Annotated in this window: 61 protein-coding genes and 2 tRNA genes (2 of these 63 running past the window's edge); 15 read left to right on the top strand and 48 right to left on the bottom strand. The window is 62.0% G+C overall.

The window, feature by feature from the left end:
* From GEV02_RS12815 to GEV02_RS12680, 28 genes are all read right to left on the bottom strand, one after another.
* Positions 1-1,430: the 5' end (the start) of a phage tail length tape measure family protein gene (locus GEV02_RS12815; RefSeq protein WP_152838336.1), read on the bottom strand. It extends 3,628 nt beyond the left edge of the window; 1,430 of the gene's 5,058 nt are visible here — the first part of the coding sequence; its start codon is at positions 1,428-1,430; its stop codon lies off the left edge, out of view.
* A gap of 35 nt (positions 1,431-1,465) precedes the next feature.
* Positions 1,466-1,744, bottom strand: a complete 279-nt coding sequence (locus tag GEV02_RS12810; protein WP_152838335.1) for a DUF1799 domain-containing protein — start codon at positions 1,742-1,744, stop codon at positions 1,466-1,468.
* A gap of 26 nt (positions 1,745-1,770) precedes the next feature.
* Positions 1,771-2,241 carry a phage tail assembly chaperone gene (locus GEV02_RS12805; protein ID WP_152838334.1) on the bottom strand — a complete coding sequence of 157 codons (471 nt, stop codon included), beginning with the start codon at positions 2,239-2,241 and terminating at the stop codon, positions 1,771-1,773.
* 87 nt (positions 2,242-2,328) lie between these two features.
* Positions 2,329-2,976, bottom strand: coding sequence for a phage tail tube protein (locus GEV02_RS12800; RefSeq protein ID WP_152838333.1), 648 nt, complete (start codon positions 2,974-2,976; stop codon positions 2,329-2,331).
* Positions 2,977-3,057: 81 nt separating this feature from the next.
* Positions 3,058-3,408: a DUF3168 domain-containing protein gene (locus GEV02_RS12795; RefSeq protein WP_152838332.1), complete on the bottom strand. Its 351-nt coding sequence runs from the start codon at positions 3,406-3,408 to the stop codon at positions 3,058-3,060.
* Entirely contained in the window at positions 3,405-3,884 is a 480-nt protein-coding gene (locus GEV02_RS12790) for an HK97-gp10 family putative phage morphogenesis protein (protein WP_152838331.1), read from the bottom strand. Before GEV02_RS12790 ends, GEV02_RS12795 begins: the two co-directional genes overlap by 4 nt.
* A complete protein-coding gene (locus tag GEV02_RS12785; protein WP_152838330.1) occupies positions 3,863-4,198 on the bottom strand; it encodes a phage head closure protein in 336 nt (111 codons plus the stop codon). The genes GEV02_RS12790 and GEV02_RS12785 overlap by 22 nt, the downstream gene beginning before the upstream one ends.
* A complete protein-coding gene (locus GEV02_RS12780; RefSeq protein ID WP_152838329.1) occupies positions 4,195-4,800 on the bottom strand; it encodes a head-tail connector protein in 606 nt (201 codons plus the stop codon). The genes GEV02_RS12785 and GEV02_RS12780 overlap by 4 nt, the downstream gene beginning before the upstream one ends.
* A gap of 73 nt (positions 4,801-4,873) precedes the next feature.
* Entirely contained in the window at positions 4,874-5,062 is a 189-nt protein-coding gene (locus tag GEV02_RS12775; protein ID WP_152838328.1) for a hypothetical protein, read from the bottom strand.
* Positions 5,063-5,124: 62 nt separating this feature from the next.
* Complete coding sequence (locus GEV02_RS12770) at positions 5,125-7,170, bottom strand: hypothetical protein (RefSeq protein WP_152838327.1); 2,046 nt, start codon at positions 7,168-7,170, stop codon at positions 5,125-5,127.
* Between the two features lie 2 nt (positions 7,171-7,172).
* On the bottom strand, positions 7,173-7,370 hold the full coding sequence (locus tag GEV02_RS12765) for a hypothetical protein (protein WP_152838326.1): 198 nt from the start codon (positions 7,368-7,370) through the stop codon (positions 7,173-7,175).
* Positions 7,371-7,421: 51 nt separating this feature from the next.
* The gene (locus GEV02_RS12760) at positions 7,422-8,639 is read right to left on the bottom strand and encodes a phage major capsid protein (RefSeq protein ID WP_152838325.1); all 1,218 of its coding nucleotides are present in this window, start codon (positions 8,637-8,639) and stop codon (positions 7,422-7,424) included.
* Positions 8,640-8,707: 68 nt separating this feature from the next.
* The gene (locus tag GEV02_RS12755) at positions 8,708-9,400 is read right to left on the bottom strand and encodes a head maturation protease, ClpP-related (RefSeq protein WP_152838324.1); all 693 of its coding nucleotides are present in this window, start codon (positions 9,398-9,400) and stop codon (positions 8,708-8,710) included.
* Positions 9,372-10,643 (bottom strand): phage portal protein, encoded by a 1,272-nt coding sequence (locus tag GEV02_RS12750; RefSeq protein WP_152838323.1) that lies wholly within the window; start codon positions 10,641-10,643, stop codon positions 9,372-9,374. Before GEV02_RS12750 ends, GEV02_RS12755 begins: the two co-directional genes overlap by 29 nt.
* Positions 10,643-12,322 carry a terminase large subunit gene (locus GEV02_RS12745; protein WP_152838322.1) on the bottom strand — a complete coding sequence of 560 codons (1,680 nt, stop codon included), beginning with the start codon at positions 12,320-12,322 and terminating at the stop codon, positions 10,643-10,645. Before GEV02_RS12745 ends, GEV02_RS12750 begins: the two co-directional genes overlap by 1 nt.
* Positions 12,323-12,332: 10 nt before the next feature.
* Entirely contained in the window at positions 12,333-12,782 is a 450-nt protein-coding gene (locus tag GEV02_RS12740) for a terminase small subunit (protein ID WP_152838321.1), read from the bottom strand.
* 177 nt (positions 12,783-12,959) lie between these two features.
* Complete coding sequence (locus tag GEV02_RS12735) at positions 12,960-13,349, bottom strand: HNH endonuclease signature motif containing protein (RefSeq protein ID WP_152838320.1); 390 nt, start codon at positions 13,347-13,349, stop codon at positions 12,960-12,962.
* 138 nt (positions 13,350-13,487) lie between these two features.
* Complete coding sequence (locus GEV02_RS12730) at positions 13,488-13,676, bottom strand: hypothetical protein (protein WP_152838319.1); 189 nt, start codon at positions 13,674-13,676, stop codon at positions 13,488-13,490.
* Between the two features lie 269 nt (positions 13,677-13,945).
* Positions 13,946-14,380 carry a hypothetical protein gene (locus GEV02_RS12720; RefSeq protein WP_152838317.1) on the bottom strand — a complete coding sequence of 145 codons (435 nt, stop codon included), beginning with the start codon at positions 14,378-14,380 and terminating at the stop codon, positions 13,946-13,948.
* A 59-nt stretch (positions 14,381-14,439) separates the two neighbouring features.
* Positions 14,440-15,507, bottom strand: a complete 1,068-nt coding sequence (locus GEV02_RS33675; protein WP_152838316.1) for a tyrosine-type recombinase/integrase — start codon at positions 15,505-15,507, stop codon at positions 14,440-14,442.
* Complete coding sequence (locus GEV02_RS12710) at positions 15,504-16,127, bottom strand: hypothetical protein (RefSeq protein WP_152838315.1); 624 nt, start codon at positions 16,125-16,127, stop codon at positions 15,504-15,506. The genes GEV02_RS33675 and GEV02_RS12710 overlap by 4 nt, the downstream gene beginning before the upstream one ends.
* Before the next feature lie 64 nt (positions 16,128-16,191).
* Positions 16,192-17,085, bottom strand: coding sequence for a hypothetical protein (locus GEV02_RS12705; protein ID WP_152838314.1), 894 nt, complete (start codon positions 17,083-17,085; stop codon positions 16,192-16,194).
* On the bottom strand, positions 17,086-19,179 hold the full coding sequence (locus GEV02_RS12700) for a DNA cytosine methyltransferase (RefSeq protein WP_152838313.1): 2,094 nt from the start codon (positions 19,177-19,179) through the stop codon (positions 17,086-17,088).
* Positions 19,169-19,396, bottom strand: coding sequence for a hypothetical protein (locus GEV02_RS12695; protein ID WP_152838312.1), 228 nt, complete (start codon positions 19,394-19,396; stop codon positions 19,169-19,171). Before GEV02_RS12695 ends, GEV02_RS12700 begins: the two co-directional genes overlap by 11 nt.
* A 66-nt stretch (positions 19,397-19,462) precedes the next feature.
* Positions 19,463-19,936, bottom strand: a complete 474-nt coding sequence (locus GEV02_RS12690; RefSeq protein WP_152838311.1) for a winged helix-turn-helix domain-containing protein — start codon at positions 19,934-19,936, stop codon at positions 19,463-19,465.
* Between the two features lie 52 nt (positions 19,937-19,988).
* Positions 19,989-20,120: a hypothetical protein gene (locus tag GEV02_RS33545; RefSeq protein ID WP_268878632.1), complete on the bottom strand. Its 132-nt coding sequence runs from the start codon at positions 20,118-20,120 to the stop codon at positions 19,989-19,991.
* A complete protein-coding gene (locus tag GEV02_RS12685; RefSeq protein ID WP_152838310.1) occupies positions 20,117-20,353 on the bottom strand; it encodes a hypothetical protein in 237 nt (78 codons plus the stop codon). Before GEV02_RS12685 ends, GEV02_RS33545 begins: the two co-directional genes overlap by 4 nt.
* Before the next feature lie 24 nt (positions 20,354-20,377).
* On the bottom strand, positions 20,378-20,821 hold the full coding sequence (locus tag GEV02_RS12680; protein WP_174999080.1) for a phage regulatory CII family protein: 444 nt from the start codon (positions 20,819-20,821) through the stop codon (positions 20,378-20,380).
* 431 nt (positions 20,822-21,252) lie between these two features.
* Here GEV02_RS12680 and GEV02_RS12675 point away from each other — a divergent pair, with 431 nt between their 5' ends.
* On the top strand, positions 21,253-21,729 hold the full coding sequence (locus GEV02_RS12675; RefSeq protein WP_152838308.1) for a hypothetical protein: 477 nt from the start codon (positions 21,253-21,255) through the stop codon (positions 21,727-21,729).
* Between the two features lie 615 nt (positions 21,730-22,344).
* On the top strand, positions 22,345-22,575 hold the full coding sequence (locus tag GEV02_RS12670; protein WP_152838307.1) for a toxin-antitoxin system HicB family antitoxin: 231 nt from the start codon (positions 22,345-22,347) through the stop codon (positions 22,573-22,575).
* Here the strand turns inward: GEV02_RS12670 and GEV02_RS12665 are convergent.
* The gene (locus tag GEV02_RS12665; RefSeq protein WP_152838306.1) at positions 22,572-22,850 is read right to left on the bottom strand and encodes a hypothetical protein; all 279 of its coding nucleotides are present in this window, start codon (positions 22,848-22,850) and stop codon (positions 22,572-22,574) included. The genes GEV02_RS12670 and GEV02_RS12665 overlap by 4 nt on opposite strands.
* 179 nt (positions 22,851-23,029) lie before the next feature.
* Between GEV02_RS12665 and GEV02_RS12660 the strand changes: the two genes are divergently transcribed.
* The 12 genes from GEV02_RS12660 (at position 23,030) to GEV02_RS12610 (ending at position 30,364) form a co-directional block, all read left to right on the top strand.
* On the top strand, positions 23,030-23,854 hold the full coding sequence (locus GEV02_RS12660; protein ID WP_152838305.1) for an Lcl domain-containing protein: 825 nt from the start codon (positions 23,030-23,032) through the stop codon (positions 23,852-23,854).
* 66 nt (positions 23,855-23,920) lie between these two features.
* A complete protein-coding gene (locus GEV02_RS12655) occupies positions 23,921-24,553 on the top strand; it encodes an Lcl C-terminal domain-containing protein (protein ID WP_152838304.1) in 633 nt (210 codons plus the stop codon).
* 63 nt (positions 24,554-24,616) lie between these two features.
* Entirely contained in the window at positions 24,617-24,748 is a 132-nt protein-coding gene (locus GEV02_RS33540) for a hypothetical protein (RefSeq protein WP_268878631.1), read from the top strand.
* Positions 24,745-24,936: a hypothetical protein gene (locus tag GEV02_RS12650; RefSeq protein WP_152838303.1), complete on the top strand. Its 192-nt coding sequence runs from the start codon at positions 24,745-24,747 to the stop codon at positions 24,934-24,936. The genes GEV02_RS33540 and GEV02_RS12650 overlap by 4 nt, the downstream gene beginning before the upstream one ends.
* A gap of 15 nt (positions 24,937-24,951) precedes the next feature.
* Positions 24,952-25,851 carry a recombination-associated protein RdgC gene (locus GEV02_RS12645; RefSeq protein WP_152838302.1) on the top strand — a complete coding sequence of 300 codons (900 nt, stop codon included), beginning with the start codon at positions 24,952-24,954 and terminating at the stop codon, positions 25,849-25,851.
* Positions 25,848-26,447 (top strand): metal-dependent phosphohydrolase, encoded by a 600-nt coding sequence (locus GEV02_RS12640; protein WP_217433129.1) that lies wholly within the window; start codon positions 25,848-25,850, stop codon positions 26,445-26,447. The genes GEV02_RS12645 and GEV02_RS12640 overlap by 4 nt, the downstream gene beginning before the upstream one ends.
* Positions 26,448-26,626: 179 nt before the next feature.
* Positions 26,627-27,034, top strand: a complete 408-nt coding sequence (locus GEV02_RS12635) for an Lcl C-terminal domain-containing protein (protein ID WP_152838301.1) — start codon at positions 26,627-26,629, stop codon at positions 27,032-27,034.
* A 13-nt stretch (positions 27,035-27,047) separates the two neighbouring features.
* Positions 27,048-27,404, top strand: a complete 357-nt coding sequence (locus GEV02_RS12630) for a four helix bundle protein (RefSeq protein ID WP_152838300.1) — start codon at positions 27,048-27,050, stop codon at positions 27,402-27,404.
* A gap of 266 nt (positions 27,405-27,670) precedes the next feature.
* Positions 27,671-28,807, top strand: a complete 1,137-nt coding sequence (locus tag GEV02_RS12625) for an RNA-directed DNA polymerase (RefSeq protein ID WP_328595800.1) — start codon at positions 27,671-27,673, stop codon at positions 28,805-28,807.
* A complete protein-coding gene (locus GEV02_RS12620) occupies positions 28,794-29,039 on the top strand; it encodes a hypothetical protein (protein WP_152838299.1) in 246 nt (81 codons plus the stop codon). Before GEV02_RS12625 ends, GEV02_RS12620 begins: the two co-directional genes overlap by 14 nt.
* Positions 29,040-29,073: 34 nt before the next feature.
* A complete protein-coding gene (locus GEV02_RS12615) occupies positions 29,074-29,301 on the top strand; it encodes a DUF4224 domain-containing protein (RefSeq protein WP_235922752.1) in 228 nt (75 codons plus the stop codon).
* Complete coding sequence (locus GEV02_RS12610; protein WP_174999079.1) at positions 29,294-30,364, top strand: site-specific integrase; 1,071 nt, start codon at positions 29,294-29,296, stop codon at positions 30,362-30,364. The genes GEV02_RS12615 and GEV02_RS12610 overlap by 8 nt, the downstream gene beginning before the upstream one ends.
* An 81-nt stretch (positions 30,365-30,445) precedes the next feature.
* Here the strand turns inward: GEV02_RS12610 and GEV02_RS12605 are convergent.
* The 6 genes from GEV02_RS12605 to GEV02_RS12580 form a co-directional block, all read right to left on the bottom strand.
* Positions 30,446-30,522 (bottom strand) — tRNA-Arg (locus GEV02_RS12605).
* A gap of 73 nt (positions 30,523-30,595) precedes the next feature.
* Positions 30,596-30,672, bottom strand: a tRNA-Pro gene (locus tag GEV02_RS12600).
* Positions 30,673-30,743: 71 nt separating this feature from the next.
* Positions 30,744-32,093, bottom strand: a complete 1,350-nt coding sequence (gene glmM / locus GEV02_RS12595) for a phosphoglucosamine mutase (protein WP_070359118.1) — start codon at positions 32,091-32,093, stop codon at positions 30,744-30,746.
* A 12-nt stretch (positions 32,094-32,105) separates the two neighbouring features.
* Positions 32,106-32,963: a dihydropteroate synthase gene (gene folP, locus GEV02_RS12590; protein WP_152838298.1), complete on the bottom strand. Its 858-nt coding sequence runs from the start codon at positions 32,961-32,963 to the stop codon at positions 32,106-32,108.
* A gap of 73 nt (positions 32,964-33,036) precedes the next feature.
* Complete coding sequence (ftsH, locus tag GEV02_RS12585) at positions 33,037-34,911, bottom strand: ATP-dependent zinc metalloprotease FtsH (RefSeq protein ID WP_152838297.1); 1,875 nt, start codon at positions 34,909-34,911, stop codon at positions 33,037-33,039.
* A 210-nt stretch (positions 34,912-35,121) separates the two neighbouring features.
* The gene (locus GEV02_RS12580; RefSeq protein WP_152807304.1) at positions 35,122-35,823 is read right to left on the bottom strand and encodes an RlmE family RNA methyltransferase; all 702 of its coding nucleotides are present in this window, start codon (positions 35,821-35,823) and stop codon (positions 35,122-35,124) included.
* A 43-nt stretch (positions 35,824-35,866) separates the two neighbouring features.
* On the opposite strand from GEV02_RS12580, the gene GEV02_RS12575 reads away from it, so the two are divergent.
* The gene (locus tag GEV02_RS12575; protein WP_117009902.1) at positions 35,867-36,337 is read left to right on the top strand and encodes a YhbY family RNA-binding protein; all 471 of its coding nucleotides are present in this window, start codon (positions 35,867-35,869) and stop codon (positions 36,335-36,337) included.
* Between the two features lie 62 nt (positions 36,338-36,399).
* Here GEV02_RS12575 and GEV02_RS12570 read toward each other — a convergent pair whose 3' ends face one another.
* The 13 genes from GEV02_RS12570 to GEV02_RS12515 form a co-directional block, all read right to left on the bottom strand.
* Positions 36,400-36,882: a DUF4149 domain-containing protein gene (locus GEV02_RS12570; RefSeq protein WP_070269461.1), complete on the bottom strand. Its 483-nt coding sequence runs from the start codon at positions 36,880-36,882 to the stop codon at positions 36,400-36,402.
* On the bottom strand, positions 36,882-37,358 hold the full coding sequence (greA, locus tag GEV02_RS12565) for a transcription elongation factor GreA (RefSeq protein WP_008447358.1): 477 nt from the start codon (positions 37,356-37,358) through the stop codon (positions 36,882-36,884). Before greA ends, GEV02_RS12570 begins: the two co-directional genes overlap by 1 nt.
* A gap of 113 nt (positions 37,359-37,471) precedes the next feature.
* Positions 37,472-40,702: a carbamoyl-phosphate synthase large subunit gene (gene carB, locus GEV02_RS12560; protein WP_152838296.1), complete on the bottom strand. Its 3,231-nt coding sequence runs from the start codon at positions 40,700-40,702 to the stop codon at positions 37,472-37,474.
* Position 40,703: 1 nt separating this feature from the next.
* On the bottom strand, positions 40,704-41,867 hold the full coding sequence (carA, locus tag GEV02_RS12555; protein WP_070359116.1) for a glutamine-hydrolyzing carbamoyl-phosphate synthase small subunit: 1,164 nt from the start codon (positions 41,865-41,867) through the stop codon (positions 40,704-40,706).
* A gap of 225 nt (positions 41,868-42,092) precedes the next feature.
* Positions 42,093-42,521: a toxin-antitoxin system HicB family antitoxin gene (locus GEV02_RS12550; protein WP_174999078.1), complete on the bottom strand. Its 429-nt coding sequence runs from the start codon at positions 42,519-42,521 to the stop codon at positions 42,093-42,095.
* Positions 42,505-42,810: a hypothetical protein gene (locus GEV02_RS32850; RefSeq protein WP_174999077.1), complete on the bottom strand. Its 306-nt coding sequence runs from the start codon at positions 42,808-42,810 to the stop codon at positions 42,505-42,507. The genes GEV02_RS12550 and GEV02_RS32850 overlap by 17 nt, the downstream gene beginning before the upstream one ends.
* Before the next feature lie 136 nt (positions 42,811-42,946).
* Positions 42,947-43,357, bottom strand: a complete 411-nt coding sequence (locus tag GEV02_RS12545) for a GlcG/HbpS family heme-binding protein (protein ID WP_008447352.1) — start codon at positions 43,355-43,357, stop codon at positions 42,947-42,949.
* Between the two features lie 56 nt (positions 43,358-43,413).
* Positions 43,414-44,337: a patatin-like phospholipase family protein gene (locus GEV02_RS12540; protein ID WP_152838294.1), complete on the bottom strand. Its 924-nt coding sequence runs from the start codon at positions 44,335-44,337 to the stop codon at positions 43,414-43,416.
* Positions 44,338-44,391: 54 nt separating this feature from the next.
* On the bottom strand, positions 44,392-45,744 hold the full coding sequence (locus GEV02_RS12535; protein ID WP_152838293.1) for a Gfo/Idh/MocA family protein: 1,353 nt from the start codon (positions 45,742-45,744) through the stop codon (positions 44,392-44,394).
* A gap of 21 nt (positions 45,745-45,765) precedes the next feature.
* On the bottom strand, positions 45,766-47,085 hold the full coding sequence (locus GEV02_RS12530; protein ID WP_152838292.1) for a DUF3472 domain-containing protein: 1,320 nt from the start codon (positions 47,083-47,085) through the stop codon (positions 45,766-45,768).
* Between the two features lie 22 nt (positions 47,086-47,107).
* Entirely contained in the window at positions 47,108-50,143 is a 3,036-nt protein-coding gene (locus GEV02_RS12525; RefSeq protein WP_152838291.1) for a TonB-dependent receptor, read from the bottom strand.
* 31 nt (positions 50,144-50,174) lie between these two features.
* A complete protein-coding gene (locus tag GEV02_RS12520; protein WP_152838290.1) occupies positions 50,175-53,153 on the bottom strand; it encodes a TonB-dependent receptor plug domain-containing protein in 2,979 nt (992 codons plus the stop codon).
* 97 nt (positions 53,154-53,250) lie between these two features.
* Positions 53,251-54,498, bottom strand: the 3' end of a protein-coding gene (locus GEV02_RS12515; protein ID WP_152838289.1) for a TIM-barrel domain-containing protein. 2,046 nt of this gene lie beyond the right edge of the window; the window shows 1,248 of its 3,294 coding nt (coding positions 2,047-3,294); its start codon lies off the right edge, out of view; its stop codon occupies positions 53,251-53,253.

Raw genomic sequence — 54,498 nt, 5'->3', positions numbered from 1 at the left:
TAGGTGGACGCTGTAATGAAATGGTATTTTTCATTCAACTTAGCCAGGGCCGCGACCGGGTCTCGCCCAAGGGAGGCAAACTCTTCGACCGTGTCAGAGATGCTTTTGCCGAGCGCGTGCTGCGAGGCGACGGCCTCCAAGCCGAACCTCTGCAGGCTTGCGGCAGCCACCTTCCCTGTGGCGGCCAGCTCGGCCACCGCGCTAGATGCCTCGTGCTGTGAGCCCGCCACCTTACCGATGTTACGGGCCGCATCGGCAAGTTGATTCGCCGTTCCGCCTGCGGCATTCCCTGTCATAATCAAAGCGCGGTTGTACGCCTCGGCCTCCTTACTGCCTTCGTGGTACGCGATCGCCAGCGCAGCAGCACCGGCGGCGGCCAGCGTGAACGGATTGATGAGGCCGACGATATAGCCGCCCAGCGCACGGGCCGCAGGGCCGGCACCGCCGAACATGTCGCGAAGCTGGCCGCCCTGCTGCAGGAACACGGTCAACGGTGCCTGGCCGCCCTGAATGCTGGTGACAATGTCGGTGAACTGCGCCGGCACGCCGCGCAGCGCGGCGGCGGTTTGCGCCGCCGACGCGCCCGTACGCCCCAGGCCGCCCTCGGCCTCGCGCAAGCGGGCGATGAAAGGCGCGGCCTGATTGGTGACGCCGAGCTGGGCGGCCTGCATCTCCAGAAGCTGCGACCGGGTGCGGCCGATGGCGTTGGCCTGCTGCTCCAGGCTTGCGACGAAGGAGTTCTGATTCGTCTGGACCTGCGCTGCCTCCCGTTGAGCCTGCGCCTCGGCGCGCGCCGCCACAGCAACCTGTTCATGCGCGGTGCGTAGATCGTGTAGCTGATCGATCAGTGGGTCAGCGTCGTGCGCGATGCCGGCCTGGGCGGCGCGGTAGCGCAGCACTTCTTCCGACGACCGTCCATAAAGCGCGATTTGCTCCCGCAGTCCGGCGAGGAAGTTGTCGCGGCCAGCCAGCGCATGCGCAGCTTCGCGCTGTGCCAGCGACTCGGCCCGCGCCGCCTCGGCGGCCGCCTCCTGAGCAATCCGCGTCTCGTTCGCAGCGGAAGCAGCGCGCACCTGGGCCGCTTCCACCTCGCGCAGCTGGGCAATAAACGGCGCGAGCTGGGTCAGGTCGGCGCCGCGATTACGCGCCAGAGTCTCGAAGTAGTCAGCGCCGGACTTCTTGCCGGCTTCCAGCGCGGCAGTCGCGCGCTCGACGGACCCGATTAGGCTGCGGGTGGTGTTGTCGACACGCGCCGCTGCACTGGCACCTCCAGCGCCGATACTATCCAGCGCGGCGGTACCCTGTTGACCGAGATTGGCTAAGTTCCGGCCGGTACGCGCAACGCCGCCATCGATATGCGCGAGGCCCGCGTCGACGCCGCTGGTCCCGACCGACATCTCGATGACGCCGGCGGAAATCGTATCTGTCATCACTTGTCCAATAAAAAAAGCCGCTCAAGGCGGCGTTATTTGCGGTGCATTGCGGCCAGGGCGTGGCTCTCCAGCACCCTGATGTCCAACTCCATCAGCCGGTAGTTTTCGTCCGACAGGGACATCCGGCTCATCTTGTGATACATGACGTTGTAGTCCAGGCCGGTCGGTCCGTTCATGCCCATGCGCCACTGCGTGGCCATCTCCTCAAACAGCAGGAATACCGGCTCGTTATCGGGCAGAACGTCTACCGGATCGCTTGCAAAGTCCTCCAGCGCAAATCCCGACTGCTCAATTTCTTCCGCAGTCGGCATACGCTCATAAAGGGCCGTTGCAAGCTCTACGAGTTTTTTACCCGTACCTCCGCCACCGACTGGCGATACATGGCTGCGATGGCCGCCAGCGCGCCGGGGTTTTCGTCCTCCAGCTGCAGCAGCGACTTCTCATTGAACGGATCGTCCAGGTCCCAACCATCGGCGATCTTCAGGACAAACTTGGCGCCGCCCTCGTCGGCTTCCTTAAACCACTCGGCGACGGTCTTGGCTGGAGGTCGCGAGACCGGCTCGGAGGGTGCGGCCGCGCCCTTGCTCTGTTCAGCATCGGCTGCAGCCGCCTTCGCGGCAGCGACCACCGCGTCCTCTGCAGCGACATCAGCCTTGATCTTTTCGTCGATCAGCGTGGCAAACTGCGAGCGCGTGCGGTAGATGTAGTTGATGTCGATACTGGCCAGGGAGCCGCTCAGCAGCACGATGGAGACCGATTTTTTGAAGCTCTTGGGCGCATTGCCGAGGGTTACTTTTGCGGTGCTCATATTTTTCTTTCATCGAGGATAAAAAGACCCGACAAGGTGCGACCGAGCGGGCATGGAAAGACCCGCCAAGGCGGGCCGGAGAACGGATTACGATGCGTACCGTGTGGATTTGTTGTTGCCGGAGAAGTCGACTTTCACGCGATTGATCTGGCCGTCCTGATAGATGACTTCCTCGTTCATCGCCACGGTGCAAGGCAGTAGCGTGAAACTGCCCGACTTGGTCATGGTTTTCAGGATGGTGTTGCTTTGCACGTCGGTCAGGGTCTTCAGTGCGATGTAGCCAGGAGTGCCGATAGCGTCCGCGTCAATTTCCAACGAGCGGGACACGGCGGAGAAGCCATCGTTGATCGAGTACTCGACGTCAGATTCGACGTACTTGTACACAACCTTTTTCGCCTCGCCGCCGGATGCGCTCGGGTTCATCACCTGCGTGATCTGCTGCATGGTGTTGACCTTGCGCACCGAGCCTACGCCGCCGCCGGCGGGGAAGAACGACAGGTTGGTGGTGTCAGCGTTCTCCAGCACGAAGGTATTGGCGGCGCTCGATTTGACACGGTATGCACGCAGTTGCAGTCGCCCCCAGCCGCTGGTGACTTCGACGATATCGCCGTTGGCGAGGCCGTGCGCGGCGGAAGTCACGACAGCTTCGGTGGCATTGCTCACGTTGGTGGTGGTCAGGGCCGATCCGAAGGACGTAGCGACGAAGAAGGTACTGCCCGTAGGGACTTGTGGCATGGTGTTTCCTTTCGATGGACGTAAAAAAGGCCGCTCTTGGCGGCCTGCGGTGAATGCCCATGAAGGGCTAGGTTGTGTTGCTCAGTACCAGAAATCGAAGTCCTGCATGCAGCCGCGAAGCTGCTCGGTCGGGTCGTACAGTGAGCGTCTTGCAGTGAGGACGGTCGTTCGCAGCGGAAGGCACAGCCTGAGTGCATCTTCGGCCTGCTTGCCGACATCGGAAGCGGCCAGGCGGGTGTCAGCCCAGACGCTGATCTGCACGCGGGCGTTCTGAATGTCCGGCACGGAGGCCTCGACATAGTTGACGGCGCTGCCGCCGACCACCTGGTATGTGATGTAGGGCCGCTGCGCGTCCGCTGGCGCCAAGTCCGGATAGACGCGGCTGCCGGCGACTGGTCGCAACGCGGTGGCGATCAGTCCCTCCAGGCTCATATACCCCCCATGACAGCGGAGATTCGAACACCCATACGCGCCTTACCTGCGGCGATGGCGTCGGGGATGCGCGCCAGCGATGGGCGCATGAACGGCTGGGCGGCGGCGTGCGCGGTCCCGTACTCGACCATGAATCCGTAAGGCGCCTTGCGGTGGTTCCAGCTCACTTGATAGGTCTTTCTGGTATCACTGGACTGGTCTCGCGAAAACACTCGATAGATGGCGTCCCGCAGGTTCCCCGGCTGAAAGGTATATGTCACCCCGGTCCGAACAGAATCGCGGCCGTAAAATTTGTGTGGTTTGCCTGAGACGCTGACATGCAGCCGCACCTCGTCGTACATGACCTTCGCCATGGCGGCAGCGCCGTCCAGCGCAACCTCTTCCTTAATCACCTGCCCCAGCAGGCGCAGCTTTGCGCTCAGTTCCGCCAGCGGACTGGTATCAACCCTGAACGTCACGCCAGCACCTTCGAACACATCAGCTGCAGCCTACGGCCATCCTGCCCCAGCACCGCCTCTATGTTGTATATGTGGGCGCCGTGCAAGGCGCGCATCGTTGCGGCGATCCCCGCGCGGTGGCGGATGGTGATGATGGTCTGAACAACGCTCTCCTCGGCGCCTGCGGCGATCAGCTCACGGCCGCTCAGGTCTCTGATGCCGGCCCACACCTTGCCATCACCTTCGATCACGACGTTCTTCCAGCCCTCGGCGCCGGGCTGGCCAGCCTCGTCCTGCTCCAGCCCCAGAACCTGCAGCGTGATGCGTTTGTCGAGCAGCGCGGCCAGACTCATGCGTAACTCCTGCAACGGTCCAGCAGCCCGTCGACGAATGCCGACTGCACTGTGTCGCGCTCCATACGCGAGGCCGGATCAAACTGCTCTGCGAGCTTTGCCAAAATGTATAGCTGCGCTTCCTCCGGTGTCTTTGACGGGCTGTCACCGTAGCCGCATTGCAGCACCACGACAACGGCTGCGCAATCCTCAGCCGTCGCTGGCCAGGTGGCATGACGTGCTGGCGACAGCGTGCTGGTGTATCGCGTGCGGTTGATCCGGTACGCAGATGGCGCCAACAGCTGTGTGTTGCCGTCCTGGTCAATGTAGCTGACGGAGGTGACGCTTAGTACTGGATGGGGTAAGCTGATCTCAGCGGATACTTGGCGCGGTGCCGCCCTCCCGATCTCCCAGCATGGCACACCGGGGAAGCAAGGAAGACGGACCTCCCACGTCTGCTCCATCATGCACTGGCCAACCTCATGCTCCAGCGCGCCGATGATGCCCTTGGTCCATATGGTCACCAGTGCGTCCATGTCATCGCCATCAATGCGCAGTGCCAGCTTAGCATCGACCAGAGTCACAGCTAGTACAGTAGGCGCTACGGTGCGGAGCTTGGTCATGTAGCATTCCTTTCAGTCACCGAGATGCAGATCTCCGAATTCGCCAGGCCGGCGCCGTTTTCAACGATCAGGGTCATTGCGTTTCCTTTGCGCTAATCGTCACCAGGTAGGTGATTCCGGCGCCGCGGCCACGCGTCAATACGAACTCGGTACCGGTGTCGATGCAGTGCAGGTCGAAGCAACGCCCGACGACCGCGCAGACTTCGGCGCGACTCTCGCCTTGCGCCAAGTGGTAGGCGACAACGTCGCGCTGAATGGACATGTCTGTAAGCGGATCGGCGTTAGCTACCGAAACCAGTACTGACAAGACTAGTGCAAAGCACTTCATACCACGCGGCTCTCGACGCCCGGGCGCCCCACGTCGATGATGAACCCTGCGGTGCCGGCGCCTGACGCCGCTTTCACATAGCCCTGCACGACCAGGGCCGCACTGGTGATAGCTGCGTCCGCCGGGATGAAAGCCCACGGAGTGAACGGATACTCGCTGATCACCTCGGTGTCGTCGAAGTTGTTCACGTCCGTGCTAGTGCCCTCGGACACAGTGGCCGATACTGCAATGGTCCCGTAGTTGGACGTGACGATACTCAAATACATACGGTAGCCTTCGAAACTGGCGAGGCCGCTGAACTGCACGTGGGCGCAGGCCCGTATCTTCCCGCCGAGTTTGATATCAGCCGTCGGAACGGTGAACGTCAGGGAGCCGGCTTGATCCTTTGAGGTAACCGTTGTCGAGAATACCGCTCGCTGGTTATTACCCAGGGCATCCCCGTCAGTAGCCAGCGTGCGCGGATTCAGCGCAAAACTCACGACCGCTGGCATGCCGAAGGCTACACCAATCGCGCAGTCGGCTGCCAGCCCCGCAGTTCCACTCACCGTCAACAAAAGTGGATTGCGGATAATGTAATTCGACGCCTGGTTGACGACGGCCCCTGCTGTGTCATGCTGCCGGTCCATCAGTGATGCGGGCAAAGGCAGCGCCCGGCCAGGGAAGATGGATTTAAACCATGGAGCACCCAGTTGCTTTGCGAATTTATAGGCGGCGCGCTTACCGAAATGCACACCATCGGCCAGCAGATCATTGGCGGTTGTTCCGGTAACGGCGTAGCCACTAGCGCTTGCGGGGTCGACCAATGCCATATATTGCGGCAAATACTCGATACCGTTTTCAACGCACCACGCCCCCATCTCCTGATGAAAACGGGCCGTGCATTTGGCCACAGTGTCTGTGTTCGATGGGAATGCCGTCACGCCATCGGCTTGGTAGCACGGTGGACTCTTGCCGCTGTCTCGTGCGTCATTTGGCTGCCAGCCGAGATACAGCACCCGCTTACCCGCCTGCTTCAAGCGGAGCAGGCGGGCCTTGGCGTTGTCGAGCGCTTTTTTCAGATTGCCGGATCCGCCATTGGCGCGCACGTCATTCGCACCTACGGTAGCGCACACCCACAGATCATAATCAGGGTAGTCAGCCAGATCGCGCTCGATGTGCCAAGCCATCGACAGCGCGGTCTGCGTATTTGCGCCCAAGTTGACGAAGTCCGTAGGGATTACCCCGGCCAACATCATGGATTGCAACGCCGGGTTGTTCTTGCCGTGCTGATGGCTCAGGATGATGGCAGGAACTGCAATGCCGTCAGCCGTCTTCGAGTTGTACAGATCCGGAATCGCCCGCGAATCAACTGCGAATTGGATGTTGTCCGCGTCAATAACTGTAGACACCGTGTGCTTGCCGTACCAATACGTGTCCTCGCTGTTGACGATGTTGATCGGCTCGCCCTTGTAGCATCCATGAGCGACAATATGTGCGGTGGCCAGTCCGTTGGTTTGCGTGCACACACCAATCGCGCTTACGCTAGTCTGGAAAGCGCTATTGCCCATTGCACTATCCCCCCAGAAGACCGTTTTCAGGCCTTTTGCTGGGGCATTGGCAGCGAGCGCAGTGCCCACTACTGCATCTCCCACTGTCGCGCTTATGTTACCTGTGGAACAGTAAACCTGGAACTGCTGCGAGCCGGCGAACGGGCCGATAGGCGGCAACGCACCGGAGCCAATGACCCACGATTGCAGGACGGCGCCGGATGCATCGACACGCTGTACAGCTCCGGTGGTGTTCGCCGCGCCAGTGACAGTGAGTGCCTGCCCCTCGGGCAACTGGGCGTTCGCCTGCTCATTTGCCTTGACGGTCACATAGCCGCCGCCAAACAGAAGTTTGGCTTGACGGATCACTGGCACTGGAGCGAAGTAGACGACGCCACCGGTCAGCGTAGCGGTGGCGAGATTTGCCGTGATGAGGCCCGTTTCGGTTCCGGCATCCAGCGTGACAATGGCGTTTGCCGGATATTTGTCGTAGGCACAAAGCAGGCGGATGGTCATGATTATTCTTTCGCGATGGATTCGGCGTATGCGACGGCGGCAGGGTCGGTGTCGATCAGGTCACCCATCGTCTCGGCAAGCGCCGCGTCGACCAGCACCACCTCATTGCACTTACCAAGGTCGCAGTCGATCAAGACGCGGGCTTTCACTTCGCCATCAGGCGCGGCTGCGCTACCAGCCTTAGGTTGGTTCTTGCTCATGTTCTCTCCGATGGAATTGCGGCGGGAACACCCCGCCGCTGCTTGACTGGCTTAGGTTGCGGAATGCTGGTACAGCTTGACGCCGTTGGCGTCGAGCAGATTTCCACCAGCGCGCGAGAACGCCAGGAAGCCAACCTGTCCTTTGCTGGCGAAGGCCGAGTCATCGAAGCGATACAGCATGATGTCCAGTACGTCGCGGATCATGTAGCGACTGAAGTCGCCGAAGCCGATGGTCTTCGCGTTGGCGGCCGGCTGTGCCATGTCGTTGTTGATGGTGACATCGGCGCCCAGTAGTTGGGCTGGCGTTCCGGTTTTGATACCGGCCTCGTAGGACTCCGACCAGATCGGGCGGCCGGCGCCGTCCTTCATTTTGCGGACCACCTTACGGGTCTGCTGGTGCATCATGAATCGGCAGGTACCGGCGTCCTGATACGCCTGGTCGATCGATTCCTGCAGGTCGACCAGGTCGTCGTACGTGACGGTAACAGTCTGACCGGTGGCGCCGACCTTGCCCACGCCAGCGGCGGTGACATAGCCCGTAGGTTGGCCGGTGCCGGTGCCAGTGGTGAAGCCCTTGTTCATGGTGCGGCCCAGGCGATCGCGGATGCGCTTGTTGACCATCGCGATGACGTCGATGGAGGCATCCATCAGCAGCTCGATCGGGATGGTGATGATCTTCGAACTTGCCTTGAAGGTGTTCAGGCCAACGGTGCCGAACGACGGATCGGCGGACGACGCCTGAACATTCTCCGCTACCCACTCGCCCTCTTCCGACGTGCCATCCGAACTCGGATAGCCGAGCGGATTGCCTTGCGAGGTGGTGATGCTGGAGACGACGCCGCGCATGCCCCCGTATGCCTTCAGCGCGTCGATCAGCTCCTTGGCTACATCGGTCTGTACCGTATAGCCGCCCTGGGATGGGGTGGTCGTCGACATGGTGTTGCGGATTTCCACCATTTCGTCGCGACTCAGCGCCTGGGGGCCTTCGCGCAGCAGTTTTTCGAACAGCGCGCGCGGTTTGTTCTCAGCCAGCGCGCCGGGGTTGCGGCGGAAGTTCTCGACGTCGCGATTGTGGTCTTCGATCTCGATTTTCATCAGCCGCTCCAGTGCGGTGATTTCGGTTTCCAGCGCATCGATCTTGTCGGCGCGGGCGTCGAAGGTCGCCTGGTCGTCCTTGGTCCAGGCGCGGTCGCCCTTCTGCTCCATCTGGTTGCGGGCTTCCTTGGCGAGTAGCTGACGTTCCTCGCGCAGTGCTTGAATCGATTTCATTGCGTTTCCCTTTCTACGGGCGTAAAAAAAGCCGCTCGGGGCGGCTGGAGGTGGATTGCGCGAGTGCGTTATCCGATTTCGTGGAGGCGCAGGCGATTGGCGTTGCGCTGGCGGACCGCTTCCCAGTCCGCCGCGTCGTCGCGGGGCGGTGGCTTCGGCGCGTTGTTGTACGCGCTCAGATCCCAATTGTTCTCAACCTTGGCCGAGTCGCTGACCTTGTCGGCGAAGCCGTTGGCCACGGCCTCGTCCGCTGTGAACCAGGTTTCGGCATTCATCCAGGCGATGATTTCGTCGCGCGCCTTGCCTGTCTTCTTGACGTAGTCGTCGATGATGGATTCGTCGATTTTTCCCAGCAGCTCGGCCGTCTTCACCAAGTCGTCCTTGTTCCCGTAGGCCATCGTCCAGGCGTTGTGGATCATGTAGAAGCTGCCAGCGGCGATCGATACCGAGGCGCAGGCGGCCGTCACGTAGGTGGCTGCGCTGGCAGCCAGGCCTTCGATGACGGCGTGCACGTCCCCGTGCTGAGCGATGGCGGCAGCCATGGCGCGGCCATCGAACACGTCGCCTCCGGGCGAATTGACGCGCAGCGTGACCTTCTTGCCACTCATGCCCGCCAGCGCCTTGTTGAACTGCGCCGCGCCGACACCCCAATACGGGTCGATGATGTCGTACAGGTAAAGCACCTCCGGCTCGCCCTCGGCGACGATCTTCGCCGGCACGGCGCCTGCGCCGTTACGCAGCAGCTGGGCTATTTTCTTCATTGGTGTCCTTATTGGGGGAATTGGCGGGTTGAGCCAGCTTTTCGGGGCGATAGAGCGCGGTGCCGCCTTCAACGGGCGGCAAGTTCTTGATTTTCCTGATCTCGTTGATCGTCATCCAGCCCGGGCCTTGTGATCCACCGACCGACTGCCGCATGTACTCGCCCTCGGCTTTCAAGTCGCCCGACAGCAGCGCCTCCATCTTGTGTTCAGCGAACGGCGAAGCGCGGCGGAACAGCTTGCGGTTCAGCTCCTGCCGGACGCGGTTGATGTGCGGCTGCAACGCGAACTTGATGAAGCCGAGCGTGGTCTGTTCCACGCCGGTACCCCAGGAGCTGGTCGTTTCCTGGGCGCCGATCAGGTGCGGCGGCACTCCGAATGCGCGAGCGATGTCGATCACCTGCCACTTGCGCGTCTCCAGCAGCTGCGCGTCGTCGGCGGTCATGCTCATTTCCTTCAGGTCGAGGCCCTGCGTCAGCACCATCGGCGTGCCGGCGTTGTTTGCGCCGGCGTATTTTTTCTTGTACTCGCCGCGCAGCAGTTCCACCTGCTCCTCATCCATGCGGCCGGCGGTCTTGATAACGTGCTTAGGCGCGGCCCCGTTGGCAAAGAAGCTGCCTGCAAACGTGTCGGCGGCCAGCGCGACACCGATGGACTGGAAGGCAGCCCACTGGATCACCGACATGCTGCGCACGCCGTTGAAACCGAAGCCGGCGAAGTGCAGCATGTCGTCCTGGTGAACCGCGCGGAGGGTGCCGTCTTCTTCGCATACCGTGTACAGCAGGTAGTCGCCCACCTTGCGCGCGGCCACCCGGTCCGGATGTAGCGGACGCAGCGTCTTCACGGCCGGGCCGGCGCGTCGGATCTCGACATAGCCGTCGCCGCGCAGGCAGATCGACAACATCACCCATTCCCACATCGAGGCCGCTGTCCAGCTTGGCGCCGGCTCCTCGTTCAACAGCCACCACAGTTCCGGACTGATGGATTCGCGCACACCGTCCTTTTCTCGGTATAGCGCGACCGGGATCGACGCCAGCGCACCGGCCAGCAGCCGCACGGATGCGTAGACCGCCGACACGCGCATCGCGCTATCCGGCGTGACGGCGTAGCCGGACGAAGCGCTGGAGCCGCCCAGGTGTGCGATGACCTGCGGATCACTGGACGAGATCACCGTCGTGCTGTTCTCGACGGGTGCGACTTGGCCGCCCCCGAGCAAGGTGGCCAGCAGTTTTAATGGATTGATCATCAGAGGGAGACGAAGCCTTGGTCGATTGCGTTACTTTCGGGATTGAGCGACATCAGCGACACCGCGTTGAACACGGCCATCAGCGGGTCGATCTTCGCGGTGCCGGAGATCTGTTTGGTGATCAGCGTGGCGTTGCCGGACGGGACGACCTTCGCGTTGCCGACGCACCAAGCCATCAATCGGGAACCACCGTGGACCATTTCCTTTCCGGCGATCTTGCGCTCGGTTGTCTTGATGGCGCCGCTCAACCGCCATCCCTGGGATACCCCAATGATCTGCTCCATCGTGAAGCCACGCGAGACGTCTGGGTCGGTCAGCTCGTCGACCACATCGCCGATGCCGGCCGGATCCACACCGATCGATTTCTCGTCCGGCAGTAGGCGCGCGTCACGCACGCGGCAGATGATGTCCGCCACCTCGATGACGTCCTGTCCGGGCTGCTCCACAATGGTCAGGTCGCCATCGGCGGCGAAGTCCCGCAGTGCCGGCGCGATCTCCATCCGACGCTCCAGCACGATTTTGTGCGCCCAGGCGTGTATCCAAAGCAGCCAGCGGCGCGTCTTTCGCTCGCGCCCGATCACCGCCAGGCCAAGCAAGTCGTCCAGGCCGCCGCCGTCGATGCCGACCACCGCAACTTCGCTCCGACGCAACAACTGGTCCAGCGTCAGCGCCTCGATGCCCTGCGCCTCCCAGAAATCGGCACCCGGCCACCGGTCGGTGCGCAGGTTCAGACCGATCTCGACGTTCAGGTGCTTCGCCAGGAACGTCTGCAGCGATCCGTCCGTCTTGTGCAGCTGCTTGCGCAGTTGATCCTCCAGCCATACCGCGCTGACGGAACGACCGATGTTCGGATTCGTGATGTAGAAGTTGGCGGGATCAAGGTAGCCCTTGGCCTTGACCATCTCGTCCGGAAATTCATAGATCACGCCCAGCGACTTGCGGTCGACTATCTTGCCGTCCCGAACGTCGCGGTAGTACTGCAACTTTTCCTTGAATACTCCGGCCGGTGGCTCCTGACTCTGGGTGGTCAGGTAAATGACCCACCCCTCGTCCCGCGACACTTGGCCGCCAGTGGCTTCCATGAACATCGCGTCGGCGTTGGCACGCTTACCGAACAGCCAGTGTTCATCGATCAGGATGCGGCCCGACTTCTTGCCCGACACCGTGTCGGTGTCGGCCGCCACGACCTTGAGCGATGCCCGGTTGACGCGATGCGTGATCGTGCGTACATGCTCTTGAATATGAAACAGGGCCGACAGCTCATCGTCGGCGCGGATCATGCCGGCGGCCGGCTTGAAGCTGTTGTCCGCGACCTCCTTCGTCGGCGCTAGGATGAGGTGCTCCTCCTCCTCCCGCCAACAAAGGATCAGCGCCGTCAACATGATGCCGGCGGCGATCGTCGATTTCGTATTCTTCTTGCTGATCAACAGGAAATACTCGCGGATCAGTTGCTGACCAGTGTCCGCGTCATAGGCGCCAAAGATGACGGCTACGAAGTCGAACACCCACTGCTCGCTACACTCGCCGAAAGTCGGCTTGCCGGGCAGATCGACCACTCGAAGTTCCTTGAAGATCGCCAGTGCCTGCTCGGCCTGGGGCGGAAAGATCGGCGGCGGGATAATCGACGCGCCTGCCACAAGCCTGTCGGCCCAGTCGACGCAGGCTGTTGACCACTCCATTTTTCTGTCCCTACTTTACGGCTTTGAGCTGCGGCGGCGCCGCCGATGCGAACCGGCCAGCAACTTTCTTGGCGTCGACATCGCGCTGCTCTTTCTTGCCGGTCTCGCCGGGCTTTTTGTGCATGAATGGCATCAGCGCCTTGGCTGCCTCGACGCGCAGTTTGGCCGGCGCGGCCGGATCATTCATCGCCACCAATAGGAAGTTCTTCGGGTCCGAGTGCATGATCGCAGCCTGGACGTCGAACGACGGCGCCGTCGGCGCTGGCGGTGGTGGTGGAGCCTTCTCACCCGGTTTCTGGTACTTCGCGATGAAAGCCGCGATGGCCGGATCCTTCGCCAGCCGGGAGCCCGCCGGTCCGGCAGTCTTGGCGCTGTAGCCGGCCGCAATCGCCGCATCCTTGTTGGACTTTCCGGCAAGCCGGGCGTCCGCGAAGGCCCTCCGCTTGCCTGTTAATTCCATTAACCCTACCCTCCAGGGGAGAAATTTTCTGCGCGTGGGATACCATGCGGTCTAGACGGATCGGGCGGCCAGACTTTCGACCACCCCCTCCCCTCTTGGCCTCGCGGCCCGTTCGTTGATGCCGCTGCCGCATCGGCACAGCCCCATGGCGCGTCGATCGCACCTCACGGCCACCGATCAGCCTCCAGCTTCTTCGCGCTGCTTGTCGCGGCTGTGGTGCGTTGAGCACAGCGACTGCCAGTTAGTCGAGTCCCAGAACAGCTTCATATCGCCGCGATGCGGAATCACGTGATCGACCAGCTGCGCGTACGGTAGGCCGATGCCGGCCTTGGTGCACTGCAAGCCAATTGCCACAGCCTCTTGGTCGTAGCAGATGCCGACCTCACGCAAGCAGTAAGCGCAAAAGGGATGTAGCGCCAGATAGCCGGCGCGGGCCTGCTGCCACTTGTAGCTGTAGCCGCGCGCAGTGCTGCTCTGTTTGTCGGTGCGCCAGCTGCCAGGCTGGATAATGGATAGCCTGCTTGGCGTAGTGCCGAGTCGCGGCTTAAGCGTCTGCAGTCGACTCATTCGCTAGTGATGACTGCGTACAACGTAGCGGCCATCGCCCCGAGGCACCAAGCAGCGTGAGGCAACGCGATTGAAGCTGACCAACTGCCCAGCATCACCAGTGTGCCAGCGCCGATCTTCAATATCAGTTTCATTTCTTCACCTTCGCTCCGGCACCTGCGCGGCAGTCGCGCTAGCTGTCATTCCGGTGGCGCCGTAGCCCTTGGCATGCAGTATCTGTAGTGCGCGCTCAGCATCTGCCAGTCGCTCGGCGATCTGGTCGAGGCGGCGCCTATCACCGTTGCGGATTGCACGCAGGATCAGGTCACGCCGGTGGATCATTTGCATCACATTCCTCGGCGCAGTAGTCTGGTCGCTTTGGCTCTGGCAGCAAGTGCCACCCCAATTGCCGACGGATCTCCTCCATGGCCGGAGGTGGCTCCACGCGCTGATGCATCCTGTGGTCCAAGTAGCTGCGGACCATTTCTTTTGATGGGTGCGTCGTCTGCGTCATGCCGGCCTCACGAAATGAGTGCGCCAATGCAAAAAGCCCACGACCTTGCGGTGGCGGGCTTACTTTTCTCGGGGCGAACGAATCCCCGTGTGCGTGCACTATATCAGAAAAGATTCCGAGTGCACTCATTTTTTTTCAACTTGACGATCAGTTCGGCGCGGGCGGCGGCGGCTGTCGTCAGCAGGTCGGCGTTGGGGAATCGCCAGGCGGTGGCGATACGGCAGCTGGCGTAGATAGCCCACACATGGATGCGGTCAAGGCTGTCGATCATCGCGTCGGTCGCGGCCGCAACCTGCATGTCATGGCTATGCTGAGCCTCGTGCAGGTCTTGGCCGTGGCCGTCGGTCTCACCAACCAAGCCACCCATGATGCGGGCGCCCAGGTTGCGCTGGCCGGTGCTGGCCATCCACTCCTTCCAGACGGCCAGGCAGTAGTCGAGCGGATCGGGGCGCACCCACGAATCGGACTGGACATCTTGTTTTTTCACGCGCAGCAGCATGGTATTCCTCTCGTTTTGACGGTCTTGCGGTTGTTTCATCCAGCTTTTTGGCGCCGGCGGGCTGGGTTGTTTCTGATGATCCTCAATAATCTGCACATTCAGGTTCTATAAGGCTCGCCTTCAGGTCGTTCGCCACTTTCTCGCCATGTTAAACCCGCTTTTTCGGCTATTTTTGCTTGTGCGGTGTCGATCAGGTCTGTGTTCTTTTCGAGGTAGGCCATGGTCGTGCGAACGTCCTTGTGGCGCAGGTAGGCCTGGATGCTCTGGATGGGGGCGCCGTTCTCGCTCATCACCGTGGCGATGGTGCCGCGCAGGCGGTGCGGGGTAATGCCCTTGGTCGAGCATGTCGCGTTGGCTACCCGAATGGCACGGCGCGCCAGGCCGGCGCCGTAGGGGCTCCCATCTGCCCGGCACACGATCAAGCCTTCCGACTGACGGAGCGGTGTCAGGTAGTTGACCAGCCAAGGCATCATCTTCAGCGCGTCGGCCTCCTTGCCCTTCGTCTTGCCAGGCGTGTACGTGCCGCGCTCCCAGTCGATCCATTCCCAGCGCGCCGTGATCACTTCCGATTCGCGCAGGCCAAGCCACAGCATCAGGCGTGCTGCCACACCAATGCTCGGGGATCGGGTCGAGGCGCGATCTACTGCGGCGAACCACGCCATGGCGGCAGACAATGGCAGAATGGCACGCACGCGCTTTTGCACCGGCAGCATCGTCACCGACCATGGCAGGCGCGGCAGGATCTCGCGGCGCACCGCCCAGCGCACCAGCAGCTTGAGCACACGCAGCCAGTGGTTGGCTGAAGCGTGGCTGTGCGTGGCCAGGTGTTTGCTGCGCGCGCGCTCGACCGCGTCGGTGTCGAGCTGACTGATCAGCAGCTCGTCCATACCGTAGGTGTGCAGACGCCCGAACGTCTCCACGCTGCGGATGTGGTGCGCGCTGGAGTGCCGCCCCCGCACGTCCAGCCAGTCGACCAGAAGCTGGTTCAGCGTCGGCACCGGGTCACCGCCATTCGCGCGGACGACGGTCGCCGCATAGGCCTTATCAGCCACGCGCCCGGCTGCGGTGCGGTCGCGCAGACGAGTACTGCGCTGCACGCGAGGAAATGGTTTCACCTGGAACCGGTAGTGCCAGACCGCGCCCACCTTGAAGACCTCAGCACTCACCCGCGCTCCAGAGCCGCCTGGGCCAGCTTCAGCGAATACAGTTCAACCGTCCGGTCGCCATTCGCCTCAGCGGCGACGATCTTGCGCGCCCAGTCCAAGCGGGTGTCCGGCGATGGCTCACGCTTCAGGACGCCGGAAGCCTTCAGTTCGGCCAAGCGCTGCTTTGCCACGCTATCCGCCAACCTCGTGCGACCAGGCGCTGGCAGCGCCACCATGGGAACGGGAATCGCCGCCCACTCGCCTTTTGCCATGCTATCGGCGAGTGCCCTTTCCCAACGCGGGCGCACGGTCGAGTACAGCTGATCGGTTACGACGGCGCCCAGCTGCTGCGCAGCCCAAAATACCGCCGGGTGCGACCACTCACCCATGCGCCCAGCGACGCGCGCCAGCATGCCGGCCTGTGCTTCGTGGAACGCCACCATCGGATCGACCGGTGGCCGGCACAGTGCCTTAAATTCCGGCAACGACGGCGGCCAGTTCATGCGCTCCATCGCCTGCCAGCCGCGCTGGAGTTCGACATCGCTGTAGGCGCCCAGCTCTCGCGACCAGTGCGTTATCATCACGTCCATGTCGGCGCTGCCCCACATGTCCGTGAACTTCTTGCCATAGTCGAGCAGCATTTTCTGGAATAGCTGCTCGACCCAGCTTTCAGGCAACGGAGCGACAGCGTAGCCAGGCTGAGAGTCAGCGAGGACGTTCGTTGATATCGATGATCCCATCGGTCTTCCCCTTCGGTTGGATGCGTGAAGCCCAGTTGCGGGCTTTGTCGGTCGAGCTCTGGTGCTGGGTGCGCGATGGAGGGGCGGCGCCGGAAGTACGCAGGGCGGCAGCATTCGCAGCCCAGCGCTCCAGGATTTTGCAGACGTAGCCGAGCCCCAGCATCTCGTTGGGCTTTGCTCTGCGCGCCTCGTCGCACGCAGCGCTGACCGTCTCCGATGTCACGCCCTGCTCGGCAAGGGCAACCAAGCGAGGGTCGGCAGGCTGCGTGCGGATGCCCGCTTTGCGGAACACGATGCTCAGTTCGGCTGCGGCAGTCGGGCGCGGCGACTCCTGCGCTTGTTCCTGCTCCTGCTCCTGCTCCTGCTCCTGCTCCTGCTCTTGGCTAGGAAGGGGCTTAGAAGGGGCTTCTGGTAAACCGGTGGAAATCACTGATTCGCCACGCTGCTGCTGCATGCAAAATGGCGTGCCATACTTAGCAAAGAACCTTGCCAGATATGGGTTCTCGGGTAGCGAGTCGTACTCGTTCTGTACGCCCTTGACGCGCAAGTCGGCCGCCTTGAGCTTATCGGCCACTTGATACGCGGCCATCTCAACGACCCACACCATCTCCGTTTCCTCGTCGTACTCGCAGAAACCGGCGTCGATTGCGCATTTAAGGCCCTTCATAGCCCCTTCATAGCCAAGTCCTGTTTCATGCGCGATGGAGGGGGTGGAGATGTAGTACAGCCCAAGCATGTTCGCGTGCGGCGAAGTCATGAGGTACATCGCGACGATCTGGGCTTCCATACCAGCCTTACGCAACAACTTGCCGGTGGCGCCGATCCAGAATTTTGGGCCTACTCTTGAGTATTCACGCATTTACGCAACCCTCGCAATCTCGCGCTCATGAGTGAAGTTCGCGCGGATCAGCGCACGCGCCATCGGCGGGCAGACGCTATTCCCGCACATCCGGACCTGCGCTGATTTCGTCAGCGGCACGCGCGGCAGCGCCAGAGGATCGTCATCAGCTTGGTGGCCGTCCTTGAACAGCAGCTTCGGGTCCGGGATCTCGCGGATCACGTACTCAACCGGGAAGCCTTGGGCGCGATACAGTTCAGCCGGCTCCAGCATGCGTAGGCCGATGTCGACGATTTGGTAGTCCACGCCCTGAATGGTCACCAGGCCGAACCGGTCCTTGGTCGTGACGGTATGCAGCGGCTCTTCAAGGCGCGGGTCTTGCTCCGAGCCGTAGTACTTCACCAGGAAGGCGCGCACCTCAGCGTGGTGCTGGCCGCCGGCGCTGACCGCGTGCAACGGCTCATCCATGCCGGCCGTGCTGCTCGTGCCGCGCAGCTTCACGAGGTTGCTGGTCACGATGCCGGCCGTTGCGCCGCTGGCGGTGATCGTGTTGATGGGCAGTTCGACGTCACGGATGCCGTGACTGAAGCGCTTGCCGCCGCCGGCGCCCTCGCCGTGCCCCATGTGAATCAGGCTTGCAGTGACGATCCCCAGCGCGTGGGGCGCGCCGGCTGGGTTCTCTTTGGGCCCGGCAGTAATCGTCGGTACAGGGAGGTTCATATCACTGCCGGTGGCGCCGGTGCGGAATTTGGTGATGTGAGCCGTGACCAACGCAGTGTCGCCCTTGGCGGTGATCGTGGCGGCCGGCTCATCAACGCCGCGCGGGCGACTTTCACCAGCACTGCCGCCCACGCCCACCAGAGTCGCCGAGACGGCGCTGAAGTGCCCGCCCTTGACCTGGGCGCAGATGGTGCGCAGCGGCTCATCGACCGGCATGGTTCGCTGGTGGGTGGAGTTCGCATGCTCATTCAGGAACGCCGTCACCAGCGCCGCCTTGCCGGCGCCGGCCACAACCGTGCCCAGCGGCTTCTCGATATCCAGCGCACGCGGCGCCTGGCCGTCACGCTCGCCATAACCGGTCTGAACCATCGTAGCGACGGCCAGCGCCTTCTCGCCGCGTTGCGCGCTGGTGATAGTGCGGAACGGCTCGTGAACTGATTCGCTGCGGTCGCTGCCTTGATGCGTCACCGGCACGATGCTGGGCACGACCAAGGCACGATGGTTCTCGGTCGTCAGGGTGCCGAACGGCTGCTCGGCCGAGACTGGCTTGCCCGAATAGATCGGACCGCCCTGCCCGATGATGAACGGCGTTTCCGCGTCCACCACGTAGCGCTGGATACCCTTGGCGATGCGTCGCAGTGTGGCGTCGGCCAGCGGGCGCTTGCGTTCGAAGATCGATGGGCAAGGAATGGACCAGTCGATGCACTCGGCAGCAGTCCGCCACGGCGCCAGGTTCCCGGCCAGCACGCCAGCGGAAGTCGGCGCACCATTGGTCGGCGCTGGCCATCGGATCGGGAGGCCGTCGCGCCGCGCCACCAGGAAGAAGCGCTTGCGGATCGTCGGTGTGTCGTAGTCGCTGGCGCGCAGCTCCTTGTGGTCGACCGTGTAGCCGTGGCCGCGCAGCTGGCGCAGGAAGCTCTCGAACGTCCTTCCCTTCCTCGCCGGATCCGGCCGGAAGTTGCCCTCGGCGTCTACCAGCAGCGGGCCCCACGTTTTGAACTCCTCGACGTTTTCCAGCATGATCACACGCGGCTTGCACTTCGCCGCCCAGCGCAGCGTCACCCAGGCCAGGCCGCGAATGTTCTTCGCCACCGGCGTGCCGCCCTTGGCCTTGCTGAAGTGCTTGCAGTCCGGCGACAGCCAGACCAGGCCGACTGGCTGGTTGTTCGTGACCTTGATCGGATCGACATCCCACACGCTCTCGCACAGGTGTTTCGTGTGCGGATGGTTCATCGCGTGCAGCGCCAGGGCCTCGGGATCATGGTTGATGGCGATATCGACCGGGCGGCCGAATGCCTCTTCCAGCCCGGTGCTGGTGCCTCCTCCCCCGGCGAAGTTGTCGATAATCAGCTCATTGCCTAGGTCCAGCGGCATGGTCATCAGATCACGCTTCATGGGCGGCCTCCAGTTGCTTGAGCAGTCGCTTGTACGGCGCCGAGTCGAGACCGAACTTCTCCGCCGTCTCGCGCATTGTCTGCTCGCGCAACGCCTCGACGTCGAACTCCACCAGGTACTTCTCCGGCACGAACGCCCAGCGCGTTTTCAGCAACGTGCCCTTGATGCCGCGCAGCTGCACGTGCGCGAACGGGATCGTGAACGAAGTGCTGTCCACGTTGCGCAGTCGGCCGTGCTGGAACTGGTGCCCCCCCCCCAGCGATCATTACCTCGGCGCCGGGCATCACGCTGCTACCTCTTGATGAATGGCATCGATGTTGATGCTGACGAAAACACAGCCTTCCCCGTGTAGAGCACCTTGCGGCTGATTGCAGCTAACGCAGCGCGCCTGACCATCGCCAAACAGCGCAGCGACCAGCGGATCGCGCTGGAAGATACCCAGCTGCGTCGCCTTGGTGATGGTCGGCATCATCTGCTCGGCGCGCTCAATGAAGTCCTCGGCACCCAGCGACCAGGTGCGGATCGTCGAGCGGCCGCGTGCGGCGCCGAAGCGAACCTCACCCAGCTCGCGCAGTTCGCGCAGACGTGCGATCGCGGACGCTGGCGAAAGGCCGATAGCGTCCGCGATTTCTTTTGTGGTGGCCGCGCCGAACTTGCGCAGCACGGATTCGATTGCGGACCAGGCTAGTTCGTTCTGCTGCGTGCGGAACGACTGCGGAACGACCTCGGGGATAGTGGTTGGCGAGTGTGATAACATAGATTCCTCTGTAGTTGTTGTACCTAAGGCCCGCCTCGTACGCGGGCCTTTCCTATTTCTGGCCTGCCGCTTCGCGGGCCAGGGCTTCGTAGTGCAACCGGGTCATCACGTGAACCGGGTAAAACTGCCACGCATCAACGGCCTGCTGCGCTGGCGGACTCTGGATATTCGACTGCTGGCTCATGCTGCAACGGGCTCCAGGAAGGACTTGACCTCAGCCAACGTCAGGTCGCACTTTTCCATGATGCGGATCGTGAGCGATGCGCCGACCAGAAGGCGGTGGTGGCGCACCTTGCTGATGACCGGTGGTGCGACGTCCAGAAGGCGTGACAACGCCGCGTCATTCTTCAGGTGCATCTTGTTGAGCAGGTGATCGATCAGCTTGCTCTGGTCGAGCGTTGTTTCGGCATCCGACATGCATTTCTCCTTTGGGTGATTGGGCTACTTCTGAACCATGCCTTCGAGGCGGTTGACCATTTCGTTCAGCGAGCGGTTGACGCGGTACACAGCCGCCTTCACACGCTCGATCTCGTGCTGCTCGACGATCCCGTCTGCCAGTGTCGCGTGCACCTCGGCGCCGACGTCGCCGCTCGCTGCCCACACCTTCATGACGAGTTCGAGTACGGCGGTGTCGGAGGCAATCGCGGTGTCGTCGACGCGCACGCAAACATAGCCGTGGTTGCGGGCCAGGGAGTGCAGCACGGCGTGGTCGCCTGTAACGCCGAGGATGCGATCCACGTCCTCCAGCGTCGCCCTGTTCGAGGACGTGTTCGGATTGACCTTGTTGCGCAGCACCTGGGCCGACATGCCCAAGCGGCGCGCCAACGCCTCGCATCCGCCGGGGCTGTCATGTGCGGTCTTGTACAGGGTGTCGAGGATATTCATTTGCAAATCCTTTAAACAAATGCAAAGTTGGTTTATTTGAATGAGATACTTAAGCATCCATCGGCCAAGCTAGAAATCTTGATCTCGCCTTATGTAAGCTTGTCGTTTGTCAGGGGTGCGTCCGATGAACTGGGGCTAACTGGAGGCCATATGTCGGGCCGGAGCTCAGGGAGCGAGAGTCTAGGTTCAGCCGCCACCAACCGTTTGCAAAGACTGGCGCCCGGCTTCTTGTGGCCCCCTCCAATGAGGTAGAAGTAGCCAACAGAAGAGCACACTGTCGCAGCGAGCGCTTCGCGCTGTTCGGGGGTGGATTGACGCAAAAAGGTTTTCATGTCCATGAATCGACTTTACCAAAAAGATAAAGTCAAGGCAAGGCGAAATTTACCTTTTTGGTCATTTATCTATTTGGTAAATTACTGGATGATGCTGAAATGACGAGAGAAGACATACGCCGTGAAAACGCCAGAGCGCTTGCGCATAGTGTGGGCGGCCCGACTGATTTCGGCCGGATGCTGGAGATGGATGCGTCTCAGGTTAGCCAGATAATCGGCAAGAACCCGAAGAAGAATATTGGAAACTCAATTGCTAAGCGAATTGAGACGGCGTTTTCTAAGCCAGGAGGCTGGCTGGACGTCGCTCACCAGAAAGGTTCTGACATGGATTCGGAGTCGCGCGCGGCAGCACCAGATCAGGTTCGATATTCCCTGGATTTAGAGCAACTTGTGTACATCAAAGCGATTGACGAGCGCGAGGCCGCCATCCTTAGGCGTTACAGAATTGCTAATGATGTTGGCGTTTCGATGATCGAAAGCGCCGCCGACAACGCCCCCAAGAAGATCCTTGCAACCGTTATCGACCACAAGCCGAAGGACCGGCCTTCTGGGACGGGCGACGGCCATAGCCTGTAACATCGGAAGCATCCCTGCCCGGCATTCATCGGATAAATTTTTCCAAGCTTTTAGTGCTCGATCCCTGTCGTTCATCTTAAGCAATTCAAGTATTTGAACGGCAACAATACGCCTGTTTGTATCTGTGCAAACTAACGAATTGTCACAAGGAATAGATTATTTAATGCTGAAAAATTGACCTGCGAGTTTTTGGCAGATCAACATGTTTCCCGTGAACTATTCGTCTGAAACTGGGTTCACATTTTGGCGACCAGGCAACGCTGGCCGAGGATGCTTTTTTGCGGCATCCTCCATCATGTCGGCCATGGCCGCAACAGCCTCATCGTCCATTCGATCAAGCGCCGCCTTCACCCTATCCTCATCCGAACGTCTCGGATCGCTGCATTCCATCGTGTGACTCCTTGTGGCTGTTGAGATGGCTTCAATATACGCGGAATGTAACACCGGTACCCATTGGTAATTATTATTTCATCTCAACAATTCCACCGCTCCTCGCTATCGTAGCTAGCAATAGCTCGACAATGTTAAATCTGCAGTCCGTCAGTTCTCAAAATATATGGTGCGAATACGCACCAAAAACAACACTTTTCGTAGCGGGCGCGCAATCATCGCGCGATGAAAAAAACCAAATCCGAGACAGGGACGGTGGCATTCACCATCCGAATCTCAACCGAACTACATACGCAGCTGGTGGAAGCAGCAGCCAGACAGGCCTGGTCAATCAATGCCGAAATCAATCACCGCCTACGTGCTGGACCAGTCTTAGCACAAATACAAACGCTGACTGAGGAAATCTCTACTCTAAAGAAGCTGGTGCGTGACAGGCAGGGTAACAGCAGCGATTAATACAATTGGATAGATTTCCAGTTGTCAATTTTCCTATAATCATCTGGCGAATCGGCACGCCCTTGCCGCACCAGGAGCTCTATGATCCCTGCACTTAGCATCATGATAGGAATGTATATTGTCACGCGGATGTTGGAACTCGCTAGCAACCCTACTGCGAAAACATTTATCAAGCTTTTTGCCATAATGACACTGGTCGTAACCGTCATAGCAATGATAGGAATCTTCGCGGCAGGATCGAAGTTCCCCATTTCCCAGTAACCTGCATCACTCATCGCCAGCCCGCCATGCGCGGGCGTTTTTTTTGCACCCAGAATTGCTGACCCGCTCCTCATAATAGTTGAAGTTCTATCGGGTCGACAATTATTTTAATCCTTTTGGTAAATTCAACTTGCGGTAAGTTTATCTTTTTGGTAAGGTAATTCCATCGAATCCTCAACCGATGGAGAAAAAGATGTCCCCAGCCGCCGCAGTCCTGAGCATCACCGAAGAACGCACCTACAGCGCCAAGCTGGGTGACCGCATCATCGCCGGCCTGGCCGTCGCCTCAAGGTGGGAAGGCCTCACCAAGTACACCGACCGCTACGGCCAGCACCTGGTCGTGCTCGACGTCGACCAGCGCGTCATCACTGCATCCCCCGACCTGATCGCCCAACTGGGCCTTAGCGCACTATCGGCGCAACCTGAGTCCGACTTCACCGGCGCCATCGGTGCGCCGTACGGCGGAGGCTACTTTACCGGCATCATCACCGTCGACGGCAAGCGCTACGCGCTGATCACGGCCGGCGCCGAGGGCGAGCTGCGCGGCATATGGAATCGCGACTACAGCGGCCCTGCCGCGCCGGTGTCGCGCTGTGACGGCGCCAGCAACACACTAACGATGGTGGCGGCCGGTAGCGCGCTGGCCGCGCAGGCGATGGACCTCACCATCGGCGGACACAAGGACTGGTACATCCCCTCGCGCGACGAGCTGGAGCTGATGTACCGCAACCTCAAGCCCACCACCCAGCGCAACGCCGTCACCAGCGGTGACGGCGCCAATTCGAGCAGCCTTCCCGTTGGCAGGCTATACACCGAGGACTGCCCAGCCCAGACCATCGCCGCGAACTTCCGTACAGGCGGCGTAGACGCGCTGGCTGCCGCCTGGTACTGGTCTAGCACGCAGCACGCCTCCAGCCCATCCTACGCGTGGGGCCAGGGCTTCTACGTTGGCGTCCAGGGCTACGACCACAAGTCGTACGGAGGCCGGGTGCGTGTCGTCCGCAGATTGCCCATTTAGTCCTTCAGTAATTTTCTTTCCCGGCGCGCCGCGCCGGCTTCCTTCGCCTAACCTATGGAGCACACCATGAGCACTGCTGTAGCTGCTGCATCCCCTGCCCTCTCCCCCGAGGCCGTTCCCACCATCATCGGCGCGCCTTTCGGCGGCGGCTACTTCACCGGCATCATCCAGGTCGAAGGCAAGCAGTTCGCGCTGATCACGGCCGGTGCCGCCGGCGAGTTGCGCGGCAAGCTGCAGTCAGCGCCCGCAATGGTCGATGGCGCCAAGCACCGCGCCGACGGCCAGACCAACACGGAGGCGCTGGCCAGCGCTGGCAGCGAGCTGGCGCAGGCGGCTATGGCGCTGACGGTCAACGGGTTCAGCGACTGGTACATCCCGAGCCGCGACGAGCAGGAGCTGCAATACCGCGCCTTCAAACCCACCGCCCAGGAAAACTACGCCGACGGCGAAGACGGCATCAACCCAAGCAGCGTGCCGGTGGGCGAAGCCTACGCCGACGAGACTCCAACTCAAACAACCGTCGAGACCTTCCGCGAAGGCGGCGCAGATGCGTTGGAGGACTGGTGGTACTGGTCCAGCACGCAGCACGCCTCCTACCCATCCGGCGCGTGGAGCCAGAACTTCAACGATGGCAACCAGTACTACTACCACGAGTCGAGCGAAGGCCGGGTGCGTGTCGTCCGCAGATTGCCAATTTAGTCATTCATCAATTCGATACTCGGCGCCGCCTGCGGCGCATCCGCCAATCTGATGGAGACGTTCATGAAATTTCTCATCACCGAGCGCACTGCCGACGGCATGCGTACTTATGCAGCGATCGGCGACCTCGGCCTGCTGATCGATGCGGCGTATGACGCCGGCGCACTGGGCGTGACGGCAATGGTGCAGCCATGATCGGCTGGGCCTACCTGCTGTACCGCGCGGTGCGGCGCCACAACGCACGGCGTGCATACCGCCTGAGCGTGCAGCGCAGCCGCCAGCTGCGCGCCGAGTACACCAGCATCGGTGCGGAACTGCTCCAGGCGCTCCGCGCCCAAGGCGCGGCGGAAGAACGCATGCACCAGATCATCAGCCAAAAATAACGAGAAGGACTCGCCATGTCGTGGTTCAAGAACTTACAAATCTACTGCCTGCCAAAGAACTGGCAGATGACGGCCGCCGATCTGATCGACGCGCTGGCGCCGCACTGGTACGTGCCAGCTGAGAGCAATGACCTGATCCGCCAGGGCTGGGTTCCTCCGCGCGAGGGCGGCGACCTGGTGCACAACGTCAACCGCCAGATGCTCCTGCACCTGAGGACCGAGAAGAAGCTGATCCCGGCCAAGGCGGTTAGTCAGCTGGCCAAGAAGCGCGCACAGGAAATGAACGAGGCGCAGGGCTTCATGCCTGGCAAGAAGGCGATGAAGGAACTCAAGGAACAGATCGCCGATGAGCTGCTGCCGCGCGCGCTGAGCATTGCCGACACTACGAGCGTGTGGATCGATCCGGTCAACGGTTGGCTGGTGGTCGATGCCGCCAGCCCGGCCAAGGCCGACGAAGTCATTAAGCTGCTGCTCAAGGCGGTCGACAAGCTGCCGCTGGAAAGCCTGCGCGTGCAGCGCTCGCCGGTGGGCGTGATGACCGAATGGCTGCAGGCCGACGATGCGCCGGCCGGCTTCACGGTCGACATGGACACCGAACTGCGCGCCACCGGCGAAAGCAAGGCGGCCGTGCGCTACGTGTGCCACACGCTGGAAGCGGACGAAGTGCGCCGCCACATCGCGGCCGGCAAGCAGTGCATGCGCCTGGCGATGACCTGGGACAGCAAGATTTCCTTCGTGCTGACCGAGTCGCTGGCGATCAAGGGCATCAAGCCGCTGGACGTCATCGCTGAAAAGGAATCCAGCACCAAGAACAACGACGAGCGTTTCGACGGCGACTTCATGCTGATGACCGGTGAGCTGGCCAAGCTGATGGCCGACGTGGTCGAGGCCCTGGGCGGGGAGGCGAAAGCATGAGCGGCCACGCCAACTTCGTCGGCGCGCCGATGCGTCCGGACATCTTCACGCAGTCGGGCAACTACTTCAATTTCGTAACGCCCGCCGACTCCGTCTTCGACATCGAGGACGTCGCCCACGCACTGGCCCACGTGTGCCGTTTCACGGGCCATGTGCGCGAGTTCTATTCGGTGGCGCAGCACTCGGTGCTGGTCAGCTATGTAGTGGCTCCTGAGCATGCGCTGGCGGGGCTTCTGCATGACGCGGCGGAGGCCTTCATCGGCGACGTATCTCGCCCACTAAAAGCAATGCTGCCTGACTACAAGGTGATCGAGAAGGCCGTGGAGCACGCCGTCCTGACCCGCTTCGGCGTCAATCCGGTGATGCCGGCCGAGATCAAGACCGCCGACATGGTGCTGCTGGCCACCGAGCAGCGCGACCTGATGCCGGCAGGTGCTGGGCAGTGGGCATGCCTGGCAGGCGTCCAGCCGCTGCCTGATCCCATCACACCGCTGGCGCCGCGCGAGGCCAAGGCTGAGTTCCTGCAGCGGTACTACGAACTGGTGGCGCTCCGGAATGCCCATTTTTCCGATACCGAAGGAGGCGATTGTGACTAAGCCACCCGTCAAACCGAATCACAACTTCCGCCGTGCCATCTGGATCGAGATCGTCTTGACCTACGGCCTGTTCATCGGCCTAGCGATCTGGAACTGGTGGTAGCGCAAGACCCGCAGTTGTCGCACCCAGTACCGCCGCGCCTCGGCCGGCGGCCAACCTCTCATAACGAAAGACGATCATGACCGAAGAAGCAATTGTGGCGCAGGGCGCGCCCGAAGCGAAGGCGCAGTTTTTGGCGCAGATCCTGCGTGAAGGCGAGCTGTACGCTGGCCTGCTGCTGGGCAAAAACGGTGCCCCGGATATCCACCTGGTTCTGCTGCCGGCCAAGGCTGAAAAACTGACGTGGGACCAGGCGAAGAAATTCGCGGCAGATGCCGGCGGTGAGCTGCCGACGCGCCGCGAGCAGTCGCTGCTGTTCGCCAACCTGAAGGACGAGTTCGAGCCTTATTGGCACTGGTCGGGTGAGCAGCACGCCTCCTACCCATCCAACGCGTGGGGCCAGTACTTCTACGATGGCGACCAGGTCTACAGCCACAAGTCGAACGAAGGCCGGGTGCGTGTCGTCCGCAGATTAATCATTCAGTAATTCAGTAATTTATATGGCCCTCCATACCGAACTGCCGATCTACAAGCTGACCTACGAACTGATGTTGCTGGCCATGGAGCTGATCAAGAACATGCGCCGCGACTACAAGACCACGGTCGGCCAGAAGATCAACGCCGAGTGTCTGGACCTCTCGCTACTCGTCTACAAGGCGAACTGCGCTCGGGACAAGGTGCCTCACCTGGACATGCTGCTGGAGCGGCTCCAGGTCACGGAGCTGCTATTCCGGCTTGCCGTTGACCTGGGGCTGATCTCGAAAGGACAGTACGCCAAGGCGATCGGCATCACGGCGAAAGTCGGCCGGCAGGCCGGTGGATGGCGAAAGCACTCCGCATCGTCGCCCGCTATGTGACCGTCAAGGCCGTCATGTCTGAGCGATTTTTAAATCTGGTCGTGCCGCTGGCTCACAAGGCCACCGCCATGCACATCACAGGAACCAACCGGCGGTGTCTGGTCAGGCCTGGTGCAGTTTCCCCGCTGATCGGCCAAGGCCTTCGGTGGGGCGACGTAGATAGCACGAATAGACGCAGCACGCCTCCAACCCATCCAACGCGTGGAACCAGAACTTCAACGATGGCAACCAGAACTACAACCACAAGTCGAACGAAGGCCGGGTGCGTGTCGTCCGCAGATGAAAACGATGTGATTCCTGCGGACTTCGATCTGCAGGAGCTGGTAGTCGCGTACTTCGATTGCCGGCGCAACAAACGCAACTCCCGAAGCGCCCTGCTGTTTGAGGAGCGTCTGGAGCGCAACCTGATCGACCTGCACGACGAGCTGGCGGACGGCTCGTACCAGCCCGGGAAATCCATCTGCTTCGTCGTCACGCGTCCGAAAGCGCGCGAGGTCTGGGCGGCCGACTTCCGGGACCGTGTAGTGCACCACCTGCTGTACAACCGGATTTCCCCTCGGTTCTACAGCAGCTTTATCGCCGACACCTGCGCCTGCATACCAGGGCGCGGCACGCTGTACGCCGCCCAGCGCCTGGAAGCCAAGATCCGGAGCGCCAGCGAGAACTGGTCCAAGCCCTTGTGGTACTTGAAGTGCGACCTGGCGAACTTCTTCGTCGCGATCGACAAGCAGGTGCTGCACGCCCAGATCGCGGCGCGTGTCAGCGAGCCTTGGTGGATGCAGTTGGCCAGCACGGTACTGCACCATGATCCCCGCGAGGATTATGAGCTGCGCGGCGCGGCCGAGCTGCTCGACCGCGTCCCGCCGCACAAGCGCCTGACCAATCAGCCGGCCCACCTCGGACTTCCGATAGGAAACCTGTCGTCGCAGTTCTTCGCGAACATCTACCTCGACGCACTCGACCAGTTCGCCAAGCACCAGGTGCGATCGCGACACTATGTCCGCTACGTCGATGACTTCGTGCTGCTGCACGAGTCACCACAGTGGCTCGGCGGCGCGCTGGCGCGGATCGATGCGTTCCTACCGGAGCGCCTGCATGCGAAGCTCAATCCGACCAAGACGATCCTCCAGCCTGTGGCGCGCGGCGTCGACTTCGTCGGCCACGTCATCCGACCATGGAACACCCGTACGCGGCGGCGCACCGTGAACGAGGCGATCAGCCGCATTGCCGGTATCGACCCAGCCGACGTCTACACCTCCGCCAACAGCTACTTTGGCCTTCTGCGCCAATCAGGAAGTAGCCACCATGACCGCGCTCGCCTGGCGCGGGCCGTGCTGCAGCGCGGCCACAGCGTCAACAAGGCACTCACCAAAACCTACAGGAGGAGCCATGGGAGCAACTGAGACACAGTTGAGTGTATCGCAGCGCGCCACCGCCGAAGCATTTACGAGGGACCAGATGCTGCTGCGGGCGATCTACAAGGCGCAGAGGGTCATGCACGACGGGAGGCCGTGCTTCATCCAGCAGATGCAGGCGGGCCTCTCAGGTGGCGACGTTGAAACCACCGTCTACCTCACTGGCAGCCCGATTCCCATCCCCGCCAGCGAGATCACGCTGGCCAAGGAACCTCAATGACCATCGCGCCGCTACCGGCGCTGGAGAATAATTTATGAGCAACATGTTCCTCGATGCGGATGAGCTCCGCGAGATGACAGACCGCAAGACGCGCGTGGCGCAGCGCCGCATGCTGAACGCCCTGGGCATCGTCTACCGAATCCGCGCCGATGGCGGCTTGCTGGTGCTGCGCGCACACGTCGAGCGCGAGCTCGGTGGCGCGCCGGCCGCATCGGCCCGTAAGAAAGAGTTTGTACCAAACTGGAGCGCGGCGAATGCCTAGGAAGCGACTGAAGGAGAATGCCGGCCTGCCGGCGCGCTGGGTGTTCGCGCACGGCGCCTACTACTACCAGGTGCCGGCCGGACTGGAAAGCCGTTGGGACGGGAAGAGGAAGTTCCGCTTGGGTGCCAGCCTGCCGGAAGCCTACGCGGAATGGGCCAAACGTCTGGAGGTGGTCGACGCGGCCAAGACGATCGGCGCGCTGCTCGACCGCTACTCGCTGGAGGAGCTACCGAAGAAGTCGCCGCGCCACCAGGTAGAGCGGCGCCGTGCGCTGCGTAATCTGAAGGCGGTCTTCGGCGATGCGCCGCTGGACTGGATCCGGCCGCAGAACGTCTACCAGTATGTCGAGTCACGCAAGACTACGCGAATCGCGGCCCACCGCGCTGTCGATGCTCTGTCGCATGTGTTCACCAAGGCGGTGGAATGGGGACTGATAGATCGCCACCCTTTCAAGGGTGAGGTGCGCCTAGACGGCGAGGCGTCACGCACGCGCTACGTGGAGGATTGGGAGCTGATCGAGGTGCTTGCCCTGCCCAGCAAGCGCAAGCAAGGCAGCGTGCTGATGATGCAGGCCTACATCCGGATCAAACTGCTCACCGGCCTGGCCAGGAGCGACCTGCTCCGCTTAAACCCAACCGAGGCATTCAAGGGGGACGGCATCCACGTGACAAGGCACAAGACGGCAGGAAAAACAGGGAAGTCGACGATCTACGAGTGGAACGATGATCTGCGCGCCGCTGTGGATGCCGCTATCGCGGTTCGGTCGACGAAGGTCGAGCACCTGCTGTTCTGCACACGCGCGGGCAAAAGCTATATTCATCCGGTGAAGGAAACCGTCAGCGGTTGGGACTCGATGTGGCAGCGCTTCATGGTACGCATCATGAAGGAAACGAAGCTGGCGGAGCGGTTCACCGAGCACGACCTGCGCGCGAAGTGCGCCAGCGACGCCGAGACACTGGAACACGCACGAGCCCTACTCTCGCACGTCGACAGTCGCGTCACCGACCGCATCTACCGCCGCAAGCCGGAGCGGGTGCAGCCCGGGAAAATCGGGTTCGAATAACCCAACTCAGTTTGAATAACACAATGCTCAGTAATTGGGCATTGTGGAATTGATGCAAACCGTTGATTTTAATGTGTATTTTGGCCTGCCCAGCAGGAATCGAACCTGCGACCCTCAGCTTAGAAGGCTGATGCTCTATCCAACTGAGCTATGGGCAGATATGTTCGCAACGAGAATACGTTACGGAAATGAAAAACGGGCTGTCTCTCGACAACCCGTTTTAAAAGTTCTTGGTCGGAGTACAAGGATTCGAACCTTGGACCCCCTGGTCCCAAACCAGGTGCGCTACCGGGCTGCGCCACACTCCGAAGACAGTATTCTAACGCCTGCCCCTCCCTACGTCAATGACAGGCAGGCGATTTATTACACTGCTGAAATTTTACGCAGCCAGCTGCGCTTCCACCTTGTCGGCGATGCGGCGCGCCATCGACTGCGCATCGTCGGCGTTACGTGCTTCGACCATCACGCGTATCAAAGGTTCCGTGCCGGAAGCGCGGATCAGCACGCGGCCGCTGTCGCCCAGTTCGCGCTCGACCAGTTCCTTTTCCGCCACCATGGCGGCGTTCTTGGTCCAGTCGAAGCCCGGCGAGACGCGCACATTGACCAGCGTCTGCGGGAAGATCACCAGGTCGCCGGCGCACTGCTCCAGCGACTTGCCGGCGCGCTTCAATGCCGACAGCACTTGTAGCGCCGAGATGATGCCGTCGCCGGTGGTGTGCTTGTCCAGGCACAGCAGGTGGCCGGAGCCCTCGCCGCCCAGCAGCCAGCCCTTGTCCTTCATTACTTCCAGCACGTAGCGGTCGCCGACCTTGGCGCGCGCGAAGCCGATGCCCTTCTCTTTCAGCGCCACTTCGACCGCCATATTGGTCATCAGCGTGCCGACCGCGCCGGCCACCGGACCGGTCGCCAGGCGATCCATGACCATCAGGTACAGCAGCTCGTCGCCGTTGTACAGGCGGCCGTTGGCGTCGCACATGATCAGGCGGTCGGCGTCGCCATCCAGCGCGATGCCGAGGTCGGCGCCGTGGGCGCGCACGGCGGCCGCCATGGCGTCCGGCGCGGTGGCGCCGTGGCCCAGGTTGATGTTGAAGCCGTCCGGCTTGTTGCCGATGGCGATGACTTCAGCGCCCAGTTCGTGGAACACGTGCGGCGCGATGTTGTAGGCCGCGCCGTGGGCGCAATCGACCACCAGCTTCAGGCCGCGCAGGTCCAGTTCGTTCGGGAAGGTGCTCTTGCAGAATTCGATGTAGCGGCCCTGGGCATCGTCCAGACGCTTGGCGCGGCCCAGTTTTTCCGAGGCCACGCAGGCCATCGGCTCGTCCAGCGCGGCTTCGATTTCCAGCTCGACCGAGTCCGGCAGCTTGGTGCCCTGGCCGGAGAAGAATTTGATGCCGTTGTCCTGGAACGGGTTGTGCGAAGCCGAGATCACCACGCCGGCCGACAGGCGCAGCGCGCGCGTCAGGTAGGCGATGGCCGGGGTCGGCATCGGGCCGGCCAGCATGACATCGACGCCGGCGGCCGAGAAGCCCGCTTCCAGCGCCGCTTCCAGCATGTAGCCGGAAATGCGGGTGTCCTTGCCGATCAAAACGGTGGGCCGGGCCGAGCCGCTGCGGCTACCCGCCAGCACCTTGCCGGCCGCATAGCCGAGACGCATGACGAAGTCCGGCGTAATTGGCGAGACGCCCACCAGACCGCGGATGCCGTCAGTTCCAAAATATTTACGTGACATTGTGTGTTCTCTTTATCGTTGTAAGTTAATTCCCGCCTGCCATACCTTGAGCGCATCCACGGTTTCCGCCACATCGTGCACACGCACGATCAGCGCGCCCTGCGCCACCGCCGCCAGCGCACCGCCGACACTGCCGGCCATGCGCTGCTCAACGGGTTTGCCGGTCACCGCACCCACCATCGTTTTGCGCGACAGGCCGGCCAGCAGCGGCACATCCAGTTCCGCGATCAATCGCCCGGTGGCTTGCAACAAGGCGTAATTATGCTCCACAGTCTTGCCGAATCCAAACCCCGGATCGATGCACAGGCGACGCGGATCAATACCGGCCGCCGTCAGCGTTTCGATGCGCTCGCGCAGGAAGGCGATGACTTCGGCCACCACGTCCGTGTAACTGGGCGCCAGCTGCATGCGCTGCGGATCGTTTTGCATGTGCATGATACACAAGCCGCAGTCGCTGTCGCGCACCGCATCGATGGCGCCCGATGCGCGGAAGCCGTTGATGTCGTTAATCATGTCGACACCGGCGATGATGGCTTCGCGCATGACCTGCGGCTTGTAGGTGTCGACCGAGATGGCCGGGCCGATATCGCGCAGCGCGTACAGCACCGGCATCACGCGCTGCAACTCCTGCTCCAGCGGCAGCGGCGGCGCGCCGGGACGGCTGGATTCGCCGCCGACATCGATGATATCGACGCCGTCCAGGATCATCTGCTCTGCATGGGAGATGGCGAACTCCAGCGACTGGTGCTGGCCGCCGTCGGAAAACGAATCGGGGGTGACGTTGAGGATGCCCATCACGCGGGCGCGGGCGCGGGCGCGATCGCCCCGCCACGGATAGTTGAAACGGCCAAACTGTAATGTAGATCGCATGCGTAACCGGAAGAAAAATAAAAAAAGGGCGAGGATTGCTCCCCACCCCTCTATGCTACTGCTCAGCCACGTATCAGGCTGGTGCGGTCACGCTGGGCGATACGCCCGAGCCGCCGTCGCTAGGCGGCTGCTTGCGGATGGTCACGCCGGCTTTCGGCGCGCGCGGTTCCAGGCCAGCCATGATGTCGTTGATCTGGTCGGCATCGATGGTTTCCCATTCCAGCAGCGCCTTGGTCATCACTTCGACCTTGTCGCGGTTCTCTTCCAGCAGCTTGCGCGCCAGTTGATATTGCTGATCCAGGATGGCGCGGATTTCGGCGTCGACCATTTGCTGGGTCGCTTCGGAAATCGTCTTCGATGCGCCGCCGAAGAAGCCGTCGTTCTGGCTGTCTTCGTAGACCATCACGCCCATGCTGTCGGACATGCCGAAGCGCGTCACCATCGAGCGGGCCAGCTTGGTGGCGCGCGAGAAGTCGTTCGAGGCGCCGGTCGACATCTGGCCGACGAAGATCTCTTCAGCGATACGGCCGCCGAACAGGATGGAAATCTCTTCCAGCATCTTGTCCTTGTAGCCCGAGATATTGTCGTGCTCAGGCAACTGCCAGGTCAGGCCCAGTGCCCAGCCGCGCGGCATGATGGTCACTTTATGGACCGGATCGGCCTTAGGCAGCAGCTTGGCGACGACGGCGTGGCCGGACTCGTGGTAAGCGGTGTTGCGACGCTCTTCCTCGCGGATGATCATCGACTTGCGCTCAGGGCCCATGAAGATCTTGTCCTTGGCATCTTCGAAGTCGATCATGTCGACCAGGCGCTTGCTGCGGCGCGCGGCGAACAGTGCAGCCTCGTTGACCAGGTTGGCCAGGTCGGCGCCCGAGAAGCCAGGCGTGCCGCGGGCCAGGATGTCGGCCTTGACGTCGGTACCGATAGGCACTTTGCGCATGTGCACGTTCAGGATCTGTTCGCGGCCGCGGATGTCCGGCAGGCCGACCGAGACTTGACGGTCGAAACGGCCCGGACGCAGCAGCGCCTTGTCCAGCACGTCGGCGCGGTTAGTGGCAGCCACCACGATCACGCCGGACGAGGCTTCGAAGCCGTCCATTTCCACCAGCAGCTGATTCAGCGTCTGTTCGCGTTCATCGTTACCACCGCCCATGCCGGCGCCGCGATGACGGCCGACCGCGTCGATCTCGTCGATGAAGATGATGCAAGGCGAATGCTTCTTGGCGTTCTCGAACATGTCGCGCACACGGGATGCGCCGACGCCGACGAACATCTCGACGAAGTCCGAACCGGAGATTGAGAAGAACGGCACCTTGGCTTCGCCGGCGATGGCGCGCGCCAGCAGGGTTTTACCCGTGCCCGGAGGACCGACCATCAGCACGCCGCGTGGAATGCGGCCGCCCAGTTTCTGGAATTTGCTAGGGTCTTTGAGGAAGTCGACGATCTCGTTGACTTCTTCCTTCGCTTCGTCGCAACCGGCGACGTCGGCGAAGGTGACGGTGTTATTGGTTTCGTCCATCATGCGCGCCTTCGATTTGCCGAAGGAGAACGCGCCGCCCTTGCCGCCGCCCTGCATCTGACGCATGAAGAAAATCCACACGCCGATCAGCAACAGCATCGGGAACCAGGAAACGAACACTTGCTGCAGGAACGATGGCTCTTCCGGCGGACGCACGTCGAAGTGCACGCCGTTGTCGCGCAGGTCGCCGACCAGGCCGCGATCGAGGCCGGTGGCGGTGGCGCGCACCTTGGTGTCGTCGCTGCGGGTGGCGGTGATGGCCGTACCCTCGATCAGCACATCCTTGATCCGCTTGGCCTTGACTTCATCCAGCAGCTCGGAATAAGCGATGGTTTTGCTGCCACCTGCGGTGCCATGGCTATCGAACTGCTTGTACAGCATGAGCAGGAGCAGTACGACAACTACCCAGATGGCTGATTTGGAAAACATGTTATTCACGAAAACTCCTTGGATGCAGGGCGCATCTTTTACCTATAGCTAGAAACCCGATTTTACTCGCAATAAGCAGGCGGTGCCAGAAGCCCGCTTACGCGTGCGGCCAAACTCCAGCCGAAAAAACACATTATTTGACCAAAATACCGGTGCGATCAAGTCAAAACTGATCTTCACCGTGCCGATGTGCGGCCCGAGCGTCAAATATCAAGGGCGTCCAAGGGGGAATTCATCAGATTCCAGCGGTTGCGCCGACAACATGCCATCGGTCGGGTTTTTCAGGCCGCGCCCCAGCAGGAAAATCTCGGACGACTTGTCGCGGCTGGCCTTGGGCTTTTTCTGGATCACGGTTTTGAATTCGCGGCGGAATTTGAGCACGATATCGTTAAAACCCATGTCTTTAAAACACTTAACCAGCAGCGAGCCGGTCGGTTTCAAATGCGCCTGGGAGAATTCAATTGCCAAATCGATCAGATGCTCCATGCGCGCGGCGTCGGAATCGGGAATGCCGGACAGGTTGGGCGCCATATCCGATAACACCAGGTCAACTTTTTGACCTTTGACATGGTCCTCCAGCATCTGCAACACCTCGGGCTCGCGGAAATCGCCCTGGATGAAGTGGAAGTCGGCGATCGGCTCCATCGGCAGCAGATCGAGGCCGATCAGCGTGCCGTTGATGCCCCCGCCCTCCTTGCCGGCCAGCTTGCGACGCGCGTATTGCCCCCAGCTGCCGGGAGTGCAGCCGAGGTCGACGATGACCTGGCCGGGCTTGATCAGGTTCTCGTCCTCATCGATCTCCTTGAGCTTGAAAGCGGCGCGGGCGCGGTAGCCCTCTTTTTGCGCTAATTTCACGTAAGGGTCGTTAATGTGGTCGTGTAACCAGTTTTTGTTTAATTTCTTCTTCTTCATTCGCGTAGAATACTGCCTTTAAGGGAACCACTAAAAATATATTATGCAAAAACTTACACCTGTTGAGCGCAGCGCTCTGCGCGCCGAAGCGCATGGTCTCAAGCCTATCGTCCTGATCGGCGAGGCAGGCCTGACAGCCAACGTCCTCAAGGAAATCTCGCTGGGCCTGGACTCGCACGGCCTGATCAAGGTCCGCGTCTTCGGCGATGACCGTGAAGCCCGTGCCGAAATGTACGACACCATCTGCGAAAAGCTGGATGCGGCCCCCGTGCAACACATCGGCAAGCTGCTGGTGCTGTACCGTCCCAAGGTTGAAACGGAAAAAGCCCGTTCGACCTCCGGCAAAGGCCTGCGCGAAGTCACCATCGTCAAGCCTAGCCCAAGCGGCACCAAACGCCCGTCTGTGACCAAGGTACTGCTCAAGGGAAATGAACGCGTGACGCAAGGCGGCAATATCAAACGCGCCAAGCCACTGCAGAAGTCGACCAAGAAGAGCGCACTGGGCTCGAAGTAAGCCTGATGCATCGTCCTTTCCCGCCTGGGAAAGGACGAAACTATTATTACTGTATTACTGTATTACTGTTTCACCACCAGCCACGCGGCCAGCAAGCTCTGCACCAGGTAGATGCTGCTGGAAATGCCGTGCAACATGCCGAATTCATTCTTGGCAGCGCCTTCCATCACACCGCCCGGCCCCGCCGCGGCACGTAACGCGGCCATCATCGGTTGCAGGCCGAAGTGCGACACCAGCGTGCACCCCAGCATGGCGATGACCACCACCAGCAGCGTGCGGCGCGTCTTGGCGGCCGAGTTCGCGGCCGAACCGGCGAAGATGCCGCCCGTCTCGGCGCCCTTGCTCACCCACAGCAGCACCAGCATCACCAGCGCGCAGGCGATCGACAGCCAGGCTTGATTCTTGAACAGGCTGGCGGCGATCGTGCCGGCCAGCACCCGGTCGCTCAGCGTGGCGAACAGCGTCGGCGCGGCCAGATAGCCGACTGCCCACAAACTGCCCGCCCACAGCGTCGCGACCAGCAAACGTGTACGCGCGAGCAGCATCAGATATAACGCACTTCCAGGATTTCGTATTCGCGCGGGCCGGACGGCGCCTGCACTTCCACCACGTCGCCGGCCGACTTGCCGATCAGCGCGCGGGCGATCGGCGAGGTCACCGATACCTTGCTCAGTTTCAGGTCCGCTTCATCCAGGCCGACGATCTGGTAGGTCACTTTCGCGCCCGAATCCAGGTCTTCCAGGTCCACGGTCGACGCGAACACCACGCGGCCATCGGCATCCAGCGTGGTCGGATCGATGATTTGTGCTGCGCTCAGCTTACCTTCCAGTTCCGCGATGCGGCCTTCGACGAACGCCTGGCGCTCCTTGGCGGCATCGTACTCGGCGTTTTCCGACAGATCGCCATGCGAACGCGCTTCAGCAATCGCGTCGATCACGATACGGCGTTCTTTGGTCTTCAACTGGTGCAACTCTTCTTTCAGGAGTTCTGCGCCGAACTTGGTAAGTGGAACTGAAGTCATGTTTATATTTACTCTGTTGTTACAATGGAAAACCACAGAGGCCACGCCAACCTGCAGCGCGAGCTCTGTGGTTAAAAGGTACTGTTTCCCGTCACCGAGGCGACGAAAGAACCTTAGTGTAAGGTTTTATGCAGCCCTTGTAAATCGTACACTTGCAACTCGTCCAAATGACGGATGCCTTCGACCGCTGCTTCCGCGCCGGCGATGGTGGTGTAGGTTGTCACGCGCGAAGCCAGCGACGAGGTGCGGATCTGGCGCGAGTCCGTGATGGCGCTGCGCTTCTCTTCCACCGTGTTGATGACCAGGACGATTTCGTGGTTCTTGATCATGTCGACTACGTGCGGACGGCCTTCGACCACCTTGTTCACCGGCGTGACCGGAATGCCGGCCGCCGCGATGACGGCAGCGGTGCCCTTGGTCGCCACCAGCGTGAAGCCGATGTCCACCAGGTCGCGCGCCACTTTCACGGCGCGCGGCTTGTCCGACGATTTCACCGACAGGAACACCTTGCCCGATTTCGGCAGCTTGATGCCCGCGCCCAGCTGCGACTTGACGAAGGCTTCGCCGAAGGTCTTGCCGACGCCCATGACTTCACCGGTCGATTTCATCTCAGGTCCGAGGATGGTGTCGACGCCAGGGAATTTCACGAACGGGAACACGGCTTCCTTGACGCTGAAGTAAGGTGGCACGACTTCCTTGGTGATACCTTGTTGTGCCAAGGTCTGGCCGACCATGCAACGCGCGGCGATCTTCGCCAGTTGCAGGCCGGTGGCCTTCGACACGAACGGCACGGTGCGCGATGCGCGTGGGTTCACTTCCAGCACGTAGACCACGTCGCGCAATTCGCCGTCGCGTTCCTGCTTCTGGATCGCGAACTGCACGTTCATCAGGCCGACCACGTTCAGGCCCTTGGCCATCAGCGAAGTCTGGCGCTTCAGTTCATCGATGGTTTCCTGCGCCAGCGAGTAAGGCGGCAGCGAGCAGGCGGAGTCGCCCGAGTGCACGCCGGCTTGCTCGATGTGCTCCATCACGCCGCCGATGAAGGTGGTTTCGCCGTCGGAGATGCAGTCGACGTCGCACTCGATGGCGTCGTTCAGGAAGCGGTCCAGCAGCACCGGCGAATCGTGCGATACCTTGACCGCTTCGCGCATGTAGCGCTCCAGGTCGCGCTGCTCGTGGACGATTTCCATCGCGCGGCCGCCCAGTACGTAGGAAGGACGGACCACCAGCGGATAGCCGATTTCCTGCGCCAGCGCCAGGGCGTCGGCTTCGGTGCGCGCGGTGCGGTTAGGCGGCTGGCGCAGGCCCAGCGTGTGCAGCATCTGCTGGAAACGCTCGCGGTCTTCGGCGGCGTCGATCATGTCCGGCGAGGTGCCGACGATAGGCACGCCGTTGGCTTCCAGGTCCAGCGCCAGTTTCAACGGGGTCTGGCCGCCGTATTGAACGATCACGCCGACCGGTTTTTCCAGGTCGACGATTTCCAGCACGTCTTCCAGCGTCAGCGATTCGAAGTACAGGCGATCCGACGTATCGTAGTCGGTCGACACGGTCTCTGGATTGCAGTTGACCATGATGGTCTCATAGCCGTCTTCGCGCATCGCCAGCGCCGCGTGTACGCAGCAGTAGTCGAATTCGATACCCTGGCCGATACGGTTAGGACCACCGCCCAGCACCATGATCTTTTTCTTGTCGGTGGGAGAGGACTCGCACTCTTCATCGTAGGTCGAGTACATGTAGGCGGTGTTGGTCGAGAACTCCGCGGCGCAGGTGTCCACGCGCTTGTACACGGGACGGATGTTCAGCTCATGGCGCTTGGCGCGCACAGCCTTGGCATCGGTCTGCAGCAGGAAGGCCAGGCGGCGATCCGAGAAGCCTTTTTGCTTCAGCTTGTACAGCGTAGGCTTGTCGATCTGGTCCAGCTTCTGCGTGTCCATCCACAGTTCCAGGTCCACGATCTCTTTAATCTGGATCAGGAACCACGGATCGATCTTGGTCAGGTTGTGCACTTCTTCCAGCGTGAAGCCCTGGGCGAACGCGTCGCCCACGTACCAGATACGCTCAGGACCTGGCTCGCCCAGTTCCTCTTCGATCTTCTCGCGGTCCTTGGTTTTTTCGTTCAGGCCGTCGACGCCGACTTCCAGGCCGCGCAGCGCTTTCTGGAACGATTCTTGGAAGGTGCGGCCGATCGCCATCACTTCGCCGACCGATTTCATTTGCGTGGTCAGGTGGTGGTCGGCGGTCGGGAATTTCTCGAACGTGAAGCGCGGGATCTTGGTGACGACGTAATCGATCGACGGTTCGAACGAGGCCGGGGTCGCGCCGCCGGTGATCTCGTTGCGCAGCTCGTCCAGCGTGAAGCCCACGGCCAGCTTGGCAGCGACCTTCGCGATCGGGAAGCCGGTGGCTTTCGACGCCAGTGCCGACGAACGCGATACGCGCGGATTCATTTCGATGACGATCATGCGGCCGTCGGCCGGGTTGATCGAGAACTGCACGTTGGAGCCGCCGGTGTCGACGCCGATCTCACGCAGCACCGCCAGCGAGGCGTTGCGCATGATCTGGTATTCCTTGTCGGTCAGCGTCTGCGCTGGCGCCACGGTGATCGAGTCGCCCGTGTGCACGCCCATCGGGTCCAGGTTTTCGATCGAGCAGATGATGATGCAGTTGTCCGCCTTGTCGCGCACCACTTCCATCTCGTACTCTTTCCAGCCGATCAGCGATTCTTCGATCAGCAGTTCGGAGGTCGGCGAAGCTTCCAGGCCGCGTTTGCAGATGGTTTCGAATTCTTCTTCGTTGTAGGCGATGCCGCCGCCGGTGCCGCCCATCGTGAACGACGGACGGATGATGACCGGGAAGCCCAGCGTGCGCTGCACGGCCCACGATTCTTCCATGGTGTGCGAGACGCCCGACTTGGCCGAACCCAGGCCGATCTTGGTCATCGCGTCCTTGAACTTGGAGCGGTCTTCGGCCTTGTCGATGGCTTCCGGCGTGGCGCCGATCAGCTCGACCTTGTACTTGTCCAGAATGCCGTGGCGATGCAGGTCCAGCGCGCAGTTCAGCGCGGTCTGGCCGCCCATGGTCGGCAGGATCGCGTCCGGCTTTTCCTTGGCGATGATGCGCTCCACGACTTGCCAGGTGATCGGCTCGACGTAGGTGACGTCGGCCATTTCCGGGTCGGTCATGATGGTCGCAGGATTGCTGTTGACCAGGATGACTTTGTAGCCCTCTTCGCGCAGGGCCTTGCAGGCCTGTGCGCCGGAATAATCGAACTCGCAAGCCTGGCCGATGATGATCGGGCCAGCGCCAATGATCAGAATACTTTTAATGTCAGAACGTTTTGGCATCTTATTTTTTCTCCGTAGCTTCCATCATGCCGATGAAGCGGTCAAACAGGTAAGCGACGTCAGTCGGGCCGGGCGATGCTTCAGGGTGGCCCTGGAAGCAGAAGGCCGGCGTGTCGGTGCGGGCGAAGCCCTGCAGCGAACCGTCGAACAGCGATTTGTGGGTTACGCGGCAGTTGGCCGGCAAGGTGTCCGGGTCGACGGCGAAGCCGTGGTTCTGGGACGTGATCAGCACTTGTTTGCTGTCCAGGTCCTGCACCGGGTGGTTGGCGCCGTGGTGGCCGAATTTCATCTTCAGGGTTTTCGCGCCCGAGGCCAGGCCCATGATCTGGTGGCCGAGGCAGATGCCGAACAGCGGCAGCTTCTTGGCCATGAAGACCTTGGCGGCGGCGATCGCGTAGTCGCACGGCTCAGGATCGCCTGGGCCGTTCGACAGGAATACGCCGTCCGGGTTCAGCGCCAGCACTTCGTCGGCGGTGGTCTGCGCCGGCACGACGGTGACTTTGCAGCCGCGCGCGGTCAGCATGCGCAGGATGTTGCGCTTGACGCCGAAGTCGTAGGCGACCACGTGGAACTTGGGATCGGCCAGTTTGCCGTAGCCTTCGCCCAGCGTCCATTCGGTTTCGGTGAAGTCGTAGGCCGCCTTGACGGTGACGACCTTGGCCAGGTCCATGCCGGCGATGCCGGGGAAGGAGCGGGCCAGGTCCAGCGCTTGCGACGCCGACGGCTCGTTGCCTTGCGTGCCGACCAGGATGGCGCCGGACTGGGCGCCCTTCTCGCGCAGGATGCGGGTCAGCTTGCGGGTGTCGATACCGGCGATGCCGACGATGTTCTCGGCCTTCAGGTAATCGGACAGCGATTGGGTGGAGCGGAAATTCGACGCCATCAGCGGCAGGTCACGGATGATTAAACCGGCCGTGTGGACTTTGGTGGATTCGACGTCTTCCGGATTGACGCCGGTATTGCCGATATGCGGATACGTCAGGGTGACGATCTGGCGGCTGTAGGAAGGATCGGTCAGGATTTCCTGATAGCCGGTCATGGACGTATTAAAGACCACTTCGCCGGTTGTATGACCGGCGGCGCCGATCGAAAAACCTTTGAAAATAGTTCCGTCAGCAAGGGCCAGTATGGCTGGAACGGCAGGGCCAGAAAAAAATGGCGGCAAGGGCAACTCCTGATAAAGTTACCGTAGCTGCGCCACGTCAGACGACCGTCGTGTATCCCCCGCCGTCGCAGGCCAGGGTGGAAGGTCAATTGATGATGGAGTGAGTGGTAGTCGCTACGGTAGAGGTGAGATTGGCTAAACCTTTGAATTATAACCAAATCTCCCCTACTTGGCAATGGACCGTCAGCGAAATAGCGGCAAAAATATGCCGCCGGCAGTAGCGGTTTATTTACTTACAATATTGGATTTGGCCCGCGCCGGCGGTCCAACCGATAGCTGTGGCAAGCCCTGCCGCCCCACATACTCAGAAATAGCGACCGACAATAGTTGATTAACGCTACACCCTTGCAATTGCGCCAACTCCGCAACATCCCTGTGCAGGCTGCGCGGAATGCGGAGCGCAACTTTGCCGCTGAAATCAAATGGCTCTATCGGTTCGGCAATCGGCTGTCCGTGTGCGAGAGAAACAGCGAGCCATGAAGCGGCAACCTTATCCAGATTAAACAATGCCTCATTGGCGGTATCGCCCTCTGCAACACAACCGGGAAATTCATGGATGTAGGCAGTGTAGCCCCCTGCCTCGTCCGGCAAAAGTCTTCGAACATAAGGACGCGCGAGAATCGCCCGAACCTGGTTGTCATTTTTTCCCGTCATCACATTCTCCTCGCATATACGCTTCCCATTGGGCCACGTCATCCAGCAACGCTTGAATAATACTGGCGGCCACTCCCACTTTCACATCCACACCATGCGCAGGAATACTCAAAGGCCGCGCCAACTCGGGGTCATGCCGCCGCATATAGGTTGGCTCCTTACCGCGATTGTCCCGCTGCCTCCCGAGTGCTCTGGCCAATCCGTCAAATTCTGCCGATTTGTGGCCGCGCGGACTCCGCTGCATCGCCAGCAAGGTCTTCTTAATCTTGGCCAAATGCTTCGGAGTCATGGCATCGCAGCGATATCGCTGGCGATATCACATTATAGACATGCCGTTTGCATGCTGCGACGATTCTCCAATAGGAAATGCCGCCTGGTTTTGCGCCAGGCGGCATTCTTGTACTGCGTTCGTTTGCGGCGAAAACTTAGTTCAGCGCGGCGATACCGGCCTTGGCGACTTGCACATCCTCAGCCGACTTGACGCCCGAGACGCCGACGGCGCCGATGACGTGGCCGTCAACGATGATAGGCACGCCGCCTTCCAGCAAGCCGTCCGCCATCGGCGCCGGGGCGCTCAGGAAGGCGGTGCGGCCGTTGTTGATCATGTCTTCGTAGATCTTCGATTCGCGGCGGCCCAGCGCCGACACGCGTGCCTTGGCAGGAGCGATGTGCGACGACAGCGGCGCGGCGCCGTCCTGGCGCTGCAACCACAGCAGGTGGCCGCCGTCGTCGACGATGGCGATGACGACAGGCCAGTTGTTGGCCACAGCCTCGGCTTCAGCGCCGGCAGCGATTTTCTTGATGTCGGCAAGCGACAGGTAAGGTTTGGTTTGCATGTGCTCTTCCTTATTATTGGACCGGATATTGTACTGCGACTGGGGCCGTCCCTGTGTCAGGGCTTGCGCTTGGCTTCCAGTTTCTGTTTGATCTGCGCCATCACCTGCGCGGCGGCCTGCTCGCCCGCCAGGATGGCCTGGTTGCGGCCGGCGAAGTCGTTGCCCGCCATCTTGCCCAGGCTAGGCGCGATGACCACGTCCGCATCCTTCAACTCATACTGGTTGATGCGCTGCCCCATGATGCTGAAGGTCTGCATGATGACGTCGAGCGAACTGACGGTGGCCTGCACATCGGCCTGGGTCGAGATGTTGACGGCGATGACGAAGTCCGCGCCCATGTCGCGCGCGAAGCGCACCGGCACCGGCGCCACCAGGCCGCCATCCACATACGAACGGTTGTTGATCACCACCGGCTGGAACACACCGGGCACCGACGACGACGCCCGCACCGCCATCCCCGTATTCCCACGCTGGAACAGGATGGGCTGGCCGGTCTTCAAATCCGAGGCCACAGCGCCGAACGGAATCTTCAGCTTTTCCATAGGCTGATTGTTGACCGCCTTGTTCACATAGGTTTGCAGCGCCTCGCCTTTCAGCACGCCGGAGCTCTTGCCGAACAGCGGCACAGCCCAGTCGGAGATCGCCGCTTCGTCCATGTCCATCGCCAGCTTCTGCAACTGGAAGCCGGTATTCCCGGCCGCGTACAGCGCGCCGACCACCGAACCGGCACTGGTGCCGACCACGATGTCCGCGTAAATGCCCTGTGCCTCCAGCGCCTTGATGACGCCGATGTGTGCAAAGCCGCGCGCCGCCCCGCCGCCCAGCGCCAGGCCGATCTTGATCTTCTTGGGAGGCAGAGGCTCCGGCACCGCCAGCGGCGGTGTCGCAGGCGTCTCGATCGATGGATTGGTCTTGCAGCCGACAACTGCGGCGGCTGCGAAGATGGTCAAGGCGATAAGGGAAAGGCGGCGTGATGGCATGTAGGGGTTCAATCTGCTGGTGCTGAGTTTAGGCGCAGCAGATTGTACCCCACCTTACAAAGCGAAGATCGGCTTGCGCGTCTTCCATGCCCCGGCCGTGAAGTCGGGGAAGTCCAGCGTCTGGAAGTTCTGCGCGATCGACTGCTCCGACAGCGGCGTGATGGCGCTCCACGTCACCGCATCGTAGATATCGATAGGCATCGGCGCCCTCGCCTTCAGCGCCTCGATGAAGGACTGGATGACGAAGAAGTCCATGCCGCCATGGCCTGCGCCTTCCGCATCCTTGGCGTGCTTGCGCCACAGCGGATGGTCGTACTTGTCCTGGTAGGCCTGGAAGTCTTCCCACTGGTGCGGCTTGCTCTTGCCTTCGATGTGGATGGAATTGTTCACGTCCATCCACAGGCCGTCTGTGCCCTGCACGCGGAAGCCCAGCGAGTAAGGGCGCGGCAGCGAGGTGTCGTGCTGCAGCAGGATGGTCTCGCCGTTCTCGCAGGCCAGCGTGGTGGTGACTACGTCGCCCAGTTTGAACTGCGTCTTCGCATTCGGGCTGGCCGCGCCGCCCGGCTGCTTGACGATGTAGTCGTGCAGGCCGCGCGCCTTGGTGGCGAAGCTGTTGATGCGCGTGAAGCGGTTGCCGCGGTTGATGTTGGTGTACATCGCGCACGGGCCGATGCCATGGCTAGGATACAGCTCGCCGTTGCGCTGCACCGAATGCTCGGTGCGCCACTTGGCCTCCGACCAGCCCTTGGCGCCGAACTCCACGCCGCCGCCATACGGCTTGGCCGGATCGCCGCTGTTGAACTTCACCGCGCGCAGGTCATGCTGGTAGCCGCCCTGCAGATGGATCAGCTCTCCGAACAAACCGGAACGCACCATCTGCAGCACCGCCATCACATCGCGGCGGAAGCAGACATTCTCCAGCAGCATATACGGCGTGCCGGTCTTCAGCTGCGTGTTGAGCACATCCCAATGGTCTTGCAGCGTCACGCCGGCCACCACCTCGCAACCGACGGGCACCTTGGCCTGCATGGCGGCGATGGCCATCTGCGCATGCCATTCCCACGGCGTGGCGATGATGACGCCGTCCAGCGTGCCGGCGTCCAGCATGCGCTTGTAGGCTTGCGGATCGCGGTCCTCGCCGAAGGTCTTCGGCTTGGCCTTGCCAGACTTCTCCACCTGCTTGAGCGCGCGGCCCAGCATGATGGGTTCGATGTCGCACAGCGCGACGACTTCCACGTCATCGCGGCGCAGCAGTTCCTGCAACAGCACCTGGCCGCGCATGCCGGTGCCGATCATGCCGATGCGTACCCGCTCGCGGGTGGCGGCAAAGGCGGTCGGCATCATCAGGCTGCCGGCCAACGCTGCGCCGGCGGTCAGGAAGTCTCGTCGATTAAAAACAGATTTCATGGTGCTCCTTTAAAAATTCTTTTATTGCTGCGGCAGCGTGGTCACATCCACGGCCGGTTGCTGGCCGGTGGCGGCGCGGGTGAAGTTCTGGTTCACCGGCACATAGTCGCCGAAGAAGCCGCCGTTACGCAGGTAGAACTGGCCGTTATCCAGGCCGCCGGCGTAGTCCATACGCTGGACGTTGGTCACGGTGGCATCGCCGGTGAAGCGCGCCTTCGTCACCTCGGACCACGCGCCTGACACATTGCGCGCCCACTGATTGCCGAACGATACACGCCGGCCAGTATAGCCTTGGGTATCGATGAAGTTCTCCAGGAAGGAGTAGGCGCCGGTCAAATACGTCGTCGTGGCGGGACGCTTCCAGGTGGCGATGAAGCGCCACACGCCCAGCTCCGGCGCGTAGAACCACGCCGAGTAGTCGGTGGCGCCGGCGCCGTCCGGCCGCGCACGGGTGATGAAGCGGTAGGTGTTCCCGGTAATCCAGTTGTAGCTCAGGTAGGACTGGCCGCCGGTGCCTTCGCCACCGAAGCTGTTGTCCACCACGCCCGCGCCTTTTTTGACCAGCGTGGTCTTGCCGCCGCCATCAGGATCCCACACCGAGAACAGCACCCAGCGCTCGCTCGGCGACTTGACCTGGATGCCGAAGTAGCCCTGGCCGAAGCCGTTGGCCATGTAGTAGGAGCCTTCCGGATCCTGCCCCGCCGGCACCGTCACCTCGTTGTAGAAGTACTCGGTGTTGGCCGGCGTGGTGTAGCCCATGTGGACCGACGGTCCGCGCCGCGACCAGTAGTAGTTGGCCGGATCGTTGGCGTAGTTGATGGTGGCGCTGGTGGTCACGCGCAGCGCCGAGACATCGCCGAAGTAGCCGCCGTCCTTGCTGACGCCCTGCAGATCGACCTTCACATAACCCGGCGCGGCGACGTTGACGGTGCCGACCGGGTAAGTCCTGGCGCCATTGACGGACAGCTTGACGAGGAACGGCGTGCCGTTGACGGTGACGCGTATGGTGCTGTTGTTGCTGCCGGCCAGCCGGGCGTCCAGGCCCAGCGTCACCTGGCCGGCGGAGGCCATGCGGAAGTAAGCGCTGGTGATGGTGCCCGGGTTACTCCAGTTGGCCAGGCCATTGTCATTGATCTCCTCCTCCGCGCCGGCGGGCGCGGTGGTGATGAAGGCGTTGCCGGCCAGCGCCACCGCCTTCGAAGGGGCGGCGGCAATGGTGGCCGATGGTCCGCCCATCACCACCTTGGCGGCGGTTTGCGTACCCTGCCCGTCGGCGGACGTGCCGCCGCAGGCGCTCAACATCAATGCTGCGGAATACAGGAACAAACGTCGTTGTTTCATTGTGCTCTCCTCAGGTTGAAGATCAGAACTCATACTCGGCGGTCAGACGCACCGAGCGCGGGGACGTGCGGCCCGCCACTTGCAGGTAGTTGCGCGAGATGCCGCTGCCGTCATTGTAGGTCTCGTTGTAGCGCGTGGCGGTCTGGCGGTCGAAGACGTTGAACACATCGACCTTCAGACTCAGGCCCTTGGCGTAGCGCGGCGTGTAGGCCAGGTTCAGGTCCAACTGCGCCTGCCATGGCAAACGTCCCTGGCTGCCGCGCGGGGTCGCCACGCCCTTGCAGTAGAAGTAGGCCGAGTTGTAGTCATTCGCAAAGCGCAGGTTGTCGGGCAGGTTGCCGATGCAGTTGCGCGGAGCGCCCGAAGTCAACGCCAGGTTACCGCCGACGGTCAGCTCCGGCAGCACCTGCATGAAGCCATACGCCTTGATCGCATGCCGGTGATCGCCCGGCAGATAGCCATAGGCGTTGTACATCAGCTCCTTGTGGTCGTCGCTGACGGTCAGGCCAACGTCGCCGCCGCCGATGGTATCGGTCTGCCCTTCCATATTGCCCTTCAGCGCGGACAGCGTGTAAGTGACCTTGCCGTACCAGCCATTGCTGAACGGGTGCTCGACGAACAGGTTCAGCGCGCGGTAGGTGCGCTCCGGTTTCGGGTTGCCCCACTGGGCCGCGGAGATGTCGACGCGGCGCAGGCCTTTGCCGTCGGCGAAGTCGATCCACAGCGCGTTGTCGCGGCCCGGATTGATGATCGCGCACTGGAAGCCGCCCCAATTGCTGGTGTCGACCTTGTTGGCGGTGGCCCAGGCGTCGATCGGACGCTGGTCGCAGCTGTCGTCGTTGGTGTCGTTCAGGCGGCGGTACAGGAAGCTGGCGCCGGCCACCAGTTTCTTGTTGAAGGCTTTCTCCAGGCCGAACGCGAATTCGTCCTGCGACAGCGGCTTCAGGCCGATGGCGGTGACTTCGCGCGCGTCGCGGCTTTGGCCGTAGGCGTTGTTGGCGGAATAAGGCTTGGTGCCCAGCGCGTGCAGTCCGGTCGGCGCGCCGGTGGTCGCATCGACACCGGTGTAGGTGAAGAATTCGCTGGTCGACGTGAACGGCGCCGCCATATTGCTGGACAGGTTGGACGGCACCGGCAGGTGATAGCGGCCGGCGTTGAAGGACAGCTTGAGCGAACCGTCACCGTTGTAGTCCCAGCTGGCGCTGACGCGCGGCGCGATCATATTGCGTTGCGAGATGAAGGCGTCGCCGTTGCTGGTGTAGTTGGTGAACTGTTCGCGGCGCAGGCCCAGGTCCAGCAGCACGCGGTCGGTGATCTGGTAGTGGTCCTGGATGTACTGCGCCGACTGTTCGCTGGTCGGATGCGCGAGGTTGCTGTAGAAGTCGCGGCTGACGTAGTAACCCTGCGTGCCGAAGCCGCCGCCCTGCGCCAAGGTCTGGTTGGCGCCATTGATCTGCGCGTTGGGCGCATCCTTGTGGTAGGACCAGCGATAGCCGCCGGCCAGGCCCAGACCGACGCGCGAATCGACATCGATGCGGTCGATACCGGCGCGCAGCGAGTGGCTGCCGAGGCGATACTCGACATCCAGCCGCTTGCCCTTTTGCTCGTCGCCGGAATTCGGATCGACCAGGTTGCCGGTGACGGTCTGCGGGCTGGGATAATTCAGGCCCGGCACCTGTACCGCCGTGGTGCTGGAGATCTGCGGCAGCGATGGATCGTAGCCTTCCGGCGAGCGGCGGTGGATGGTGCGCGACTTGCCGTACAAGGCGGTCACGGTCAGATTGTCGGTCAGGTAGCCGGTGTACTTCAGCACATCGATGTCGGCGCCTGGCGCGGAGGCCGCGCCGCAGCAGTTGATGGTGGTTTCGCCGCTGCCGCCCGGCACACCGGTGCTCGACTGCGTCGCGTAGCTGTAGCCGTAGGCCTGGCTGCGCGTGGTGGTGCGGTCATACAGCTTGGTGTATTCCAGGTGATGGTCTTCGGCCAGGTTGTAATCGATCTTGGCCAGGTAGCGGTTCACTTCCGTGTTACTGGTGTTCCAGCCGGTACGCAAGTCTGAAGCCTTGGTCTCGGTGGAAGCGCCGACCGACTGGCTGTCGGACTTGGTGCGTTCCAGCGCGACGAAGGCGAACAGCTTGTTCTTGATTAGCGGGCCGCTGCCATACAGGCCGATGGTCTTGCTGGTGCTGCCGTTGTCCTGGTTAGCGTACAGCAGCTTGCCATCGGTCTTGGGATTGGCGCCCGTGTTGGGGAAGTAGGTATTGGCGGTCGTGCCCTTCAAGCCGCGCGGAAGGGTCGACAGCTTGCCGCCGAATTCGAACTTGTTACCGCCGCTCTTGGTGGTGATGTTGACCACGCCGCCGGTGGAGCGGCCGAACTCCGAGCCGTAGCCGCCCGTCAGCACCTGCATGTTGGAGATGGCGCCGAACGGCAGCTCGGACGCGCCGACCTGGGTCAGGATGTTCGTGATCGGGAAGCCGTTCACATAGAACGCGTTCTCCGACTGGCCGGAACCGCCGATCTGCGGCGCGCTGCCATACTGCGAGTTGGTGCCGCGCGCCACGCCCGGCGTCAGCTGCACGACCGAGGCGACGTCGTTCGCCACCGGCAGCGCCTTCAGCTCCTTGGCGGTGAAGACGACGCCGTTGTTGGTGCTGGAGACGTCGATCAGCGTGCGGGCGCCGCGCACCACAACGGTGGCGGCGGCATCGACGGCGGCGAAGTTGACCTCCGCGCCACCGCCCACCAACGCTTCAATTTCCTGCGTGGCCTGCACGGTACCGCCGCGCACCACGCGTGCCGCATAGCGGCCCGGCGGCATCGAGTTGGCGATGTAGCGGCCCGACGCATCCGGCGTCAGCGTACGCTGCGCGCCGGTGGCCAGGTTTTCCAGCACCACGGTGGCGCCGGCCGGCGACTGCACTTCGCCGAAGATGGTAGCCGTGGCGTTGGACTGCGCCCAGGCCTGGCCGCCGCTGCCGGCCACCGTCAGCGCGATGAGTATTGCCGTCGCCTGGCGGATGGCGCTGTTGCGCGGCTTGAATCGTTGGTGTTGCATGCTGCTCCTCCTGTTGTTGTTTTAGCGCGGATCAGAAGAACTTGTAGCTGGCCGAGAACGAGTACATGCGGCCAAACAGGTTCTGGCTGTGGTTGTAACCTTCCCAGCCGTTAGGATCATAGGTAGGCTGCTTGTTCAGCAGGTTCTTGATGTTCAGGCCCACGTCCAGGTTCTTCATCGGTTTCCAGTTCAAGCCCAGGTTGACCGTGTAGTACGACGGCGCGCCGCCACATAGGTCAGCTGGCAGCGCCACCGAAGCCGCGGTGCACTTCTCAGGCGTGTTGTCCTTGTCCCAAGGGCCGTATGCCCATTTGGTCTTGCCGGTGTAGTTGACGAACACGCTGGTGATGAAGTTGCGGTAGGCCCAGTCGGCATTGAGGGTCGCACGCACGCGGGGCGAGTCGTAGAAGCCGACGACGTTGCCGGTGAAGCCGGTGCCGTCTTCGGAGTTGTAGGTCTCGCGACGACGGATGGTGGCCGCTACGCCGGTGTTCAACTTGCCCCATTCGCCCAGCGAGAAGCGGGTGCGCGCATCGATATCGACGCCGTCGATCAGCGTGCGGCCACGGTTCGAATAGGAGTTAATCAAGCCACCCAGATTACCCACCGTGTACTTCGGCACGCCGCCGGCGCAGGCCGCAGCATTGGCAGGGTTGGCGCACATGCTGGCCACCGCCGCCATATTGCCGCGGTCACCGTCGGTGATCGGGTTGCGGATCGCGGCGCTGGTGCCGGACAAGCCAGGGCCGTATTTGTCGACCAGCTGGGTGAACAGCTCGTTGAAGTCCTGGCGCACGATTTCATTGCGGCGGTAGGCGAACCAGTAGTCCACCGAAACGCTGACATCCTTGGCCGGTTGCAGCACCAGGCCTGCGGTCGAGATCTTGGCCTTCTCCGGACGCAGCGACGGATTAGGCGGCGTCAGGCCGCCGACCGTGGTCGAGCAGTTCGAATTGAGCAGGCCCTTGCCCAGCTCCACCTCGGCCGGCGAGACGGATTTCATCAGCACCTTGGCGATCGCATTGGTTTCGTCGCAGCGCACGGTGTCGCGGATGCCGCCCACCTGCGCGAACACGCCGCCGCTGCCCGATTCGGCCAGGTTCGGTGCGCGGAAGCCTTCGGAGTAGGTGCCGCGCACCATCACCTCAGGACGCGCGCGCCACAACACGCCCAGTTTCGGCGCCAGGTTGGCGGCGAAGTTCGGGTACTTGTCCAGGCGCGCGGCGGCGTTCACTTCCAGCTTGTCGGTGACAGGTATCACCACCTCGCCGAATACGGCGGCGACGTTGCGCTGGCCGTCGAACCAGGAGCCGCCCTGCTGCGTAATCAGGCCGTTGGCCGCGTCCGGATTGCCCGGCGTGTAGAAGCTCTCGCGCATCAGGTTGACGCCGAATGCGGCGCGCACTTCGCGTTCGCCCAGTTTGAAGATGGTGCCTTCGACCTTGCCATCCCAGGTAATCAGCTTGGTCCAGGACTGGATGTCGAAGGTCGGATAGGCGGCGCGCAGCAGCGCGGAATTGGAATCGCTGATTTCGCCGAACTTGTAGGCCGGGTTGTCGGCGATGTAGGTGCGGCCGGTGGCGGCGTCGGTGGTGAACGGGCCGAACGCCTTGGCGAAGCCGGCGGTGTTGATATTGATCGTCTGGTACAGCGTCGAATGGCTGCCCGCCACGCTGAGCGCCGTCTCGAAGTCCCAGCCGCCGCCGATGCTGCCGCGCAGGCCGACCAGCGCGCGGTAGTTGTTATCCTCGTTGGTCTGGCCGAAGTGGCCCGGCGCGTCGAGCATGATGTAGTTCAGGCCTGCGGCGCCGCCCATCTTGGCCGCCATGTCCGCATCCAGCTTGCCCTTCAGGTAGACGTTGTTCGGGCCGAGATAAGGATTGATGAAGGTGTTCAGCGTGGTGCCGGTATTGCGGGCGAACCAGTTGCTGGTGCCGCCGCTGTTGAAGCTGCGCGGGCCGTTCTCGCCACGCATTTTGATATGGGTGTAGGCCGCTTCGGCAAAGCCTTCCAGGTCGCCGCCCAGTTTCACGCGGCCGCTCAGGTAGCCGGTGGCGCGGTCGGATTTCGGGCCGGTGTCGAGCTGGTATGGCAGCGTATTCCACACGCAGCGGGTGCCCGAGGCCTCGGTAATCGAGGTGTTGCAGCCGTTGACGGCGCGCTGGGTGCGGGCGTTGTTGTTGGCCTTGTCGAAGACGAACAGCGTGCCCGGATTGACCACACCCGGCTCGCTGCCGACGCCGATGCGCATGCCGGAAACGAAGGTCGGGTTGTTAACGTAGAAGTAGTCCGGGCGCTTCAGATAGGTGTCTTCCAGCGCAATGCGGTCGCGCTGATAGAGGTTGATCGAGCCGTAGACGTTCCAGCCGTCGCTGTTCAAATCGCCCAGGCCGTAGATGACGTTGCCCTGGCGCTCGCCGTAGGATTTGACGTTGGACGAAAAGTCGGCGCTGCCGCGCGCTTCCAGCCCCTGATAACTTTTCTTGGTGATGACGTTGATGACGCCGGCCACCGCGTCGGAGCCGTAGACCGCCGAGGCGCCGTCGGTCAGCACCTCCATGCGCTCGATGGCGGCTGCGGGAATGGCGTCGATATTGACGAACATGGTCTGGAAGCCGGCCGGCGCACCGTAGAACGACAGGCGTCGGCCGTTCAGCAGCACCAGCGTGCCCTGCGCGCCCAAGCCGCGCAGATTGGCCTGCGATGCGCCGTCGGAGCCGGTGAACATCGAGCGGAAGTCCTGCTGCGACGGACGTGCCGCAGGCAGGTTGTCCAGCACTTGCAGCAGCGTGCGCGCGCCCATGTTCTCGATCTGCTTGGCGTCGATCACCTGCACCGGCGACGCCGTCTCGGCGTTGATGCGTTTCAGGCTGGAGCCGGTCACTTCGACCCGTGTGATCTTCTGGTCCTTGTCGCTCTTCTGCGCCTGCTCATCCTGCTCGTCGGCGGCCAGCGCGGTTGAAGCCAAACCTACCGCCACCATCGCGGCCACCAGTTTTTTCATATGCATAATTGTCTCCCTGTTATCAGTGGTTTGTTATCGTGAGGCTGCAAGGGTCCCTCCCCGGTCCGGAGAGGGGCTCTTTTTTTGAAACATTAGATAGGGGTTAGCGCGGTTTGACGGTGCTGCCCTCTGTGCCTAGCAGGACCGCGTTGGCCCAGTTGCCGCAGACCTGGGCCGGCTTGCTGCCGCGCGCGCCCAGGGTGCGCAGGCTGAGTTGACTCAGTCCGCGCACATCGATTTCCGGCTTGACGACGGCCGGCGCGTTAATCAAGCCGCTGTCGTACAGCAGGCGTTCGCCGCTCCAGACCTGGAACTGCAAGCCGCCCGCGCTGCGGCAGCTGTCGTCCACACCGAGGTCGGCGCGCAGCAGGTTCCAGTTGCCGGTCAGTTGCAGGTCGACGCGGCTGGTCGCGCCCACGCCCAGGCCCTTGCGGAACCACAGGCCGTTCATACGCATCTCTTTGCCTTGCGCCGGCTTGTCGCGGCTGACATTCTTCGGCAAGGCCAAGTCGGACAGGTATTGCTGAAGCTCCGCACCGGCCGGCGGCTCGTAGGCCATCACGTGGAATTCGGACAGCGTGATCGGCTGCACTTCGCTCGGCACGGCGGCGTTGAAGGCGCGCGCGGCCGGGGTGACGGCCGCCGTCACCATAGGATCGGTGGCGGAGGCGCCATCGCCCTCGGGGTTCTGCGTGCTGAGAACACGGAAGCGCATCAGGCGGCCGGCGGCCGGCGGGAAGCTGATCGTCTGCGCGCCCTGCTGAAGCTTCAGCTGTCCGCGCTTGATCGGCTGGCCCCAGTCGCCGTTGTTGTCGCCCATGTAGATCTCGTAGTCGCGGATCTGGCCGTGCTGCCAGTGCTGGTCGTTGCGCGGCGCGAGCTCGATGCCGTCGATCAGGCGGCGCTCGGTGAAGCCGATCACCCATTCATGCGGACCGCCCTGCACCGCCGGGCTGCGCGCGGTGCGGAACCAGGTGGTAGGGTTGTTGTCGAAAGCGTTTTCCAGCGGGTGGCCGTTTTCCTCGGCCGGACGGTTCATCACCATCATGGCGTCGGCCGGGATGGCGCGGCCCAGCACCGGCGCGGTCGGGAAGGCGTCGTCAGCGACCAGCGTCGCTGCGGACTGCACGTTGAAGCGCAGCGGCTGGCGGATGTCCTGGCTGGCGGTCTTGACGTGCAGCGTGCCGAGTCGTTCGGCGGCGTCGAAGTACCAGCCTGCCGTGGCGGCGTCGAAGGCTGCGCGGTCGGCCAGCGGAGGCAGTATCGTATTGCCGGTGCTGACGGCGGCCGGACGCTGGCGGCTCAATACGCGCAGCTGATAGGCGCGGCGCGCCGGCTGGCCGGCGTAGCT

The sequence above is a fragment of the Rugamonas aquatica genome (genome assembly GCF_009380215.1).
GTDB lineage: Bacteria > Pseudomonadota > Gammaproteobacteria > Burkholderiales > Burkholderiaceae_D > Rugamonas > Rugamonas aquatica_B.
The sequence above is the reverse complement of the archived record's forward strand: the minus strand, read 5'-3'. Positions and strand labels throughout refer to the sequence as shown.

What these genes read in the sequence shown, in the direction of transcription:
- GEV02_RS12795 (WP_152838332.1), bottom strand. Translation starts at nt 3,408, where the DNA reads ATGAGCCTGGAGGGACTGATCGCCACCGCGTTGCGACCAGTCGCCGGC.
- GEV02_RS12785 (WP_152838330.1), bottom strand. Translation starts at nt 4,198, where the DNA reads ATGAGTCTGGCCGCGCTGCTCGACAAACGCATCACGCTGCAGGTTCTG.
- GEV02_RS12705 (WP_152838314.1), bottom strand. Translation starts at nt 17,085, where the DNA reads ATGCGTGAATACTCAAGAGTAGGCCCAAAATTCTGGATCGGCGCCACC.
- GEV02_RS12535 (WP_152838293.1), bottom strand. Translation starts at nt 45,744, where the DNA reads ATGAAATCTGTTTTTAATCGACGAGACTTCCTGACCGCCGGCGCAGCG.
- GEV02_RS12575 (WP_117009902.1), top strand. Translation starts at nt 35,867, where the DNA reads ATGCAAAAACTTACACCTGTTGAGCGCAGCGCTCTGCGCGCCGAAGCG.
- GEV02_RS12645 (WP_152838302.1), top strand. Translation starts at nt 24,952, where the DNA reads ATGTCGTGGTTCAAGAACTTACAAATCTACTGCCTGCCAAAGAACTGG.
- GEV02_RS12615 (WP_235922752.1), top strand. Translation starts at nt 29,074, where the DNA reads ATGAGCAACATGTTCCTCGATGCGGATGAGCTCCGCGAGATGACAGAC.
- GEV02_RS12745 (WP_152838322.1), bottom strand. Translation starts at nt 12,322, where the DNA reads ATGGAGTGGTCAACAGCCTGCGTCGACTGGGCCGACAGGCTTGTGGCA.
- GEV02_RS12655 (WP_152838304.1), top strand. Translation starts at nt 23,921, where the DNA reads ATGAGCACTGCTGTAGCTGCTGCATCCCCTGCCCTCTCCCCCGAGGCC.
- GEV02_RS12720 (WP_152838317.1), bottom strand. Translation starts at nt 14,380, where the DNA reads ATGAAACAACCGCAAGACCGTCAAAACGAGAGGAATACCATGCTGCTG.
- GEV02_RS12680 (WP_174999080.1), bottom strand. Translation starts at nt 20,821, where the DNA reads ATGAATATCCTCGACACCCTGTACAAGACCGCACATGACAGCCCCGGC.
- GEV02_RS12750 (WP_152838323.1), bottom strand. Translation starts at nt 10,643, where the DNA reads ATGATCAATCCATTAAAACTGCTGGCCACCTTGCTCGGGGGCGGCCAA.
- GEV02_RS32850 (WP_174999077.1), bottom strand. Translation starts at nt 42,810, where the DNA reads ATGACTCCGAAGCATTTGGCCAAGATTAAGAAGACCTTGCTGGCGATG.
- GEV02_RS12630 (WP_152838300.1), top strand. Translation starts at nt 27,048, where the DNA reads ATGGCCCTCCATACCGAACTGCCGATCTACAAGCTGACCTACGAACTG.
- GEV02_RS12545 (WP_008447352.1), bottom strand. Translation starts at nt 43,357, where the DNA reads ATGCAAACCAAACCTTACCTGTCGCTTGCCGACATCAAGAAAATCGCT.
- GEV02_RS12520 (WP_152838290.1), bottom strand. Translation starts at nt 53,153, where the DNA reads ATGCATATGAAAAAACTGGTGGCCGCGATGGTGGCGGTAGGTTTGGCT.
- GEV02_RS33545 (WP_268878632.1), bottom strand. Translation starts at nt 20,120, where the DNA reads ATGAGCCAGCAGTCGAATATCCAGAGTCCGCCAGCGCAGCAGGCCGTT.
- GEV02_RS12710 (WP_152838315.1), bottom strand. Translation starts at nt 16,127, where the DNA reads ATGCTGCTCGACTATGGCAAGAAGTTCACGGACATGTGGGGCAGCGCC.
- GEV02_RS12525 (WP_152838291.1), bottom strand. Translation starts at nt 50,143, where the DNA reads ATGCAACACCAACGATTCAAGCCGCGCAACAGCGCCATCCGCCAGGCG.
- glmM (WP_070359118.1), bottom strand. Translation starts at nt 32,093, where the DNA reads ATGTCACGTAAATATTTTGGAACTGACGGCATCCGCGGTCTGGTGGGC.
- GEV02_RS12735 (WP_152838320.1), bottom strand. Translation starts at nt 13,349, where the DNA reads ATGAGTCGACTGCAGACGCTTAAGCCGCGACTCGGCACTACGCCAAGC.
- GEV02_RS12700 (WP_152838313.1), bottom strand. Translation starts at nt 19,179, where the DNA reads ATGAAGCGTGATCTGATGACCATGCCGCTGGACCTAGGCAATGAGCTG.
- GEV02_RS12800 (WP_152838333.1), bottom strand. Translation starts at nt 2,976, where the DNA reads ATGCCACAAGTCCCTACGGGCAGTACCTTCTTCGTCGCTACGTCCTTC.
- GEV02_RS12765 (WP_152838326.1), bottom strand. Translation starts at nt 7,370, where the DNA reads ATGAGCAAGAACCAACCTAAGGCTGGTAGCGCAGCCGCGCCTGATGGC.
- GEV02_RS12610 (WP_174999079.1), top strand. Translation starts at nt 29,294, where the DNA reads ATGCCTAGGAAGCGACTGAAGGAGAATGCCGGCCTGCCGGCGCGCTGG.
- GEV02_RS12640 (WP_217433129.1), top strand. Translation starts at nt 25,848, where the DNA reads ATGAGCGGCCACGCCAACTTCGTCGGCGCGCCGATGCGTCCGGACATC.
- GEV02_RS12780 (WP_152838329.1), bottom strand. Translation starts at nt 4,800, where the DNA reads ATGACCAAGCTCCGCACCGTAGCGCCTACTGTACTAGCTGTGACTCTG.
- carB (WP_152838296.1), bottom strand. Translation starts at nt 40,702, where the DNA reads ATGCCAAAACGTTCTGACATTAAAAGTATTCTGATCATTGGCGCTGGC.
- GEV02_RS12635 (WP_152838301.1), top strand. Translation starts at nt 26,627, where the DNA reads ATGACCGAAGAAGCAATTGTGGCGCAGGGCGCGCCCGAAGCGAAGGCG.
- folP (WP_152838298.1), bottom strand. Translation starts at nt 32,963, where the DNA reads ATGCGATCTACATTACAGTTTGGCCGTTTCAACTATCCGTGGCGGGGC.
- GEV02_RS12685 (WP_152838310.1), bottom strand. Translation starts at nt 20,353, where the DNA reads ATGTCGGATGCCGAAACAACGCTCGACCAGAGCAAGCTGATCGATCAC.
- GEV02_RS12690 (WP_152838311.1), bottom strand. Translation starts at nt 19,936, where the DNA reads ATGTTATCACACTCGCCAACCACTATCCCCGAGGTCGTTCCGCAGTCG.
- GEV02_RS12660 (WP_152838305.1), top strand. Translation starts at nt 23,030, where the DNA reads ATGTCCCCAGCCGCCGCAGTCCTGAGCATCACCGAAGAACGCACCTAC.
- GEV02_RS12770 (WP_152838327.1), bottom strand. Translation starts at nt 7,170, where the DNA reads ATGACCATCCGCCTGCTTTGTGCCTACGACAAATATCCGGCAAACGCC.
- GEV02_RS12755 (WP_152838324.1), bottom strand. Translation starts at nt 9,400, where the DNA reads ATGAAGAAAATAGCCCAGCTGCTGCGTAACGGCGCAGGCGCCGTGCCG.
- GEV02_RS12530 (WP_152838292.1), bottom strand. Translation starts at nt 47,085, where the DNA reads ATGAAACAACGACGTTTGTTCCTGTATTCCGCAGCATTGATGTTGAGC.
- GEV02_RS12540 (WP_152838294.1), bottom strand. Translation starts at nt 44,337, where the DNA reads ATGCCATCACGCCGCCTTTCCCTTATCGCCTTGACCATCTTCGCAGCC.
- GEV02_RS12775 (WP_152838328.1), bottom strand. Translation starts at nt 5,062, where the DNA reads ATGTCCATTCAGCGCGACGTTGTCGCCTACCACTTGGCGCAAGGCGAG.
- GEV02_RS12570 (WP_070269461.1), bottom strand. Translation starts at nt 36,882, where the DNA reads ATGCTGCTCGCGCGTACACGTTTGCTGGTCGCGACGCTGTGGGCGGGC.
- GEV02_RS12805 (WP_152838334.1), bottom strand. Translation starts at nt 2,241, where the DNA reads ATGAGCACCGCAAAAGTAACCCTCGGCAATGCGCCCAAGAGCTTCAAA.
- GEV02_RS12665 (WP_152838306.1), bottom strand. Translation starts at nt 22,850, where the DNA reads ATGAGTGATGCAGGTTACTGGGAAATGGGGAACTTCGATCCTGCCGCG.
- GEV02_RS12620 (WP_152838299.1), top strand. Translation starts at nt 28,794, where the DNA reads ATGGGAGCAACTGAGACACAGTTGAGTGTATCGCAGCGCGCCACCGCC.
- greA (WP_008447358.1), bottom strand. Translation starts at nt 37,358, where the DNA reads ATGACTTCAGTTCCACTTACCAAGTTCGGCGCAGAACTCCTGAAAGAA.
- GEV02_RS12580 (WP_152807304.1), bottom strand. Translation starts at nt 35,823, where the DNA reads ATGAAGAAGAAGAAATTAAACAAAAACTGGTTACACGACCACATTAAC.
- GEV02_RS12730 (WP_152838319.1), bottom strand. Translation starts at nt 13,676, where the DNA reads ATGCAAATGATCCACCGGCGTGACCTGATCCTGCGTGCAATCCGCAAC.
- GEV02_RS12760 (WP_152838325.1), bottom strand. Translation starts at nt 8,639, where the DNA reads ATGAAATCGATTCAAGCACTGCGCGAGGAACGTCAGCTACTCGCCAAG.
- GEV02_RS12670 (WP_152838307.1), top strand. Translation starts at nt 22,345, where the DNA reads ATGAAAAAAACCAAATCCGAGACAGGGACGGTGGCATTCACCATCCGA.
- GEV02_RS12740 (WP_152838321.1), bottom strand. Translation starts at nt 12,782, where the DNA reads ATGGAATTAACAGGCAAGCGGAGGGCCTTCGCGGACGCCCGGCTTGCC.
- GEV02_RS12675 (WP_152838308.1), top strand. Translation starts at nt 21,253, where the DNA reads ATGACGAGAGAAGACATACGCCGTGAAAACGCCAGAGCGCTTGCGCAT.
- GEV02_RS12550 (WP_174999078.1), bottom strand. Translation starts at nt 42,521, where the DNA reads ATGACGGGAAAAAATGACAACCAGGTTCGGGCGATTCTCGCGCGTCCT.
- GEV02_RS12810 (WP_152838335.1), bottom strand. Translation starts at nt 1,744, where the DNA reads ATGCCGACTGCGGAAGAAATTGAGCAGTCGGGATTTGCGCTGGAGGAC.
- GEV02_RS33540 (WP_268878631.1), top strand. Translation starts at nt 24,617, where the DNA reads ATGAAATTTCTCATCACCGAGCGCACTGCCGACGGCATGCGTACTTAT.
- ftsH (WP_152838297.1), bottom strand. Translation starts at nt 34,911, where the DNA reads ATGTTTTCCAAATCAGCCATCTGGGTAGTTGTCGTACTGCTCCTGCTC.
- GEV02_RS12650 (WP_152838303.1), top strand. Translation starts at nt 24,745, where the DNA reads ATGATCGGCTGGGCCTACCTGCTGTACCGCGCGGTGCGGCGCCACAAC.